Source organism: Citrobacter sp. On2M (assembly GCF_018035235.1).
Lineage (GTDB): Bacteria > Pseudomonadota > Gammaproteobacteria > Enterobacterales > Enterobacteriaceae > Citrobacter > Citrobacter meridianamericanus.
The window spans coordinates 1-57,671 of the sequence record NZ_WPCV01000010.1 but is presented as its reverse complement, the minus strand read 5'-3'; the positions used below and the strand labels follow the sequence as shown (position 1 = coordinate 57,671).

Sequence of the window (57,671 nt, the reverse complement as noted above, 5' to 3'; positions counted from 1 at the left end):
CTGCGCGATGCCAGCGATGAAGTTGAACGCATCGGTATCGAACGTGCGTGGCAGGAAATCGAACAAGCCGACCGTGTGCTGTTTATGGTTGATGGAACCACCACCGACGCCGTGGACCCGGCTGACATCTGGCCAGACTTTATTGCCCGTCTGCCAGCCAAACTGCCAATTACCGTGGTGCGTAACAAAGCGGATATTACCGGTGAGACGCTTGGCCTTAGCGAAGTAAATGGCCACTCACTGGTTCGCCTCTCTGCACGTACTGGTGAAGGCGTTGACGTGTTGCGTAACCATCTCAAACAGAGCATGGGCTTTGAAACTAATATGGAAGGCGGCTTCCTGGCGCGTCGTCGTCACCTGCAAGCGCTGGCTGAAGCGGCGGAGCATCTCGAGCAGGGTAAAGCTCAACTGCTCGGCGCATGGGCCGGAGAACTGCTGGCGGAGGAGCTACGTCTGGCGCAGCAAAACCTCAGTGAAATCACCGGGGAATTTACCTCCGACGATCTGCTGGGACGAATTTTCTCCAGCTTCTGTATTGGTAAGTAATTCTTCAGAAATTGGCCGTTAATGAAAAATCCCGCCAGCACGTTCTCTGGCGGGAGCTACATAAATTATCATTTCATCGACAGCAATTTTTCATAGCTGGGATAAATATGCGGGATCTTTTCACTACTGCCATCGGGATAAGTTGCCGTAAGTTTGCCTGGAGCATCTGGAGGTGTCAAAGTAACAACTTTATCGAAATGAATGACTGGCTCAATAAGGATGGTTTGAGTATCCCTAAGCCGAAAACGTCTTCGCCATTTTTCGGGGCCGGTATTTCCACCAAATAATTTCAAACTCGTTGTGTTATCAATATGGTTTGCCACCATAGGGAAAAAATCCGTTTTTAAATCAAGATCTCCACTGACCTCTTTTGCCCTCCCTGTCCCATACCCATCACTGAGGCCATAATCTCCAAAATCGAAGATATAACTGGTCTCAATGACTTCTTTTCCTTTCACCAACGGAATATTATCCGCAATCCTGAAACTTACTCTCAGTGAATTTAGCTGCCACTGGCACGGCCCACCACCATCAATGGCAATACTAGTCTGCCACAGCCCCCCCATTCCCTGCCGGACGAAAGGCTGCGTAAAACCGTTGTATCCCCGCACAGGGTAAGATTCAAAGCTGGAGTTATAGCTTTTATCCATACACTTTTCAGAGCGGTAAAGTACCTGCATCGGCATTAGAGTGATGCCCTCAGGCATCCGGAATGACACGCTGACACGTCGGGCATTATCAGGAGGGGAAAGCGTCTGATCCGTGTTATCTCCGCACCCACAAAGTAGTGCGATAGTTAACACAATGACGTTAATTCTATTAAAATAATTCAACGCTTTCCTCCGTCACCGCCGCGAAACGGGTCAGGGCATTGCGGCCAACTTCATCAGACTCCATGAGTTGCAGGGCTATCGGCAGTAAATCCTGAAGCATCAGAAATTCACGGTTACGCTGGATCTCATCCGGCTGCCCGTTACTGGATGCACTTTTCTCAACCTCATCGCGAAATCGCATCCGCATCTCTTTTCTTCTCATCTTTAGCTCCGGATTTGCCAGTTCAAGCAGTTGATTATGGATGTAGGGCAAATAGCGGTGCGCCATCGAATGACTTTGCGGATCCGTACCTAAACCGTTCAGAGTCGGATTGGTATTTTTTGGAAAGGTCTTTGTCAGACTGAGCGGAGTGAGGCACTGGATGAACGTTTCCTGATGCTCACCGCTAGATTTCAGACATTCATCATTCAGAGAAGGAACCAGATATAGTTTTACGCCCACAAAATGGCGTGTGTAGATCTGTCCGTCGAGAAGGCTTTTGTGGTTCTGGCTGGCAACCCGCATTGAACACTGCTCTGCCCGGAAAAAAATCACCGTTTTACCGTGATGCCAGTATGGATCTTTTTTCTCTACAAGCCCCACAGATTGATACGCTAGATCCCGCACAGCGCCCCCAAGATCGGCATCCGGAGGGATTTGCGTGATTGAGTCATTGTCGTTGACGTGCCGGTAATGGGTAATGCTACCCAAAAAAGATATTGCCGCACGGGTAAATGTACGCGGCATTCCGTAGGTATACAGTATAGGCTGATTGGTTTTCATCTCTGCGGCATATAGCAATGCTAACGCACCGCCTAAGCTATGCCCGCAGATAAAAAGTTTTTTCTCTTTATCTAAAATTGCCTTAACAGAATCTAGCTGTTCCTTAAATTTCCGTTTAGCCAGCTCATAAGCCTCCAGAAATCCCCCATGAACATTTCCCGCCCCAGCCAGTTCCGGCAAACAACGCTTTGGTGCAAATGATAAATCAGTTAGCACATTCAACAGACTATCAGTCCCACACCATGCAACCAGCACATGCGTGCCACATTCCACCGTAAAGAGCCGGGTGTCCCCCTCCGGTTGCTCACTATCTTTCGTGCTCAGATACACTGGTGGGAGATAGCGGTCATGAAAAGGGACATCGACCGCCAGCGTGTGGTACCAGGAAGGAAATTCAGCGAATAGAGGAATGCATGATAGATCCTGACACTTATTCCGGAAGAAATAGTTGATAGTTTTATTATCTTTTTCTGCCGCATAAACCAAGTCAGCCATAATGCCGAGATTCAGTGCGTTGGCGAGGTCATAGTTTTTTGTGTCGTGCAGTGCCAATACCCATGCCCGAAATGGACAGATTTCAATAACGTGTCTTTTTTCCAGCAGTTCACAGGGGATCTCCGTCCCCCTCAGGGAGCGATTCGGTGGGAAATGAAATTCCGGAGGCTCCGGTTCATCCCAACCTTCAATCAACGGTAGGCGGTCGCATAACTCCCCGATAGTGACATAGTGATACACATGATTAGCCGCTTCTGTTTTTTCCTGTACATTTGAGCGCCAGATATTGTCACGGATGCCCGACCAGAACATATTTTTACTCTCTGGCTGGCTGTTAGGATTACGTCTGACACCCAGTGGCCGCAGTGTCATCACATCAGCCAGTTGCTGCCCATCCGTCTTAACATCTACAGTTATCCAGTAAAGATCATCAAACCGGACCAATCCTTGATTGTCGGTAACGCCCGCTGGAGGGTTGGGAGGAGGTGTTGAGTTGTAGCTATTTTCACGCTGATGCCATACTGATGATGTCAGCGGACGATATTCCAGCCTGACATTGAGCCCGCATACAGGAATGTTATTCTCATCGACAAACTGCAGTTCAAGCCAGTATTTATGCGGCTCACCACGGCAATAAACGATTTTTCCTTTCGGTTTTATACTCGTAACGCAGGTATTATCACCAATAATTTCCATGTCAATCCCTTGCATTTTGTATTGCTATTTTTAACCCATCTTATCTCGTACATTTATTAACCAATATAAATACATTCCGAATCAACAATGGATTTCCTCTTAGGAAATCACGGTTGTCCAAATGGCAACTCGCACAGACAACTCTCTCCCCGTATTCTTAGCGCCACTTTCCTCATGAGGTCGCTATGACACGCTTTCTAATCTGCAGTTTTGCCCTGGTTCTGCTTTATCCCGCTGGAATTGATATGTATCTGGTGGGGCTGCCCCGTATTGCGGCCGATCTACAAGCCAGCGAGGCGCAACTGCATATCGCGTTTTCGGTATATCTGGCGGGAATGGCAACGGCGATGCTATTCGCCGGTAAAATTGCCGACCAGTCAGGACGCAAACCCGTCGCCATTGCGGGTGCTCTCATTTTTATTGTCGCCTCCTCGCTATGTTCGTTCGCCGAGAGCGGTACGCCGTTTCTTGTTGGCCGCTTTATTCAGGGTGTAGGCGCAGGCTGCTGCTATGTGGTGGCTTTCGCCATTCTGCGCGATACGCTCGACGATCGCCGCCGGGCGAAGGTGCTGTCGCTGTTAAACGGTATCACCTGCATCGTGCCGGTGCTGGCGCCGGTGATGGGGCATTTGATTATGCTGAAATACCCGTGGCAGAGCCTGTTCTACACGATGATCGGCATGGGAGTAGTCGTTTGTCTGCTGTCGGTGTTTGTCCTGCGAGAATCGCGCCCAGCGACGCTCCCGGCATCTGCAGAAAAGAACCACTGCGCTGAATCGCTGGTGAACCGTTTTTTCCTGAGCCGTCTGGCCATTACCACCCTCAGCGTGTCGGTGATCCTGACCTTTGTGAATACGTCTCCTGTTCTGCTGATGGAAGTGATGGGCTTCGACCGCGGTGAGTACGCCACTACGATGGCCATGACTGCAGGCGTCAGTATGGCGGTCTCTTTCTCTACACCATTCGCCCTGAGCGTGTTTAAGCCTCGCGTTCTGATGCTGACCTCGCAGGTGCTGTTTCTGTGTGCAGGCGTGGTGTTAATCCTTGCTACTTCACACGCGGTAACGTTGTTCGGGTTAACCTTAATCTGCGCCGGGTTCTCGGTCGGCTTCGGCGTCGCCATGAGCCAGGCGCTGGGGCCGTTCTCGCTGCGTGCGGGGGTGGCAAGCTCGGCGTTAGGCATAGCTCAGGTTTGCGGTTCCTCGCTGTGGATTTGGCTGGCAGCGGTGCTCGGCCTTGATGCGCTGAATATGCTGATCGGGATTCTGATTGGCTGTAGCATAGTGAGTATCATGCTGATTATCACTGTTGCCCCAAACCGGTCCGCGCTCACTCATGAAGAAATCCCTCAGCAGTCTCGATCTTAATTTATTGCTCTGCCTGCAGCTCCTGATGCAGGAGCGCAGCGTCACCAAAACCGCCAAACGAATGAACGTCACGCCGTCGGCGGTCAGCAAGTCGTTGTCGAAGCTGCGAACCTGGTTTGACGATCCGCTGTTTGTGAACACCCCCCTTGGGCTGACGCCAACGCCGCTGATGGTCAGCATGGAGCAGAACCTGGCGGAATGGATGCAAATGGGCAACCAACTGTTGGATAAGCCACACCATGAAGCGCCGCGCGGGCTGAAGTTTGATTTGGTAGCCGAAACGCCACTGGTGATGATCATGTTCAATGCGCTCTCCCGGCAGATTTATCAGCGTTATCCTCAGGCGACGATTAAAATACGCAACTGGGACTATGATTCGCTGGATGCAATCATTCGCGGCGAGGTGGATATTGGCTTTACCGGGCGCGAAAGCCATCCGCGTTCGCGTGAGCTGTTAAGTTTGCTGCCGTTGTCGATCGACCATGAAGTCCTGTTTTCCGATCTCCCCTGCGTCTGGCTGCGTGAAGATCATCCGGCATTGCAAGAAGAGTGGAATCTGGACACATTTCTGCGCTATCCGCACATCAGCATTAGCTGGGAGCAAAGCGATACCTGGGCGCTGGATGAAGTCCTGCAAGAAATGGGGCGTGAGCGTAATATCGCGTTATGTCTGCCCGGTTTTGAGCAGTCGCTGTTTATGGCCGCGCAGCCAGATCACGCGCTGATAGCAACAGCCCCGGTCTATTGCCGACGTTATAACCAACTCTACCAGCTCCCGCTCGTGGCGCGACCGATGCCATTTGATGCCGCACAACTGGAAAAAATGCGCGTACCGTTCACTCTTCTTTGGCATAAACGTAACAGTCATAATCCTAAGATCGTCTGGTTGAAAGACACAATCAAGGCGCTTTATCGCGATATGTCCTGACGATCCGCCGCTACGATGTTGCTGTATCGACCACTTTTGCAACAGAAATGTAAATGTCGCGTAATGAATCCCATTTTCGACTACTTTTTAGGCAGTAAAGCCTGCCCGAAAGCCGCGTAAATGTTACTCTGGTGATAATCACGGACCATTAATCACGGAGCGAAAATGGCGACACATTTTGCCAGAGGGATTCTTACGGAGGGACACCTGGTATCAGCTCGCCTCCCTTCTCCATGTCATATCGAAGCAAGAGATCTACCTGCTCATCGCCGGACACGTTTCCTGGCTTCCCGAAGTCTTCTCGCTGAACTGATGTTTATGCTTTACGGCACCAGTACGCTGCCCGAGATTGCTACTCACTCCAAAGGAAAGCCCGTTTTTCGCGATAAGAACCTGCCGGGATTTTCGATTTCTTATGCCGGGAATATCGTCGGCGTTGCACTAACCACAGAAGGAATATGCGGCCTGGATATGGAGCTTCAGCGGGCGACTCGCGGCTTTCACAATCCGAATTCAGCGGAAACCTGGCGCTTTTCCAACAACGAGAATCTGTGGATAAACAATCAAAACGATCCTAACGAAGCGCGCGCGCAGCTCATTACATTGCGCCAGAGCGTACTCAAACTCACTGGCGATGTATGCAATGACGATCCGCGCGAACTCCAGCTTTTACCCGGCGCTGGACGCCTGAAATGTGCCCATGTTGCACAGATTGAAGCCATTTGCGACGCGGAAGATGTGCTGGTGTGGTCGGTTGCGGTTTCGCCAGCCATTGAAAAACTCAAGGTTTGGGAGTTTGATGGTAAGCAGGACTGGAAAAGTTTGCCTGATATCCAGACTCGCGCCAATGAGCCAACGGGTCGTCTGATCCGGTTCTCGCAATTATGCGCAGCGAAGAGCCATACGCTTTGATTTAACCTTTATGATGAAACAGGAGTCACCATGTCTGAAACAATGAATGTTGTTACGTTACTGGGAAGTCTGCGCAAAGGTTCGTTTAATGGAATGGTTGCCCGTACGCTGCCCAAGATTGCTCCAGCGGGAATGGAAGTGAACGCACTGCCGTCGATTGGTGATATCCCACTGTATGATGCCGATCTCCAGCAAGATGAAGGTTTTCCGGCCAGTGTAGAAGCGCTGGCAGAGCAAATCAGGAAAGCTGACGGTGTCGTCATCGTCACACCAGAATATAACTATTCTGTCCCTGGAGGGCTGAAGAATGCCATCGACTGGCTGTCCCGCCTGCCCGATCAGCCATTAGCCGGCAAGCCGGTGCTGATCCAGACCAGCTCCATGGGCGCTATTGGCGGCGCGCGCTGCCAGTATCATCTGCGTCAAATCCTGGTGTTCCTCGACGCGATGGTAATGAACAAGCCGGAATTTATGGGGGGCGTGATTCAGAATAAAGTGGACCCGCAAACAGGTGAAGTGATCGATCAAAGCACGCTGGACCACCTGACCGGCCAGTTGACCGCATTTGGCGACTACATTCAGCGTGTAAAAGCCTGATAACAAAACTTGCCAACTACTCTTAAATAATCCAGTAAGCGCTTATGCTTCTGGATTATTTTCTTATTTTATTTGCGTAAATCTGTCTATAAATCACTGTTGTCTGTTTTTTCCCCTTCATTATTGTGCCATAGTGTTACCATCATGGCTGTTGCAATAAAATCAATAAATATATCTAATATTTTTCCGACATTTTGTCTACCGTGAACAATGGATTTACCATGGACAGGACATTTTCACATCTAAGGACCGCATTATGTAGCAGTACACAACTGGAGAAATCCATGTATGCCTGCCTACAGTCGATACCTGACTCAATTGTTTGTGATGGTATTTTCTTTAACTATTATCGAAGTGATATTCGCTGTATCCAGTTTTTAGCATTAGCGACGCACAAAACAGCGCGACTGAAACGGGATATCATCCCGATTCCTGAAAATATAGCCAAGCGATTCAATCACTCAGATAACTTCTCTACCCAAGTGATCGATACTCTGAGCCAATGTCCGCTGACTGAATATGTCGTTAATACCTGCTTTCGTAATATCAAATCTCTAATCCTGATGCGTATGCACCTGGATGGTCTACGGCTTGGCGCGATGGGTATATTTAGTCACCGAGCTAATGCTTTTACACCTCAACATGCTGAATTATTCGAATCAGTACGGGGAGAGCTCTCTTTACTGGCCTTTATTGCCCTTTCCCGACATAATCTTTTATTAAATAATACGCCTCCTGCTATTCCCGAGCTATATGCCACAGAAGAGAGTGAAAAATTTGTCGTCAGTCAAACTAATCTTCCTCTGTTTCAGTTGTATCATTCATTGAATAAGCTGGCAAACAGTGAACTGCCTGTTTTATTACTGGGAGAGAAAGGAGTTGGAAAAAACTCACTCGCTTCCGAGCTTCAGCAACAACGTTCAAAGCGCAGTGGTTATTATGGATTGATTAATCCTCAGGGGCAGTTGATCGTCATGAAAAATGGTGTACTGAACCGCACAATAACTATTGATTTCAACAAACCACCTAACATAGCTTCATTTTTGATCTTGCATCAGGGATCTTTACTGATAAAAGAAATAAATTCTTTTCCGGATCGTTGGCAAACGTTTTTACTGGCGCTGCACTCAAATTACAGTGAGTATTGCCAGCTACAGATTATTGCCATACAAACACTTCCATTTTCAATGGTAAAAAACACACTTCATCACGATATATCCACTCACTGTCTGACAAACCAACATTATGCAAACACCCTTTGTCAGGTCGTTACATTGCCACCTTTGCGGCATCGTTATGATGATATTCCTCTGCTGCTGACCTATTACCTGAGGAAGCTATCAAGCCAGTATAAACGCACTTCTTTACCTGTTCTGGGTGATGATTCACTACGCTTATTATTGAAGTATCACTGGCCGGGCAACATTACGGAATTGATAGGATTATTAGAAAATGCGTTTTTCCGTTGCACGGGCAATGAGTTACACATTGTCCTACCAAAGGAGAGAAATGCGATAGCCATCCCTCCGCTTGATGACGCAATGCGCCAACATATCCAAATGGCGTTACAACAAAGTCAGGGGAAAATATCAGGTAAAGGCGGTGCAGCAGAGTTACTTGGGGTTAACAGCAACACGCTATACAGCAAAATAAAAAAACTGGGCATTGTGGTGAAAGAAAAATAATCTGACGTCCCCTTTCCCTCTTCAGGAAAAGGGGAGCAGCCTTTATTATTGTTTTCTGGCGCGATGGAAACCGTCGAGCATACCTTTAATCAGTGCCCCCGGCGTATCCCCCGTACTACATAAATAGAGATGCACGATGATAAATGCCACCATCACGACAGCCAAAGCGTAATGGAGCCAGGCCACAACCTGCTTACCCGGTAACGCAAACAGGGTTTCTGGCGTATAACCGGGGTACATCATCAGTAATCCGGTCACAATGAGCAGCGGCAATAACAGGAACATCACGCCAATATAGCCCAGTTGCTGGAGAATATTGAATTTAGCCGCTGGCGACGCATGTTCCGGGTGAGGTTCACCCCGGAAAATGCCATACAGGTAGTAACGAGTCTGACGGATAAGTCGCCCCGTAATACCCTGCCAGCGCACCTGATAATGATGCCCGTTGCCGCACATCGCCACCAGGATAAAACCCAGCCATATAACACACAGCGATACCCCTGCAATATTGTGTACATCAACCCACAGCGAGAATCGCGCACTCACCCAGTGCAAGGCACAGCCGCTGATAATTAGCGCGGCAAAACAGAGTGCGTTCAGCCAGTGCCAGCAGCGAACAGGCAGCGTGTAGAGGTAACTTTTCTCCAGCGGCATATCTGCCTTGCGACGCGACATGATTAGCCGCCCCAAACCATGACAGAGTAGCAACACTACGAAGCCGCCCAGCGCCCAGGCAATGAAGCGATCGGCCTGACCGCTGCCGTTATTACCAATCATGTAGGTATCGGTAAATAACACACCATCTATCTGACGAACAGCGGGAACAGGAGGCGCCACCGCCGTCAGTTTTTCTCTAAGAGAGACATCATCAAATAATCCTTTCCCTAACAAGCTACCTGCCATGGCATTTTCATCAGGCGCGAACGTTTTTCGCCGAGCGGTTAGCAGCGTTCCATCGCCATGACACTGTACACAGCTGATGGCTTTTGAAGCAGGCAGAATACGATGCAAAGTGGTATCCGCAGCATCGGCATGGCAGTCGATGCAACGTAAACTGTTGAGATGTTCAGAAGCATAAGGCAACGCAGAGTGCGCCATATCCTGAGATGTAGATCTTTTCCCACCAGACAGCTGTGTGAAGACTCCCGCCCGCGAATGACAATTCGTGCACATCAAATTGTCGTCGGCAACCCGTTGTTTACCCGGATGGTTTAGTTCTCCCGCCGTCATGGTGTGCGCGTTATGGCATGAGGTACAAGAGAAGAGTCCTTTGGCTATCTTTTCACTGTGGACACTCTGCTGTACGGCATGCACCGTATCGCGCATGGCCACACCATGACAACTTTCGCAGTTTTGGTCGTCGCCCGGCTTCAGAACATGCGGGGTGACAGAAAATCCCTCGCTTCCGGGTTGACTCTGATGGCAGGCGATACACGGCACTTCACCATGCACGCTGTCGTGATATTTATCGGCAGAGACAACTAAATTCGCCTGCACTTTGTCCGTCGAGATCCCCTGAATATCGCCATCAGCGTGGCATGCCAGACAAGGTTGATTGAGCTGCGCTGCCGGCACTGGCGCACAATATCCCGACAGGGGTATCCATCCCACCAGCAGAAAGAATAGCCCTCTTGTTAATAATCCGCGCATGATGTCCCTCATGGCTTCATATCCGGGTATTTAAAGAGATGGCAATTATTACAATAAATTACCGAGGGTTTATGTTCGTTATGACAAGCGGTACAAGGAACATCTTTGCCGTAGTGCATTGAATCATGCGGGTTGGGCTCAGCATTCTTGTCATGCGGATTGGGTTGCGTTAACTCAGCAATCTGGTCGCGCGAACCGTGGCAACTCAGGCAGGACTTATCATTCGGCGCCGCGACGGGCGTGCTGGAACCGTGACATAACTGACATGATGTATTGCGTCCGGTGGACTCCAGTGAATGGTGATAAGGCTTGACGTTCATTGTATTCAGTTGCTGATGAAAAGCAGCTTCGTCGTCAGTCGCAGCGATGACCTGGGAAAAACCACCAATACACAGCAACAGCAGGGCTATCCATAATTTTGCCATATTAAATTCCCTCAACGTCAAAGGCTTCATCCGCAGCAGTTGCTGAGGCAACGCTAAGCCCCGCAATTCGGCCAAAAACCAGGCAATCCGCAACGGCACAGCTCCCCAGACGACTTCCACCATGCGAACCTGCTGTCGCTTCTCCGGCAGCGTACAGACCGGGGATGGGTTTGCTATCAGCCGCGTTGAGTACCTCTGTGCGCATACTGATCTGCACACCACCCATGACGTAGTGCACTTTAGGCCATACGCGTACGGCAACAAATGGCCCTTTGTCTAACGGAACCGCACGACTCACATCTTTTTTCATGCGATCGCCACCTTTGCGCGCAACGGCCGCATTGTAGGCCTCCACCTCTTCTTGCAGTACGTCGAAAGGTATGCCGAAATGCGCCGCCAACTGATCCAGTGAGTCAAACTGCCAGGCGACACCATAATGCAAGGCATGCTTCAGACTTTGAGCCAGTTTCGCACCTTCAAGCGTGGTGAAGCAGATGGGATAAAGTGGATCCCCTTTCTCATCCACCTGCGCCAGAATCCCCTCTTCACGCTCTTTACGATCAGCAAGCTCATTTGTGAAGCGATGACCAGAACGAGGGTTAACCATAATTCCGTTAGGAAAACCTGAGATGGTATTGAACTGCGAAACGTAGCCAAATCCGCGTTCGTCTGGCGAAGACCAGGGGCCTAGCTGGATAAGATCAAGCTGCACCGGCGTTGCGCCAATACGTAGCATTTGCACCAGACATTCCGACGTAGCACCAGGGTGGTTGGTGGAATCGACACGCTCATCCAGCATGGGGTTTTGCATTTTACGAAAACGCAGATCATTGGAAAAACCGCCAGAACACATCACCACGCCGTAACGCGCGCCGTAATGCCTTATCTTGCCGCTCTGTTCATCCGGAAAACGATAGCCGTCACGTACCGTCAGACCGATAACACGTCCTTGCGAATTTTGCAGAAAAGATTCCAGCTTGCATTGGGCGCGAAAAATAACGCCCATTTTCATGGCGGACTCTTTTAGCGGCCGAGTGATCCCCGCCCCGGAACTCTCTACCGTTTGCAACGTACGAGGGACAGAGTGACCGCCAAAATGCTGTACGAACGGTTTATATTTTACACCGTGTTGTAGGGTAAACTCATATGCAGCGGTCGTGTTGTTAACGAGAATCTTCAACTGGTCTTTATCATTTAGCCCACGCCCAGCTTTCAGCATGTCCTTAAACATCAACTCTGGTGAATCGACGATCCCTTCTTTTTTCTGCGCAGGCGATCCGGCTACGGCAACCGCACCGCCGTTAATCGCTGAGTTGCCACCAAAAACGGGCATCTTTTCAATCACCAGCACGCTGCGGCCAGCCTGAGCGGCTTCAAGTGCAGCAGCCAGTCCGGCAAAGCCGCTTCCGACAACGATCACATCATAGACTTTATGGTAACGAACCAACGAAGCCGGGGCACAGTTATCCTGCGCCAGCGCCTTTCCAGTCAGCGCCGTAAGCGCGCCGCCGGTCGCCAGGAGGGTACTTTTCGTCAAAAAGGCTCGCCGCGACGCATTAACGGTTTTTTTCATTGTCGTCATTTGCTCCCAGCTTGCGTACTGACCAGGGAACCGGAAGGAAACGATGCAACTAACGCGGATGAATCAGCAATGTTGTCAGTAAAAATCCTATCCTGCACAACAAACGGTACTTTTTCACGATAGGCGGCAAAGAGTTTGCCGGTCATCTCACCCAACTTCAGGTCAGGATTTTTCTGTTTCCGTAGATCGACAGCCTGACTGGCGTGCAACAGTTCCAGACCATAAATACTGCGCATATCATCCGCGATTTGACTCAATCGCTTGGACGCCCGGAGATTGTTGGTGTAGGTATCTTCAATCGTTCCCGCCATCGGTTGTCCATCCAGTGATACCGGGTTAACCAGGTCGCGAATATCCGCCAGTAACGCAACCTGTGGCTTCTGAATAGCGCCGAAGGCATGTCCCTGCTGATTGGTGTCGGAAGCGAGGAAACGACTCAGTCCGGTAAAATGATCGTCAGATAAATGCAAAGTGCGCTGCACGCTGTTATGCGCCAGATGTCCCATCGCCAAAGACAGATTCTGAATCGCCAGCGCCAGAGGCAGCGGTTCAAAATTAGAGGTCGGGAAAATCGCGCCGCTGAGGGTTTCGCCATTGGCCTCTTTTGCGCTCACGAAATACTGCTCAACCTGGCTATTTTCCGCCAAAGAACGATCGGCATTCACGATTACTGCGGGATTGTCATCCGAGCTGTTCATCTGGATTTCCAGCATTTGCCAGGCTTCATTCCATTCGCGACGCGCTTCATTAAGCACAAATACCGTCGTACGGAAAGAGAGCGGGTCCTGCAAAGGACGTCCATCCTGATGTTGCCAGAGATAAGAACCCGTAAGCGCAGTTCGAATCGCTTCGGCAGTATCCTGAATGCCAGGGAAAGGTCTAACGCTTAAACTCTGGTACAGGAATGGCGCAACGTTGCCATTCAGCGCTTCCAGTGATAAACCGAACACCGCCGGGGTGACGTTAATAATCTGTCTGGACTCCAGCAGAGCCTGCGCAGAATAAGCCGTTGATACTGCATTGGAAGAAAGAATCGACAGCGCATCTTTGCCGAGTGGTTCCAGCTTATCAATACCCGCCTGTTTCAGCGCTTTTGCCGAATCCATCTCAACACCTTTCACGCGAACGCGCCATTCACCAATCATCACATCGCCGATATGAGAGGCAAGCGTGATATCAGCTTCACCCACAGAGCCCCGTGAGGGCACGACGGGGGTAATGTGCTTATTGAGAAACTGCTGATACATTTTGGCAACCTGCGGTTGGGCGCCGGTATTTCCCGTTAACATCGTATTCAGGCGAATCACCATAGCCAGACGCACCAGTTCATCCGGCATGTCTGGACCAACGCCCGCCGCATGCGCATGCAGCGCGTTGATATTAAACTCACGAGAGGCCTGAATAACCTCCGGAGTCAGTTTTCCATGCGCATCAAACAAAGATTTGTCTTTATTGAGTCCCACTCCTACTGTCAGTCCGTAAACGGGAACGCCTTTTCCGGCAGCAATCATTAAAAGTTTATTGGCTTTATCGACGCGATCCATCGCAGTGGCAGCGATCTCAACCTGTTTTTCCCCCTGAGCAATGGCCCAGGCATCATCCAGTGTTAATGAATGACCATCCAGCGTCACGCTGGTGGTAGCGTTTGCGAATAGCGGAAAAAACAGAGAGATACAGAACGTCGCAATGACAGTCTTCTTCATTTCTAAACTCCTTTTAATAGAGATAAGAAACAGTAACGAAAAATGCCTGTGCGAAAGTTGAAATAGCCCCTGCATTTACTAAGGCTATTTTTGATATTTCAAAAAAACCAAAGTAAAAACATTTCAATCTGTTAACAGATAATTCACCAGAAGAAACCACAACTCGCTAAAACACGGGCATAAATAACAGAGATGATTTGTCCGCAGAGAGGTAATTTTCAGGCTTGATATTTTGGGGCAGGAATAAAAGACAATCAGACAGGAAATGCTTCAGCCTTGATAACAAAGCCGAAGCATGTTCTACATTAATGCGCGTCGATAAACACAATCTTCAGTACAAACAGCAGCGCAACAACAATGACGCACGGGCTGAGATCGCGGAAACGTCCGGTACCGATTTTCATCACACAGTAGGAAATAAAGCCCAGTGCGATACCTTCGGTGATCGAGAAGCTAAACGGCATCATCACGGCGGTAATAAACGCCGGAACCGCTTCGGTCAGGTCTTCCCACTTCACGCGCGACAGGCTTGATGTCATCAGGACACCAACGTAAATCAGCGCACCGGCGGCGGCATATCCCGGCACCATTCCCGCCAGCGGCGACAGGAAGATAACCAGCAGGAATAGCAGGCCAACGACGACTGCAGTCAGGCCGGTACGGCCACCAACCGACACCCCGGAAGAGGATTCAATATAGGCAGTAACGGAAGAGGTACCAATAAACGCGCCGGTAACAGAGGACACGCTATCCACATACAGCGCCTGCTTCATGCGTGGGAACTTGCCCTTCGCGTCTGCCAGGCCGGCTTTATCCGTCACGCCAATCAGCGTACCGGAGGAGTCAAACAAGTTAACCAGCATGAACGAGAAAATCACGCCTGCAAGGCCAATGTTAAACGAACCGGCCAGGTCAACATGCCCGATAACCGACATCACGCTCGGCGGCGCGGAGACGATCCCGTTGTAATGGACATCACCCAGCATCCAGCCCAGCAGCGTGGTCACAATGATAGAAATCAGTACTGCTGCGTGAATGTTACGTGACGCCAGAATCGCAATGATAAAAAAGCCCAAAATACCGAGCAGCACGCTGTGGGACGTCAGGTTGCCAATCGACACCAGCGTGTCTTTGTTGGCGACGATAACGCCGGCGTTTTTTAGCCCCATCATACCGATGAACAGACCGATACCGCTGGTGATCCCCACGCGCAGGCTCACTGGGATGTTGGCAATCATCCAGTAACGTACGCGGAAAATTGTCAGTAGCAGCAAACCTACCGCACCCCAGAAGATTGCGCCCATACCGATCTGCCATGACAGGCCCATCGCGCCAACGACCACGAAGGCAAAGAATGCGTTCAGGCCCATAGCAGGCGCAAGTGCGACCGGCAGGTTGGCAAAAAGCCCCATCAGGATGCTACCAAATGCAGCAATAAGGCAGGTGGTAACAAAGACGGCGCTGGTATCCATGCCAGCCACGCCAAGAATTTGCGGGTTAACAAAAACGATATACACCATCGTCAGGAAAGTGGTTAAACCGGCGATCACTTCGGTCCGTGCCGTTGTGCCATGTTCGCGCAGTTTGAACACGCGTTCCAGCATCCCCTGGCCAGAAGCCTGGGTTGTGTGTTGTTGACTCATTATCAATTTCCGAACAAGGAGGGAAAATTCGTCGCTATCCTATACCAAAATGCGACAATAGGGTTGGGTTATGAGCAACTTTTTTCATTGATTTTGCTTATACGGCAACGATTGCGTGGCGTAAATAAGCATGACGTAAACGTTAAACTAGCGATAAGAGGAAGGCATGTCCCAGATAGAAGCGGTATTTTTTGACTGCGACGGTACGCTGGTCGACAGTGAAGTGATCTGTTCCCGCGCGTATGTCGCCATGTTCCAGGAGTTCGGTATCAAACTCGATCTCGAAGAGGTGTTCAAACGCTTTAAAGGCGTAAAACTCTACGAAATCATCGATATCATCAACGAAGAGCACGGCGTTACGCTGGAGAAAGCCAATTTAGAGCCCGTTTACCGCGCTGAGGTCGCACGCCTGTTCGACTCGGAACTGGAGGTTATCGCTGGGGCAAATGCTCTGCTGGACTGCATGACAGTACCGATGTGCGTAGTATCAAACGGTCCGGTCAGCAAAATGCAGCATTCGCTGGGTAAGCTGGGCATGTTGCACCATTTTCCTGATTTACTGTTCAGCGGCTACGATATCCAACGCTGGAAGCCCGATCCGGCCCTGATGTTCCATGCGGCAAAAGCAATGGACGTTAACGTTGAGAACTGCATTCTGGTTGATGATTCCAGCGCAGGCGCGCAGGCGGGAATTGCCGCGGGGATGGAAGTGTTCTACTTCTGTGCCGATCCGCATAACAAACCGATCGAAAACCCAAAAGTCACGACCTTTACCGATCTGGCGCAGTTGCCGGAATTGTGGAAGGCGCGGGGTTGGAATATTACGCGTTAAGTTGAGATAGGGCGGGTAAGCGTTAACGCCACCCGCCACAAACATCACTCTTTCGGGTCTTTGCCCGCCAGCAGTTTATCAAGCTCATCTCCGCCCACGTGACGGAAATCCTGCCCCTTCACGAAGTAGAAGATGTATTCGCAGATATTCTGGCAGCGGTCACCGATACGCTCGATTGAACGTGCGCAGAACAGTGCGGTCAGTACGCTTGGAATGGTACGCGGGTCTTCCATCATGTAGGTCATCAGCTGACGCACGATGCCTTCATACTCCTGGTCGACTTTCTTATCTTCGCGATAAATACGTACCGCTTCATCGAGATCCATACGCGCAAACGCATCCAGCACGTCATGCAGCATTTGTACGGTGTGACGGCCCAGCGACTCCAGGCTAACCAGCAACGGCTGATGCTGTTGCGAAAACTTCTCCAGCGCGGTGCGGCAAATTTTGTCGGCAACGTCGCCAATACGTTCCAGCTCGGCAATGGTTTTGATAATCGCCATCACCAGACGCAGGTCGCTGGCGGTAGGTTGACGCTTGGCGATGATGCGCACGCAGGCTTCGTCGATCGCCACTTCCATCATATTGACGTTCTTATCGCCTTCAATGACGCGCTTCGCCAGCTCGCTATCCTGATTGTGCATGGCGGTAATCGCATCAGAAAGCTGCTGCTCTACCATGCCCCCCATGGTCATCACCTGGGTACGGATGCTTTCCAGCTCTGCATTGAACTGGCCGGAAATATGTTTATTAAGGTTTAAATTGTCCATCATTTCTCCAGATGCCCGGGCATATCAACCGTAGCGGCCAGTAATGTAATCTTCAGTTTGTTTCTTCGCGGGCTTGGTGAACAGATCGTCCGTATTACTGAACTCAATCAACTCGCCCAGGTACATAAATGCCGTGTGATCGGAACAACGCGCAGCCTGCTGCATGTTGTGGGTAACGATAACAACGGTGTAATCTTCTTTCAGTTCAGTGATCAGCTCTTCAATACGCCCGGTAGAAATCGGGTCGAGCGCTGAACACGGCTCATCAAGCAGTAGCACTTCCGGGCGAATGGCAATACCGCGCGCAATACACAGACGCTGCTGCTGACCACCGGAGAGAGAGTACCCGCTCTGGTGTAATTTATCTTTGGTTTCATTCCACAATGCGGCCTTGGTCAATGCCCACTGCACACGCTCGTCCATATCCGCACGAGAGAGTTTCTCAAACAAACGTACGCCAAACGCGATGTTGTCGTAAATAGACATTGGGAACGGCGTCGGCTTCTGGAACACCATGCCGACTTTGGCACGCAGCAGCGCGATATCCTGGGTGTTGGTGAGAATATTGTCACCATCCAGCAGGATTTCACCTTCCGCACGCTGCTCTGGGTACAGCTCAAACATTTTGTTGAAAGTACGCAGCAGCGTCGACTTACCACAACCTGACGGCCCGATAAACGCTGTGACCTGGTTTTTCGCGATATCCAGGTTGATGTTCTTCAGGGCATGGAATTTGCCATAGTAGAAGTTCAAATCACGAACCTGAATCTTACCTGGGGCAGTATCAACCATACTCATTTCAATCTCTTCCTCATCCGGCGCCGCATCCGCCACGCCGTAAAAAATTAACCGTGTTTCTTCTTCGCGAAAATGACGCGCGCCAGAATGTTCAGCAGTAGTACGCACAGGGTAATAATCAGTACCCCAGCCCAGGCCAGTTGTTGCCACTCAGCAAACGGGCTCATTGCAAACTTAAAGATAGTGACCGGCAGGTTGGCAATTGGCTGCATCATGTCGGTGCTCCAGAACTGATTGGAGAGCGACGTAAACAGCAGCGGAGCCGTTTCACCGGCGATACGTGCAATAGCCAGCAGAACCCCTGTAATGATGCCCGAGACAGACGCCTTCAGGGTGATTGCAGAAATCATCTTCCACTTCGGCGTACCCAGCGCATAGGCGGCTTCACGCAGGCTATCCGGCACCAGCTTGAGCATGTTCTCTGTGGTACGAATAACAATAGGCACCTGCAGCAGCGCCAGCGCGATTACGCCCGCCCAGCCGGAGAAATGCTCCATTTTTGCTACTACGATGGTGTAAACGAACAGACCGACCACGATGGATGGCGCAGAAAGCAGAATGTCGTTGATAAAGCGGATGACCTCAGCCAGCCAGGACTTACGCCCATACTCCGCCAGGTAGATACCCGCCATAATACCAAGCGGGGTACCAAACACGGTCGCCCACAGAATCAACAGACCGCTACCGGCCAGGGCGTTCGCCAGACCACCACCCGCCGTATTCGGCGGCGGCGTCATTTCGGTGAACAGCGCCAGCGACATACCGTCAATACCACGGGTGATCGTGGACATCAGGATCCAGATCAACCAGAACAAACCGAACGCCATGGTCGCCATTGAGAGCGTCAGCGCGATGCGGTTCTTCAGGCGACGACGCGCCTGCATTTTACGACGGGATTCCGCAAGCTGAGCGGTGTTTTGCATTTCAAGCGTAGCCATTAGCGTGCCCCCTCGTTCTTCGCAAGGCGCATGATCATGAACTTAGATGCCGCCAGCACGATGAAGGTGATCACAAACAGAATCAGACCCAGCTCCATCAACGCGGCAACGTGCAGCCCAGATTCCGCTTCGGCAAATTCATTCGCCAGCGCAGAGGTAATACTGTTGCCCGGCATGTACAGCGAGGCGCTATCGAGCTGGTAGGTGTTGCCGATGATAAAGGTGACCGCCATGGTTTCACCGAGCGCACGGCCCAGACCGAGCATCACGCCGCCGATCACGCCATTTTTGGTGAACGGCAGGACGATGCGCCAGATAACTTCCCAGGTGGTGCAACCGATGCCATAGGCTGACTCTTTCATCAGCACCGGCGTTTGTTCGAATACATCGCGCATTACCGCCGCAATGTACGGGATGATCATGATGGCGAGTATCACGCCAGCCGCCAGAATACCGATCCCAAATGCCGGGCCGGAGAACAGCGCGCCAACAAACGGAATGTTGGAAAGGATGTTTCCGACCGGTTCCTGGAAATAAGTCGCAAACAGCGGGGCAAAAATAAACAACCCCCACATGCCGTACACGATACTTGGAATTGCCGCCAGCAGTTCAATAGCGATGCCCAGCGGGCGACGCAGCCAGCCAGGAGCAAGTTCAGTCAGGAACAGCGCAATGCCGAAACTCACCGGAACGGCAATCAGCAACGCAATAAGTGAGGTAACCAGCGTACCGTAAATCGGTACTAAAGCACCGTAGATATCGTTCGGCGCATCCCATTCTTTAGTCCACAAGAATGCGAAGCCAAATTTTTGGATACTTGGCCAGGAGGAGATGACCAGGGAGACAATAATGCCACCCAACATCAATAGTACAATCAGCGCAGCCAGTCTTACCAGCGCGCTGAAGATCATGTCACCTTTTTTACCCGGTGGGTTAAAAGCAGGCTTGGTTGCAGCCATAAATCACTCTTTAAGTTTGGGCCAGGAAGCACGCATTTTATCGTGCTTCCCGGCTAACGTAATGCCATACCCTAAATAATTCGAGTTGCAGCAAGGCGGCAAGCTTGTGACAAATTCGTCAGGAACGAATTTGAACAGCCGGAGGCTGCCTTCGGTGAGGGACAAGGATGTCCCTCATTAATCCCCAGGAGCATAGATTCACTATGTGACTGGGGTGAGCCAACACCGCTGCGGCTCGAAGTATGACGGGTATTTAGTACAGCGCTTTACCGCTGCTGTCTTTCACGTTGGTCTTCCATGCAGCACGAACCTGCTCAACCACGCTGTCCGGCAGGCTGGCGTAATCCAGGTCGTTAGCCTGTTTGCCGCCGTTTTTGTACGCCCAGTCGAAGAACTTCAGCACTTCTGCGCTCTGCTCTGGTTTCTTCGACTCTTTATGTACCAGAATGAAGGTGGTGGAAGTGATTGGCCACGCGTCGTCACCTTTCTGGTTAGTCAGATCCTGAGCGAAGGTTTTGCTCCAGTCAGCGCCTTTTGCGGCGTTAGCGAAGCTCTCTTCGGTCGGGCTTACCGGTTTACCGTCAGCAGAAACAAGCTTGGTGTACGCCAGGTTATTCTGCTTAGCGTAAGCGTACTCAACGTAGCCGATAGAGCCCGGCAGACGCTGTACGAACGCGGCGATACCGTCGTTACCTTTACCACCCAGACCGGTCGGCCAGTTAACAGTAGAGCCGGAACCAATTTTAGATTTCCACTCTTCGTTTACTTTTGCCAGGTAGCTGGTGAAGACGAAGGAAGTACCGGAGCCGTCAGCACGACGCACAACGGCGATATTCTGTGAAGGCAGTTTCAGACCCGGATTCAGTTTGGTGATGGCTTCATCATCCCACTTTTTAATTTTACCGAGGTAGATGTCGCCCAGCGTTTTACCGTCCAGCACCAGCTCGCCGGATTTCAGCCCAGGGATGTTCACCGCCAGCACCACGCCACCGATCACGGTCGGGAACTGGAACAGGCCTTCTTGCGCCAGTTTTTCGTCAGATAACGGGGCATCAGAGGCGCCGAAATCAACGGTATTGGCCGTAATTTGTTTTACACCACCGGAGGAGCCGATACCCTGGTAGTTTACTTTGCTACCGGTCTCTTTCTGATAGGTATCTGCCCATTTGGCATACACTGGCGCAGGAAAGGTTGCACCTGCACCTGTCAGGCTCGCTGCAGCAAACGCAGAGAACGCGCTCATGGATAAGGTCGCGGCGACAACAGTTGCGACAGTGGTACGCATAACTTTCATAATGTCTCCTGCACGGTTTTCGTAAATTGTTGTTTGAGTTGCTACTGTGAGCAAAATAGGACAAACAGGTGACAGTTAAATGTACGAAATATGACAGTTTTATGACAACGAAAAACGTTCTTTTAACTACATGAAAAAATTGAAATTAATTCATATGATATTCGTGGAAATGCCATTTTTTTTGCGACGAATGAGGTCCGGGCGGGGAAATATGACAGCGACTGTCATAAACAGCCGCCCCATGAAAGATCAGTTTTTTATTTCCACAATGATGGTAGCCTCAGCGGTAAAGATACCCGGCTGTGGTCGTGTGCTGGTGGTGCTGGCTGGCGCGGCTGAAAAATTAAACTCCCCCGTCTCACGTCCTGAGACGATTCGCCCCATGTCAATGTCCATGAGTCCGCCGTTAACATCGGTGGCATTGCCATACTCATCATACATAATGATCCCAACATTGGGATTGTCTGTGCTAATCACCTTAGGTAACGATCCGGACTGCATGGCATGCAGCGACATATCAATATTTTGTCCGGTAGACATGCCCGTACATTTAACCGCCACCTTCACCGGGATTTTTCGGCTCGTTATCGCCGTGCCCGGCACACTGCTGAACTCTGAAGCGGGGATTTTGTTAAAATCGACGACAATAGTCTGTCCGCCGTTGATTTCACACTCCTGAGGTGCGGTGATATCGCCGGAAATATACACATCAGCCAGCGGGCGAGCATAATCAATGGGTGTATCATTACTGATCGTCGCATATAACCGACTCATTAGCGTTGGCGGAATAGTAACAGTTCCAATAAAGGGTTCCCGGATATAAAAATAAATGGTTGCGGAGTCACCGCTCGTAAAATCAAGGGGCTGAACACGGCCACAGTCATAATAGGTTCCTTGATGAATATTCTGTTCCATTTCGAAAGGCGCATTAATTTTCCCTCGCCCCAACACTTCTATCGCAATGCCCACGTCAAGGTAGTCATTCAGTTGATAATAATGAACACCGCTGCGTACAGCCGTAGGTGTCAGAGCCTCATTCATGATGGCAGTATAATAAATGTAATAAAACCGAGCGGATTTACCCAGAGAGCATTCACAATGCCCGGGATAACTATCTGATGTCGATGTCGGAAAGTTAAACGTCTGGCCTTTTTTGTTCTGCACTGTGCTTATTTTTTTACCATAAAAGGGTAATACACTATGAAACGGCGTACCTGACGAGGTAACACACATACCTTTATTTGCTTCAGCCATTACGGGATCTGACATCAATATCAGAGGAAACAGCAACGCTAAATAGTTTTTTTTCATTGTAAAATCCCTTTAATGACACGCGGTATTAAGCTGAACTAAACTCGTATCCTGCGGTTTAGCTGTAAATGAGTAATGTGCCATACATTTGTCCGTGGCATTATTTCCCCAGCTTAATGCGAAATCACCCTCTTCCGGCATCCCGGCAAGATACACTTCGCCGTTATCGCCCACAATGCCCGTCACCGTACCGGCTTCCAGTTCAGCCGAAACCATCGAACCAAATGGCGCGGGCTTGCCATTGGCTAACGTTACCGTAAACAGCACGCGATATCCCACATGGGTAACAAATGTTGCTTTCACCACCGCACCGCGCGTCGGCACCAGATTCACCACCGTGTTATCCAGCTCAACATTGGCGCGCGAGAAGTAGCGGCTGTCGATGGCGACCCGGTTTTCACCGTAGGCATTCATCTGGGTTTTCACCGTATAACCCCGCCAGTCGGTCGACACGCCGCCTTCATTTTCCACTGATAGCCCTGCCGCGCCAGGCGCTTCCACCAGTGCAACCGTTTCTCCCAGTTCCTGTGAGAACGTCACACCGCTGCCATGTACCAGAATGCCGCCACGAGCGCCATAGTTAAAGGTTTGAGTGTCGCGGCTCCAGGCATAGCTGCCGTTAATGGAACCATAAGTGCCATCATAGTCGAGGCTAGCATTGCTGCTGTAGGCGGCGTTATCCGCGTTATTCCAGGCGCCCTGAACGTTATAAGAGAGGTTGCGATCTTCCAGCAGCGTACCGCCGATCCCCGCCTGTATGGAACTGTCATGGTGATTATTCTGCATCATGGAGTAGTCGACGTAGCTGTTCGTCATACTTCCTGACAGCGGGAAGGAGAGTGTAAGCATAACCGTCTGTTCGTGGTCGTTATTATTCTCGTTTGCGTAACCATTATTGTTAGCGTAGTAGGTGCCAACCGAGTCGATATAATTCCATGAAAGGTTCCATGACACTGTTCGCCAGCGATTGCTATAGCCAAACTGCACCATGCGATCGACGGCGTTGGTCTTCCAGTACTCCTGGCGGCTTAACGTTAAATAAAGACTGCCATACCCGTTGGGAAATGCTTGCGTCCAGGTACCTTCAAGCCGGCTGCGCCGGTTCCCGGTGTTCCAGAAATTTTCGCTGTCGTTCTGACGAGAGGCCCACTCATTGAGTGAGTAGTATCCCTGCGTTGAATAGCGGTAGCCCACCAGGCGGAAAGTGGTATCGGTATTATCGAAGCGTTTAGAGTAGAGAAAACGATAAGATTGCCCTTTTTCATCATCGCTATCGTCAAAATGAGAATGCGCCTGAGTCACGTCAAATGAGAGCGCGCCGAGTGAGCCCATATCTTTACCAATGCCTAACGCAACGGCAGAGTAATCCTGCGCGATTTGCGTGCCGCCATAGGCAGTGATACCCCACGGTAGGCCGCGCAGAATCTGTGCCTGGGCAACCTTGGGTCTGAAATGGTTTTCATCGCGCATTTCCCCCACGCTTATATCAACGTCGGTTTGCCCTTCTCGCTTCATAATCGCTAGCGTGGAGTAGGGTTGGGTAAAATGCTGTTCGCTACCGTTTTCTTCTTTGATGGTCACGTCCAGATCGCCACCGGTGCTGGTGGTGTTAAGATCGGTGATCTCAAATGCTCCCTGAGGCACAGCCGATTGATAAATCACATAGTTATTCTGACGAATAGTGACCGTGGCGTTACTTTTAGCAATACCGCGCACCACCGGGGCAAAGCTGTTCAGATTCGACGGCAGCATGTCGTCGTCAGTGTAAAGTCTGACACCGCGGATCTGGGTGCCGTCAAATACATCGCTCGCCGTCCAGGTGTCGCCAGCCATTATCTGGCTACGCAGGGTGGCGATATCGCGTTGCACGTAGTTGTTGGCAGAACGAACATCAATGCTGCTGTTGGTGGCATTCACCGTGCTGTAGTTACGAAAACGCCACGCGCCGATATTCAGCCCGTTTCGCAGATTCAGGTAGTAGGTATCGTCATCTTCCGAACCGTAATTTGATTTAAGGGTATGCGAGCCGGAAAAATCATAGTTGACCATCAGGGCGTTAATACCTTCATCCCAGCGGGAGGGAGGAATATAACCCTGAGCGGTTGAATCAAGGTAAATTTGCGGCACGGAGATATTTAATGCCAGCGCATTGGCATCAAATACCCATTTAGATCCCTCAACCAGCGGCATCGGGTTGACGCAGGCGCTGTTATCGACATCGTTGAGCGTTTTTAACGCCTCGACTTTCACGCCAAGAGCAGACAACGCCTCTTTCACGGCCACAAAACACGGATGAAGTTCCGACTCGGGAGGGTCCTGTACAAAGCGAATAGTTTGTGGCTCAAAGGCTTTGCCGTTCACCACCACATCAACTTTATATTCCCCAGGCGGCTGCATATTCGCGCGATTAAACTGGCGAATATCAATATCCACCGGGTGGTCAATTTCCAGCAGTCGTGGGTTAAATGAATACCCCTGTGCGTCAACCTGAGTTGCCGCACATAAACACGCACCGGAAATAAGTACGGGAAAAAGACGTGAGCCTGGCATAAAACTCCTTCTCAAGACCATCACAACGCTTGTTTCTGAGCCTTGCTCACTGCGCCAGTATCATAGATAAAGCGCCAGTCCAGTGAATGGCCGCCGCTGCCAGAAGGCAAAGGCAGGGTTAAGGTTTCAAAGGGGCGAATCATATTGAGCGGTACATCTTTTCCATCAATCAGCACATCCATGATATTGATATGAATAGGGTTGTTATTCTTAACAATCAGGTTATTTCCCTGCTTATGCCATTTCACGTTGGCAACGGCTTTTTCCGGCGTGAGCGTAATGCCCGCCGGGCGCCAGAAAAGTTTGATTTTGGTTTTCACCGCAATTTCCAGCTTACTGCTGTCTTTGTCGGTGCTGGTAGGGGGAATATTTTTCACACTCAGCCAGAAAACAGATTCGCAATCTTTCGGTAAATCACCGGCAGTTTTAATTATTCGCAGGATCTTTTCCTGGCTGGCTTCCAGGCGAGACACCGGAGGAACAACAGTAAAAGGAGGTTTACTTTTATCTTTACTGTCAAACGGCTCAACCCATGCCTGAATAAGATAGGGAAGCTCAGTCTCTTTGTTATAAATAGAGATCGTTGTATCCATCTCACTGCCGGGGAAAATAACTCGCGTACCACCAATCACGATCCCAGCAAAACAGGATGAAATATTAACCAATAACAGTGCAGCAATGATTCCTTTCAGTAACCGCATAATCACAACAATTTCTCCTTAAAAAGACGCCCACTGTTCATAATTTTTATCAACATGAGCGTCATTCATTTCATGATTGTCTATTACTTGGTGTAAATAACGGTGAACTGCGTATCGGCGTTCGCGGTACCCGGCGTTACAGTCGCAGAAGTTGCAATATAACGCGCGATAAATGGCATAGAGGCCTTCCCTGAAGAAATAGTCACAGGGGTAGAATCGTCGCCAATTTTGAGATGGGAGTTATCGCTGCTGTTATAAAGACGAATCGCCACGCCGGTTGCCGCCGCTGCGGTACCTGTTCCCGTAAAATCGCCCGGCGCTGTCGATTCTACGGGGAACCCTACCGTTACGTCGCCATCGGCATTGCCTTTAAATGTACCGTTTGTATCAACGGCATCAAAGCGAACGGCAGCCTTGGTATAAGTTGCCGGACATTTATCCAGATCAATATGGAAATTAGCTGGCGCAGCCGTGCTGCCGACGCCGGTAAATGCGGTTTTATTAACTTTCCCGAGTTTGACAGTTTGATTTGCTGTCTCCGTCGTCACTTCGCAGGTGCTGTCGATAACTTCGCCAGTGAAGTGAACATTCCCATCATTTGCAATAGCATAACCAGCAGACAGGCTAAAGGATAAAATTAATACGCGAGAAATTGAATTAAGTTTCATTATGACACTACCAATAATATTATATATTTGCGTTCCATTTAAAATAATGAAACACGCTATCCCTACGGCAGCAATAATACTCAACCTGTCACAATAAGCAATTAAATCAATATTAATTAAACAAGTTTAAATATAAGCAAAATAAAATAAATACAAAAAAACAATACTTACTTTTATAATATTAGCACGAGATATATAATCAATTCAAAACAGACACTTGTTTTCATGTGATTTTCAGATTTAATTTACATAAAACACAATGATAATTCATAAAGTAAATTAATAAAAAATTAACAACAATTTTTTATATCAATTAAAAACACAAATAAACAAACAGGTATAAAAAAACAAATAAAATACAAAAAAGTAGTTATTTATAATAACAACCAAAACATAGTGTTTTGTATGCAGACATAAAAAAAGCCACCGGAATCCCGGTGGCTTATGTTGGCTCAAAGCATTACTCTACAGTAACTGATTTCGCCAGGTTACGCGGCTGATCCACGTCGGTGCCTTTAATCAGCGCCACGTGATACGCCAGCAGTTGCAGCGGAACTGTGTAGAAGATGGGTGCAATCACCTCTTCCACATGCGGCATCTCAATAATGTGCATGTTTTCGCTGCTGGTAAAGCCTGCATCCTGATCGGCAAAGACGTACAGCTGACCGCCACGCGCGCGAACTTCTTCAATGTTAGATTTCAGTTTTTCCAACAGTTCGTTGTTCGGTGCGACCACGATAACCGGCATATCAGCATCAATCAGCGCCAGCGGACCGTGCTTCAGTTCGCCTGCGGCATATGCTTCAGCGTGAATATACGAGATCTCTTTCAGCTTCAGCGCGCCTTCCAGCGCGATGGGGTACTGATCGCCACGGCCAAGGAACAGCGCATGGTGTTTGTCAGAGAAACCTTCCGCCAGAGCAGCAATGCGCTTGTCCTGAGACAGCATCTGCTCAATACGACTCGGCAGCGCCTGCAGACCGTGAACGATCTCCTGCTCAATAGACGCATCCAGGCCTTTCAGACGAGACAGTTTCGCCACCAGCATCAGCAGAACAGTCAGCTGGGTGGTAAATGCCTTCGTGGAGGCCACACCGATTTCGGTACCGGCATTGGTCATCATCGCCAGGTCAGATTCACGCACCAGAGAGGAGCCCGGAACGTTACAGATAGCCAGCGATCCCAGATAGCCCAGCTCTTTAGATAAGCGCAGGCCCGCCAGGGTATCCGCCGTTTCACCGGACTGAGAAAGGGTAATCATCAGGCTGTTACGACGCACAGCAGATTTACGATAGCGGAACTCGGAAGCGATTTCGACATCACAAGGAATACCCGCCAGCGATTCAAACCAGTAGCGGGACACCATACCGGAGTTGTACGACGTACCGCAGGCGATAATCTGGATATGTTCAACCTGAGACAGCAGCTCGTTGGCACGCGAACCCAGCTCGCTTAAATCCACTTCACCGTGGCTAATGCGCCCGGTCAGCGTATTTTTAATCGCGTTCGGCTGTTCGTAGATCTCTTTCTGCATGTAGTGGCGATAAATACCTTTTTCGCCCGCGTCATACTGCAGATTCGATTCGATATCCTGACGTTTCACTTCTGCGCCAGACTTGTCGAAAATAGAGACAGAACGACGGGTCACTTCCGCGATGTCGCCCTCTTCCAGGAAGATAAAGCGACGGGTTACCGGCAGCAGCGCCAGCTGGTCGGAAGCGATAAAGTTCTCACCCATGCCCAGACCAATGACCAGCGGGCTACCAGAACGGGCCGCCAGCAGAGTTTCTGGGTTACGGGTATCCATGATCACTGTGCCGTAGGCACCGCGCAGCTGCGGAATAGTACGCAGCACGGCTTCACGCAGCGTTCCACCCTGTTCCAACTCCCAGTGCACCAGGTGAGCAATCACTTCGGTGTCGGTTTCAGAAACAAAGGTATAGCCACGGGTTTTCAGCAGTTCACGCAGCGGTTCATGGTTTTCAATGATGCCGTTATGCACCACAACAATGTGTTCAGAAACATGGGGATGCGCGTTCGCTTCTGAAGGTTCACCGTGTGTTGCCCAACGGGTATGAGCGATACCTGTACCACCATGCAGCGGATGTTCTTCCGCAGCAGCAGTCAGCATCTGCACTTTACCCAGACGACGCAGACGAGTCATGTTACCTTCAGCATCGACGACGGCCAGACCAGCAGAGTCATAACCACGATATTCCAGACGACGTAAACCTTCGAGAAGGATTTCAGCTACATCACGCTGCGCGATAGCGCCAACAATTCCACACATATTTTTTGATTCCGAATTTAGGCATTATGCCTGTCGTTGTCGCTGACCTGTATTTGCCCTTTCCGGGCGCCCCGAGCCTTGTAGAGAGTGGGGTTATTTTTATAGGTATTACTAGTGGGCGGGAGATATATGTTTATCTCCTCGTCCCTTATCTGCCGAATAAACACGTATGCCATTCGGCAAAAAACTAAATTACTTCTTCTTCACCGGACGCTGCCAGCCCTGTTTATGGACCTGCGGTACACGGCTTAATACCAGTTCGTTATCCGCGACATTACGCGTAACAGTGGTCCCGGCGGCAATGGTCGCACCTTTACCCACAGTGACAGGCGCCACCAACTGAGTATCCGAACCCACAAACACATCATCACCAATAATGGTTTTAAATTTATTAGCACCATCATAGTTGCAGGTGATCGTCCCTGCACCGATGTTCACGTTATCGCCAATTTCCGCATCGCCCAGGTAGGTCAGATGACCGGCTTTGGAGCCTTTACCCAGACGCGCTTTTTTCATTTCAACGAAGTTACCCACGTGTGCGCCTTCCTGCAGCTCAGCACCTGGGCGCAGACGCGCGAATGGACCGATGGTGCAAGCAGCTTCCAGATGGGCATCTTCCACCACACTGTATGGGCTAAGCTCGCAACCCTCACCAATCACGCTGTTTTTGATGATGCAGCCAGCGCCAATCTTGACGCGATCCCCAACGGTTACGTTACCTTCAATGATAACGTTAGTATCAATTTCAACATCTCGCCCGTGAATAAGCGTACCGCGAAGATCAAAACGTGCCGGATCGCGCAGCATCACGCCCGCCAGCAGCAGTTTTTCTGCCTGCTCGGACTGATAAACACGTTCCAGACGGGATAGCTGAAGACGGTTATTCACCCCTTCTGTTTCGCTAATGCGTGCTGGATGTACTGCAGCAATTTCACGTCCTTCCTGATACGCCATCGCAATGATATCGGTGATGTAATATTCACCCTGAGCATTATTATTGGTCAGTCTGGACAGCCAGCGCTTCATGTCAGCACCGTTGGCAATCAGGATACCAGTGTTTATTTCCTGGATTTGACGTTGCTCGTCGGTGGCATCTTTATGCTCAACGATTCCCGTGACGTTGCCGTTATCGCGGGTAATTCGCCCATAGCCGGTTGGGTCATCGAGTTTTACCGTTAGCAAGCCAATGCCGCCCTGCGGTTTCGCTTCACGCAGGTGACGTAACGTTTCGGTGGAAATCAGCGGCACATCGCCATAGAGCATTAAAATGTCTTCGTCATCACCAAAGAATGGCGCCGCCTGCTGCATCGCATGGCCGGTACCCAACTGCTCCGCCTGCAGAACCCAGTTCAGGTTGCCATCCTTCAGCGTTTGCTTGAGCAAATCACCACCGTGCCCGTAGACCAGATGTACGTGAGTCGCACCTAATTCATTAGCTGCATCAATGACATGCTGAACCATCGGTTTTCCTGCGAGGGTATGCAGCACTTTAGGGAGATCGGAATACATACGCGTGCCTTTGCCTGCGGCAAGGATCACGACGCTCATAGCATTGTTCAACATACACGTCCTGACTGTAATTTGAGAACGAATTTATACCGTTTCACATTGAAAATACTACATTTTTTTCAGCGTAAAATGGACCGAAGATAAAACGTTCAATCGGGGAAATTCCCCATCTGATAACTCACCATTTTCGTCTATATCAGTGTCTTTTGTCTTCAAAAAACCTGGGACCTGCTCTTATTAAAGCCTTAGGTTAATGTTTTTGCTATTTTTTTACCGCATGAATAAAGAGTTACGAATGCAAGGTCCGATTTTATTTTGTGATTCAGTGAGAAACCGAAAATGCGTAAGCTCAAATAAACATTTGAGGCAGAGGAGTAGGGGGAGGGGATTTATTACAACAAGGGGCGCTGGCTGATAAACCGTATCAAGCATCGCGCCACAGGACATGCAGGTAAAGGCTAAAAGCTCATATTGCTGAACATAGCGATGATTTTATTGAGTAATTTCATGTTGGCATCTCTTTTTATCCGAGTTCATTATGTGACATAAATCACATAAAAAAGAGTCTACGCCGCATTTTTTATGCCAATCAATGTTTTTATGATCTAAATCACAAAACAGCTTTTAATTTAAATGTTCTTGCAGCAAAACCAAAAAAAAGCCAGCCTGGAAACCAGACTGGCCTTTGTGCTTTTCAAGCCGGTGTTACATCGCTTTTTTGGTCAACTCGATAACGCGCAGTTTCGCGATCGCTTTGGCCAGTTCCGCAGATGCCTGAGCGTAATCCACGTCACCATGAGAGCTCTTGATGTGCTCTTCAGCCTTACGCTTCGCTTCCAGGGCTCTCGCTTCATCGAGATCCTGTCCGCGAATCGCGGTATCAGCCAGAACGGTCACGCTGCCTGGCTGCACTTCGAGAATGCCGCCGGACAGGTAGATAAACTCTTCATGACCGAACTGTTTAACGATGCGGATCATACCAGGCTTAATGGCGGTGAGCAGCGGTGCGTGACCCGGGAAAATACCCAGTTCACCTTCACTACCCGTTACCTGGATTTTTTCGACCAGACCAGAGAACATTTGTTGCTCTGCACTGACGACGTCCAGGTGGTAAGTCATTGCCATATCACCCTCCGATTAAGGCGTTAAAGTTTTTTGGCTTTTTCCACGGCTTCGTCGATAGAACCAACCATGTAGAACGCCTGCTCTGGCAGGTGGTCGTATTCGCCTTCCATGATGCCTTTAAAGCCACGGATGGTGTCTTTCAGGGAAACGTATTTGCCCGGAGAACCGGTGAATACTTCCGCAACGAAGAACGGCTGGGACAGGAAGCGCTGAATTTTACGCGCACGTGCTACCACCAGTTTATCTTCTTCAGACAGTTCATCCATACCCAGGATGGCGATAATGTCTTTCAGTTCCTGATAACGCTGCAGCAGGGACTGTACGCCACGCGCGGTGTCGTAGTGTTCCTGACCAACAACCAGCGGATCCAGCTGACGGCTGGTGGAATCCAGTGGGTCAACTGCCGGGTAGATACCCAGAGATGCGATCTGACGGCTCAGTACCACGGTTGCATCCAAGTGAGCAAAGGTGGTTGCTGGGGATGGGTCAGTCAAGTCATCCGCTGGTACGTATACCGCCTGAACGGAGGTGATAGAACCGGTTTTGGTGGAGGTGATACGTTCCTGCAGAACACCCATCTCTTCCGCCAGGGTCGGCTGGTAGCCTACCGCTGATGGCATACGACCCAGCAGTGCAGATACTTCTGTACCGGCCAGGGTATAACGATAGATGTTATCAACGAACAGCAGAACGTCACGACCTTCGTCACGGAACTTCTCAGCCATGGTCAGACCGGTCAGCGCAACACGCAGACGGTTTCCCGGCGGCTCGTTCATCTGGCCATATACCAGAGATACTTTGTCCAGAACGTTGGAGTCGGTCATTTCGTGGTAGAAGTCGTTACCCTCACGAGTACGTTCACCTACGCCCGCAAACACAGAGTAACCGGAGTGTTCGATCGCGATGTTACGGATCAGCTCCATCATGTTTACGGTTTTACCTACACCCGCACCACCGAACAGACCAACTTTACCGCCCTTAGCGAACGGACACATCAGGTCGATAACTTTGATACCAGTTTCCAGCAGTTCCTGAGAGCTTGACAGCTCTTCGTAGGAAGGTGCCGCGCGGTGGATAGCCCAACGCTCTTCTTCACCGATATCGCCTTTCATGTCGATCGGATGCCCCAGGACGTTCATGATACGACCCAGAGTTGCTTTACCTACCGGGACTTCGATCGGGTGCTCGAGGTCTTTAACTTCCAGACCACGACGCAGACCGTCGGAAGAACCCATAGCGATGGTACGCACGATACCGCCGCCGAGCTGCTGCTGAACTTCCAGCACCAGGCTCTCTTTACCATTCATAACCTCAAGAGCATCGTACACGCGCGGTACGGCATCCTGAGGGAATTCGACGTCAACCACGGCGCCGATTACCTGGACAATTTTTCCAGTAGCCATCTTGAATCCTCTACGAATTAACCTGGTTATACCGCGGATGCACCACCGACGATTTCGGTGAGTTCCTGAGTAATGCTGGCCTGACGAGCTTTGTTGTATACCAACTGCAGCTCTTTAATCAGGCTGCCGCCATTGTCGGTCGCGGCTTTCATCGCCACCATACGTGCGGCCTGCTCGCTGGCCAGGTTTTCTACCACGCCCTGATAAACCTGAGACTCGACATAACGACGCAGCAGGGTATCCAGCAGCGCTTTCGGGTCCGGCTCATACAGGTAATCCCAGGATTTACGCTTCAACTCATCATCATCTGATGCCGGCAGAGGCAGCAGCTGCGTGATGGTTGGCGTCTGAGACATGGTGTTAATAAATTTGTTGCTGACAACGTACAGTCTGTCCAGGCGACCTTCATCGTAGGCCTGCAGCATCACTTTAACCGGACCGATCAGTTCCGACAGGGAAGGGTTATCTCCCATACCGGTTACCTGAGCAATCACATTACCGCCAACGGAATTAAAGAAAGACACGCCCTTAGAGCCGATCATTGCGATATCGCACTGAACGCCTTTATCGGACCATGTTTTCATATCCGCCAGCAGCTTTTTGAACAGGTTAATGTTCAAGCCACCGCACAGACCACGGTCGGTCGACACCACCAGGTAGCCCACGCGTTTAACGTCGCGTTCTTCCAGGTAAGGGTGCTTATATTCCAGATTACCATTCGCAAGGTGACCAATCACTTTGCGCATGGTCTCTGCATAAGGACGGCTGGCCGCCATGCGATCCTGCGATTTACGCATTTTGGAAGCGGCGACCATCTCCATCGCTTTAGTGATCTTCTGCGTGTTCTGGACGCTTGCGATCTTACTACGTATCTCTTTTGCGCCGGCCATGAGCTTCTCCTCAATGCCTTGCGGTCCGCCCTAAAGCAGACCGCCAGACGTTACCAGGACTGGGTTGCCTTGAAGGAATCGAGGATAGCTTTCAGCTTGCCTTCGATTTCATCGTTATAGCCACCGGACTGGTTGATCTCTTGCATCAGCGGAGCGTGGTCACGGTCAACATAAGCCAGCAGAGCGGCTTCGAAGCTACCGATTTTCGCCAGTTCCACATCTTCGAGGTAACCGCGTTCAGCCGCGAACAGCACCACACCCTGCTGTGCAACAGACATTGGGGCATACTGTTTCTGCTTCAGCAGTTCAGTTACTTTCTGACCGTGGCTCAGCTGCTTACGCGTAGCTTCATCCAGGTCGGAAGCGAACTGAGAAAACGCTGCCAGTTCACGATACTGCGCCAGTGCGGTACGAATACCACCGGACAGTTTCTTGATGATCTTGGTCTGCGCTGCGCCACCTACACGAGATACGGAAATACCCGGGTTAACTGCCGGACGAATACCGGAGTTAAACAGGTTAGTTTCCAGGAAGATCTGACCATCGGTAATGGAAATTACGTTGGTCGGAACGAACGCAGAAACGTCACCCGCCTGGGTTTCGATAATCGGCAGAGCGGTCAGGGAGCCGGTTTTACCCTTAACTTCACCATTGGTGAACTTCTCAACGTATTCCGCGTTAACGCGGGATGCGCGTTCCAGCAGACGGGAGTGGAGGTAAAATACGTCGCCCGGGAATGCTTCACGTCCTGGCGGACGACGGAGCAGCAGGGAAACCTGACGGTAAGCCACAGCCTGTTTAGACAGGTCATCGTAAACGATCAGCGCATCTTCGCCGCGGTCACGGAAGTATTCGCCCATTGCGCAACCGGCATATGGTGCCAGGTATTGCAGTGCAGCGGATTCAGACGCGGTAGCCACAACAACGATGGTGTTGGACAGTGCGCCGTGTTCTTCCAGTTTACGCACCACGTTAGAAATGGTGGACGCTTTCTGGCCGATAGCCACGTACACACATTTAATGCCGGAGTCACGTTGGTTGATGATGGCATCGATTGCCATTGCGGTTTTACCCGTCTGACGGTCACCGATGATCAGCTCACGCTGGCCACGACCGATTGGGATCATGGCATCAACAGATTTATAACCGGTCTGTACTGGCTGGTCGACGGACTGACGTTCGATTACGCCAGGTGCGATAACTTCGATTGGCGAGAAGCCATCGTTATCAACCGGACCTTTACCGTCAATCGGGGAACCCAGAGTGTTCACCACACGACCCAGCAGACCACGGCCAACCGGAACTTCCAGAATACGCCCCGTACACTTAACCTTCATGCCTTCGGCGAGGTCAGCGTATGGACCCATAACAACTGCACCTACGGAGTCGCGCTCCAGGTTCAGTGCGATAGCGTAACGGTTACCCGGCAGGGAAATCATCTCACCCTGCATACAATCGGCCAGGCCGTGAATGCGGATAACACCGTCACTTACAGAAACAATAGTACCTTCGTTGTGAGCTTCGCTCACAACATTGAACTGAGCAATGCGCTGCTTGATCAGTTCGCTGATTTCGGTGGAATTCAGTTGCATGCTCCAGTCCCCTTAAGACTGCAAGACGTCTGCAAGGCGCTCAAGACGGCCGCGTACGCTGCCGTCAATGACCATATCACCCGCTCGGATGATTACGCCTGCCATTACAGACTTATCGATTTTGCAATTCAGCTTAACTTTGCGTGACAGACGTTTTTCCATCGCTGCACTAATCTTCGTAAGCTGTTCATCACTCAGTGCATTGGCAGAAGTGACTTCTACCTCAGAGATAGCCTCACTGGCTGCACGCAGGTGAATAAACTGCTCAAGAACATCCGGGAGCGCATTCAGACGGTTATTTTCAGCCATTACCTTAATCAGGTTTTGGCCGCTTTCGTCCAACTGCTCACCGCACACGGCGATAAACGACTCAGCGAGCGTTTCCGGCGCCAGCGCGCCAGAAAGAAGCTCTGCCATTTGTTCGTTTTTTGTCACCTCAGCGGCAAACGTCAGCATATCCTGCCAACGGTCAACGCTTTGGTGCTCAACGGCAAAGTCAAAAGCTGCTTTGGCGTAGGGGCGAGCTACCGTAATAAATTCAGACATCAGCCCCTCCCTCCTTACAGTTCAGCGACAAGTTTGTCCACGATGTCGCTATTAGCAGCTTCATCCACGGAACGTTCGATGATCTTCTCGGCGCCAGCAACAGCCAGGATAGCAACTTGCTTACGCAGCTCTTCGCGAGCACGTTTACGCTCGGCGTCAATTTCCGCCTGCGCCTGTGCCACGATTTTAGTACGTTCCTGCTCTGCTTCAGTTTTAGCTTCGTCCAGGATCTGAGCGCGGCGTTTGTTCGCCTGCTCGATGATTACCTGAGCTTCCGCCTTCGCTTTTTTCAGCTGGTCGGTCGCGCTGGCCTTTGCAAGGTCAAGATCCTTATGTGCTCGTTCTGCAGAAGCAAGACCGTCAGCAATTTCTTTTTGACGTTTTTCGATGGCAGCCATTAACGGCGGCCATACGTACTTCATGCAGAACAGAACGAACAGGACAAACGCGATGGCCTGGCCGAGGATTGTTGCGTTAAGATTCACAGCACAATGCCTCTATCTAGTTAACGTTCTGATATTGCTCTTAATTCAAGCAACGCTTACTACGCGACAGCAAACATCACGTACAGACCCAGACCTACAGCGATCATTGGGATTGCATCCACCAGACCCATAACGATAAAGAACTGAGTACGCAGCAGAGGAATCAGATCCGGTTGACGCGCTGCGCCTTCCAGGAATTTACCCCCGAGGATGCCGATACCGATCGCAGCACCGATTGCCGCCAGACCCATCATCACAGCGGCAGCAATGTACAGCAGATCCATATTCAGGTTTTCCATGACAGTCTCCAGTTTGTTTCAGTTAAAACGTAGTAGTGTTGGTAAATTAATGCTCTTCAGATGCCATCGACAGATAGACAATCGTCAGAACCATAAATATGAAGGCTTGCAGCGTGATAATCAGTATGTGGAAAATGGCCCACGGCACATTCAGGATCCACTGTGACCACCACGGCAACAGACCAGCAATCAGAATGAAAATCAGCTCACCAGCGTACATGTTACCGAACAGTCGCAGACCAAGTGAGATTGGTTTGGACAGCAGGCTTACCCCTTCAAGGATTAAGTTGATAGGGATGAACGCCCAGTGATTGAACGGCTGCAGCGTCAACTCTTTCGCGAAGCCACCGATGCCTTTCATTTTGATGCTGTAGAACAGAATGAGGATAAATACGCCCAGCGCCATCGACAGGGTGATGTTCACGTCAGCAGACGGAACCACACGCAGAGCCGGCAGGCCAAAGATATGCTCACCGATGTACGGCAGCAGGTCGATAGGCAGTAAATCCATAAAGTTCATCAGGAATACCCAGACGAAAATCGTCAGGGCCAGCGGAGCAATCAGCTTGCTTTTGCCATGGTACATGTCTTTCACGCTACCATTCACAAAGCCGATTACCAGCTCAATCGCGGTCTGAAATTTACCTGGTACGCCGCTGGTCGCCTTTTTGGCCACGCTACGGAACATAAGCAGGAACAACAGACCCAGAACCACCGAGAAGAAAATGGAGTCAATATTGAGCGTCCAGAAGGTGGCTGGGGGGTTGTGCGGATCCACCAGCGAGAATGTACGTAGGTCCAACTGAAGGTTATTCAGATGGTGTCCTATGTAATCCTGCGGCGTCATATTTTCTGAAGCCATGATGCCTTTACCCTTTGTTGTTAATTACAGCCGGCGCCAGTATCTGAACCACCAGCACCAAAACCCACGTAACGATCAGCGGCATGAATACCGCTTTCAAAACAGCCAACGCCACCACCAGCAAAACCAGCATCGCTAACACCTTGAAGGCTTCGCCAAAAGCGAACGTCCAGGCTACTCGACCTTTAGCTGGTGTATGCGCCTGGTGACGCCAGGCAAATATCATAAACAACACATTAGGCAGTAACACTGCCAATCCACCGCACAACGCGGAGATGCCCCAGAAAGGGTCTTTGAGGCTAAACAGCAGTCCACTTGCTGTTACCGCCAGAAACTGTGTGAGCAAAAGCTTACGAGCAACGTTTCGACTCAAGAGCGACATAGACATCACGTTTTTACTCCTGCTCCCTTCGAGGTATGCCGCGTGTCGTATAAAACGTTCTTTATGGCTTAGAGTCAAGCATCAAAAAGCGGTCAAATTATACGGTGCGGCTTCTCGATTTCAAACAATAAGTAGCTAAAAAGTGAATAAATGTTTAAATATTTTTCGCTACCCCACATTTATCACTTTTATGCAAACTGTGAACGATCATGCAAAACTGCAAAAGCCGCGTAAATACTGGCTGCAAAGCGTGCACCAGATCACATATTAAGCATATTCGCCCCGACACTATTTATTTACTTGGCAAATGATGCCATTTCAACTTTTTGATATTTAAGCCTAAAATTCGTTACTGTTTTAAAAATAGCGAATAACAACAAAAAAACCACCCATTGACATTTATAATAAAAAATTAACACGAACGGTGATTCTTTGAATCTATTTTTAGCAGGCTGATATTTTCATAGCTGACTTGTTTCGCTTTTAACAAAAAACGCTACGTTATAGTTATGATGCAAAACCGTAAGACACTAGTGAAATGTAACGACATTTAACCACACTATTCCCTATGACTTTTAACACCTGAAGAGCCGTTTTTTTTCTATTTTTTTTGATAAAAATTAAATTTTGTTTGGTTTAATAACCACCAGATGACGTTCACCATCCAGTTGCGGAACGCGTAATTTTTCGACCGACTCGACGCTGAATTCTGCAGGCAACGAGGCTATTTCATCTTCAGGTAACTGCCCTTTTAGCGCATAAAAACGCCCATCCTGACCTGGTAAATGATGGCACCAGCTCACCATATCATTAAGTGACGCAAAAGCACGGCTAATCACCCCATCAAACGGCGGCTCTGAAGGGAATTCTTCAACGCGACTTTGCACAGGAGTGATGTTAGTAAGCGCAAGCTCATGCTGCACCTGACGCAAGAAACGAACGCGTTTTCCCAGACTATCCAGCAGTGTGAAATGCGCTTCAGGACGCACGATGGAGAGAGGGATCCCCGGTAGGCCCGGCCCAGTACCGACATCGATAAAACGCTCGCCCTTCAGGTACGGCGCGACGACAATGCTGTCCAGAATATGGCGCACCAGCATTTCGTTGGGATCCCGCACCGACGTCAGGTTGTACGCTTTGTTCCATTTATGCAGCATATCGACATACGCAATCAGCTGATTTTTCTGGTGATCGGTAAGAGAAATACCGGCATCAGCCAGCAGACGAGAGAGTTTGTTGAGCACGGTCGTTACCTGTATATAATCTATTGCCCGACGCGCTGTCGCTTATCGGGCCGACAAATTTGTAGGGCGGGCAAACGAAGCGCTCCCGCCAAAAAGTGATATCAAGCGCTGCGACGCAGCATACCTTGTTTTTTCAGCCATACCAGCAGAATGGAGATGGCGGCAGGTGTTACGCCGGAAATACGCGATGCCTGGCCGATCGATACCGGTTTGTGATCGTTCAGTTTGGCAATGACTTCATTCGACAAGCCTGAGACCTGACGATAATCCAGCGTTGCAGGCAACAGGGTGTTCTCATTACGCTGTTGTCTTTCGATCTCTTCCTGCTGACGGGCGATATATCCTTCGTATTTCACCTGAATTTCAACTTGTTCCGCGGCCTGAGCATCGTTAAGCGCAGGTGCGAACGCAGATAAAGAGGTCAACTGGGCATAGGTCATATCCGGGCGACGCAGCAAATCTTCACCGCTGGCTTCACGTGACAAAGGCGTAGCCAGGTGAGCATTCACTTCTGCTGCAGACTCCGCTAACGGGTTAACCCAGGTTGATTTGAGACGCTGGCGTTCTTGTTCGATGCGCTCCAGTTTCTCGTTGAAGCGAGCCCAGTGCTCATCGTCCACCAGTCCCAGCTCACGGCCAATTTCGGTCAGACGCAGATCGGCGTTATCTTCGCGTAGCATCAAACGGTATTCAGCGCGTGAGGTGAACATACGGTACGGTTCTTTCGTACCCAGCGTACACAGATCGTCCACCAGTACACCCAGATAAGCCTGATCGCGACGCGGTGCCCAGCCGTCTTTGTCAGCAGACAAGCGTGCGGCGTTCAGACCTGCCAGCATCCCTTGCGCGGCAGCTTCTTCATAACCAGTCGTACCGTTGATCTGACCAGCAAAGAACAGACCCTGGATGAATTTGCTTTCCAGAGTAGGTTTAAGGTCGCGCGGATCGAAGAAATCGTACTCAATAGCGTAGCCGGGACGAACGATTCTGGCATTTTCCATTCCCTGCATAGAACGGACAATTTGCATCTGCACATCGAACGGCAGGCTGGTGGAGATGCCATTCGGGTAAATTTCATTAGACGTCAGTCCTTCCGGCTCAAGGAAGATCTGATGCTGGTTACGATCGGCAAAGCGCATCACTTTGTCTTCGATCGACGGGCAATAACGTGGGCCGATACCTTCGATCACGCCTGCGTACATCGGGCTACGATCGAGGTTATTGCGGATCACGTCATGGGTTTTTTCATTGGTATGCGTGATGTAGCACGGCATCTGGCGCGGATGCTGAGAGGCATCGCCCAAAAACGAGAAGACCGGCATCGGGTTATCGCTGTTCTGCTGACCGAGTACGCTGAAATCAATCGTGCGCGCATCGATACGCGGCGGCGTACCGGTCTTCAGGCGGCTGACGCGCAGCGGCAGTTCACGCAGACGGCGTGACAGTGGAATAGACGGCGGATCGCCGGCACGGCCACCGCTGTAGTTATCCAGACCAATATGAATTTTGCCGTCAAGGAAAGTCCCCACGGTTAACACGACCGCTTTGGCACGGAACTTCAGACCCATTTGGGTCACTGCGCCCACAACACGATCATTTTCAACAATCAGATCTTCAACCGCCTGTTGGAAGATCATCAGGTTGGGTTGATTCTCCAGTGCGGTACGTACAGCCTGGCGATAGAGCACACGATCGGCCTGAGCGCGAGTAGCTCGAACGGCAGGCCCTTTGCTGGCGTTTAGTATCCTAAACTGAATGCCTGCATGGTCGATCGCTTTTGCCATCAACCCACCAAGCGCATCCACTTCTTTTACCAGGTGTCCCTTCCCAATACCGCCGATCGCCGGGTTGCAGCTCATTTGCCCCAGAGTGTCGATATTGTGTGTCAAAAGCAGGGTCTGTTGGCCCATTCGCGCCGCGGCCATCGCGGCCTCAGTGCCTGCATGACCCCCGCCAATGATGATGACGTCAAAAGGATCCTGATAAAACATGGTAATTGCCTCGCATAACGCGGTGTGAAAATGGATTGAAGCCCGGGCCGTGGATTCTACTCAACTTTAGTCGATGGAGAAAGACCTGGGATCCTGGGTATTAAAAAGAAGATCTTTTTATTTAGAGATCTGTTTTATTGTGATCTCTTATTAGGATCGCGACTTTCTGTGGATAAGGGCGATCCTTTGAATAAGATCAACAGGTTGTTGAGGATCATTAGCTGTGAATGATCGGTGATCCTGGTCCGTATAAGCTGGGATCAGAATGAAGGGTTATACACAACTCAAAAACTGAACAACGGTTGTTCTTGGGATAACTACCGGTTGATCCAAGCTTTTAACCAGAGTTATCCACATAAAAAAGTACGATCTTTACAAATCTCTGAGCAATGGATGCCAGGATCCCAGCCAAATTTCAGCCGGATCTTCCGGAATTTCATGTTCCAGTACGTTGATCCTGAGCGTTTCGCCTACCTGTTTTGCCCCACAGGCTTTCAGTTCGGCTTCCAGCTTGTCGATTGCGCCGCAAAAAGTGTCATATTCACGACTGCCGATCCCGATTGCGCCAAAGTACACTTGTGACAAGTCCAGTTTCTGCTCGCGTAAGGCATCATATAAAGGCTGCAGGTTGTCAGGAATGTCTCCTGCTCCGTGTGTGGAGCTAATCATCAGCCAGATCCCGTCAGTCGGGACCTCTTCAGGCATTGGTCCATGCAGTATTTCGCTGGAAAAACCAGCGTCGTCCAGCTTTTCAGCCAGATGCTCTGCTACATATTCCGCACTGCCAAGCGTGCTGCCGCTGATAAGAGTGATGTCTGCCATTGATCGCCCACCTTTATAAAGAGGGCGTATTGTACGCTGTGAGCGAGCTGGGATCTACCTGTGGAAAAATGGGGGATTAAAAAAAACGATCATGGCTTGATGGTGCGCATGATCGGGTTCTGCAGGACGATCAGGGTTTCAGTGGACTGAATTTCATCAATTGTTTGGATCTTGTTGATAAGTACCTGCTGCAACGCATCGATCGATTTGCACATTACCTTAATAAAGATGCTGTAGTGCCCGGTGGTGTAATATGCTTCGGTCACTTCATCGAGGCTTTCCAGTCTGGCCAGCGCCGACGGATAGTCTTTCGCACTTTTCAGGATGATGCCGATAAAGCAGCCAACGTCATAGCCCAACTGTTTGGGACTGACATCAATTCGCGCGCCGGTAATGATCCCAGCCTGCTTCATCTTTTCTACACGAACGTGAATTGTCCCCGGGCTGACGCCGAACTGTTTGGCTAATTCAGCGTACGCGGTGCGGGCATTTTCCATCAGGGCGTCAAGAATGCCGCGGTCCAGATTGTCGATCTGATAATTTTCCATAGGTTTTTCTTATATAGATTAATGATTCATTCTATTTTAGCCGCTATTTTTAACGAATCAAAATCGAAGTCGGCTTTTTGTTTGTTGATTATTGAATATTACCTCCATTCTGTTGCTTAATCATAGGCAACAGGACACAGGAGTACACATAATGAAAACCGCTTACATTGCCAAACAACGTCAAATTAGCTTCGTAAAATCTCATTTTTCTCGTCAGCTGGAAGAGCGTTTAGGCCTGATTGAAGTTCAGGCACCGATCCTCAGCCGCGTAGGAGATGGCACGCAGGATAACTTGTCGGGCTGTGAAAAAGCGGTGCAGGTGAAGGTTAAAGCATTGCCGGACGCTCAATTCGAAGTGGTTCATTCCCTGGCGAAGTGGAAGCGTCAAACGTTAGGACAACATGACTTTAGCGCAGGCGAAGGGCTGTACACGCACATGAAAGCCCTGCGTCCCGATGAAGATCGCCTCTCCCCGCTGCACTCAGTGTATGTTGACCAGTGGGACTGGGAGCGCGTTATGGGCGACGGCGAGCGTCAATTTTCTACTCTGAAAAGCACGGTAGAGGCTATCTGGGCAGGAATTAAGGCTACCGAAGCTGCGGTTAGCAAAGAGTTTGGTCTGGCACCGTTCCTGCCAGAGCAGATCCACTTTGTTCATAGTCAGGAGCTGTTATCTCGTTATCCGGATCTTGATGCAAAAGGTCGTGAACGTGCGATCGCTAAAGAGTTGGGCGCGGTATTCCTGGTGGGGATCGGCGGCAAACTCAGTGATGGTCATCGCCATGATGTGCGTGCGCCGGATTATGATGACTGGAGTTCAGCGTCTGATCTGGGCCATGCCGGTTTGAACGGAGATATTCTGGTCTGGAACCCGGTACTGGAAGATGCGTTTGAGCTGTCTTCTATGGGGATTCGTGTGGATGCTGACGCTCTGAAACACCAGCTGTCTTTGACCGGTGATGAAGATCGCCTGAGTCTGGAATGGCACCAGGCGCTGCTGCGCGGTGAAATGCCGCAGACGATTGGTGGAGGGATTGGGCAGTCGCGTTTGACCATGCTGTTGCTGCAATTACCGCACATTGGTCAGGTTCAGTGTGGCGTATGGCCGGCTCAGGTACGTGAAAGCGTCGCTTCTCTGCTGTAAGAATTAACGCCGCCAGCGTCTGAGCAGGCGACTTCGCATCCCGGTATCAAAGCGCCAGATATGATCGAAAATGCGCATGATGCCGGGTTTTCCGTGTGCTGACATCGCCACTGCATGAAAACGATGCTGGTGAACTCGCTGCAATTCACCCACTTTATTGACGACCTCATCGGGTAATCGCTGAGCGATAAAATCTGAGATCACCACCGCATCGGCATCAAACCATTCCCGACCCTGCATGCGCTCAATAATGGCGCGAAAACAGCTGGCGATATCTGTACCGCCGCGAAAGCGCTGACTTAAAAAACGGATCGCCTGTTCGATACCCTCCGGACCGGACAGCTCATAGCGCACCACTTCTGTTGAAAACAGCATAATGAAACAGCGCCGGTTATCGGCAAGAGCGACGCGCATTAGCGCCAGGCAAAAGGCTTTCGCACATTGCTCATTAAATCCGCCCATCGATCCCGAGGTATCGACGCAGACGATAAAAGGCCCGCGCGGCTGCTCGTCAAAATCCTGATGCACCACAGGCCGTTCCGTGACTTTTTCACGCCACGCTTCGCCGTGCAGGCGATAGGTCAGCAGTTGTTTTTCCACCAGCCGACGGTAGAACTCGTATTCCAGTTCGGTAATGCCCAGCGTCGCCAGTTCAGGCGGCAGCAGGCGCAGGATATCGTCGCTTTGCTGGATGCCATCCACTTGCTCCGGTACGGTTGCCGGTTCGCGCACCAGCGTACGGAAGGTTTCCATTGGCGCATCTTTACGCGGCACGGATTTCGCTTCTCTGGAACGACCTAATTGCTCAGCCAGACGCTGGAGTTCAGGTTGTTGCGTCAGAAATTCGCCGTATTTCACCATCAGCTGATAATCACCGCGCTTGATTTGACCAGCGCTCATATCCCACAACCGACCCGCGGCGTTGTCATTTTCTGCCAGGACGGGTTCCAGTTGCCCGCTGAGAGTCATCCGCTCCTGTACTTCGCTGAGCAAATGTTCACGCTCTTCTTCCAGCAATTGTTGATTCAGCGTGGTGGTTTGCACTACCAGACTCAGGCGCCAGCGCTGGAGAAAAAGCGTATGCAGGGCGGGCGTAAACGTGTTGTTGTCATCGACTAACTGCTGCGCTTGTCCGGCCCACGGTGAATGGAGGCGGTGCAATAACGACAATATTTGCGGTAGCTGGACGATAAACTGTGCATGAGAGAGGAGCTGACTTTGTTGATAACAAATGACCTCTTCCGCCAACTCCGGCGGCACATGGGTATCTTTGAGCCGACTACGCAAAGATTCACGCCAGCGCGGTATATCTTCAGCGATCGCTTTTTTGAGGCGCGGGAATTTTTTAAAAAAAACCACCATCTTCGGAGAAGCCAGCAGGGCGACGATCATCTCTTCGATCATCGCCTCTTCGCTGACTGCCAGCATGATGTTGAGCGTATCAAGGGTTAGCATTGTTGCGCCTGGCGGATTTGCATCCCGACATCCTGTAGACTGGCTTCTATGCGGCCTAACCAGTCATTATGAATAAACATGCACTTTTGTTGTTCGCTAAATGCGCTGTGCTGCTGGTGCCACTCGTTATCAAGCGCTTCAAGCTCTTGTTTTATCTCTGCAGGCATACTTTCTTGTGATGAACCTGGCAGCGCCAGACGAGATCCTTGCAAACTGACGTCGCGTACGACCAGGTGTTGTGCGCTATCCACTTCCATGTTCAGCGTCTGAGCAAAACCGATTCCGTTTAATTTTCCGCGGATCTCACCGCCTTTGGTTAGCCACAGTTCCAGTGCGCTACGATCAAAAGCAATATGGATGACTTCCATATCATGCAGCTTCAGGGGCTTTTGCAGCAGTAATGTCAGGATTGAGGATGTGGCTTCTGGCGGTAAATCATAATGAGGACGACGGCTGAACATGCCGCCCTGACGGATCACCGTGAACGCAGTTTTATCGCTTTGCTGCTGCTGGAGTTGAATGCGACGTTGCACAATGCTGCCCAAACGCGTCAGCATAGCCTGCTGCTGCCAGGCGTGCCCGGTCATCAATATTTCCAGCTGCTGCTGCATCAGATTCAGGCTTTGTGCGTCGTACCACAGGCAATCTTTCAACAGGATGAGGTCAATAGGGACGACCGCATCACGTCCGCTAAAGAAGGCGCTGGCCTGGAGCAAGCGAATGGCTTTTTTCCAGCGACGATCGGACACGTACGGGGCATTCGGTAGCGTGTCCAACTGCTGACGTAGGGTGAAAATAAGCTCAAACACGCGATCGGGAAGCTTGATGGCGCCAATGTCTTTTTGCCACTGGTAATACTCTTCATCCGTCACCTGTAATGACGCCGGGACCGGGTTGTCGCTTTCATCTTGCTGACTTAGCAGCATTGAGCGGAAGTTGGCTTTGTCCTGAACTTTATCCAGCCACAGGCGTATCAGCATACGGTCATACAGCGCTTCCAGGCTGCTGTCTGCTTCTGGCAGTTCGTTGGAGGCTGCCACCAGCAGGCGCATCGGGATTTTCTCTTCATGCGCGCCGTTGCGGAAGTGGCGTTCGTTAATGGCGGTCAGCAGGGTGTTAAGAATCGCCGGGCCCGCCTTCCAGATTTCATCAAGAAAGACGATTTCAGCTTCAGGAAGATAGCCTGCCGTTAAGCGTTCATAGCGACCTTCGTCTTTAAGCGCCTGAATGGACAGTGGGCCGAAGACCTCTTCTGGCGTAGAGAAGCGCGTCATCAGGTATTCGAAAGCGCGCGCATTTTGAAAAGCAAACTTCAGTCGGCGGGCAATTAAGCTTTTCGCTATCCCGGGAGGGCCTAATAAGAAAACGCTCTCGCCGCTGAGTGCAGCCAGCAGACACAGACGAATGGCGTGGCTACGTTCATAAAGTCCCTTTTCCAGCGCATTGCTCAGACGGGAAATTCTTTCCGCTAATAAATGTGGGTGAGCCATAATGAAGTGGCGTCCTTTCGCCAAATGTACTGCGTGAACTGCGAGTATAGATGCTCCACACCTGTACATTAATAGACTGAAGGTGCGCTAAGTTTTCTTTGAGCCAGATTAATCTGGTCACATTTAGGGGTACGATTTTATGATTAATCGTGCATACTGTGCGCCTTTTTGTGGGCCAAGGGACGACGCACACATTTCTTATATATACACCAAATCAATCAATCTACACCAAGGTGGCAATGGAGTTTTCTCCTGGGATGGGGAAATAACGAATGCAGCCCAGACGGAGTGGCGTGAAAGATGAGGTGTATAAACGAAAGACGAGTCTATGAGCACTGATAATAAACAATCATTGTCTGCGATTACCCTTGCGGCCATTGGGGTTGTCTACGGTGATATTGGTACCAGCCCACTTTATACGCTTCGTGAATGTTTATCCGGCCAGTTTGGTTTTGGCGTTGAACGTGATGCAGTATTTGGCTTTCTCTCGCTGATTTTCTGGCTGTTGATCTTTGTTGTCTCTATTAAATACCTGACGTTTGTCATGCGCGCTGATAACGCCGGAGAAGGTGGGATCCTGACGCTGATGTCATTAGCCGGGCGCAATACCTCGGCGCGAACCACCTCCATGCTGGTGATTATGGGGTTGATTGGCGGCAGCTTCTTTTATGGAGAAGTGGTGATAACGCCTGCCATTTCGGTGATGTCGGCGATTGAAGGCCTGGAGATCATTGCCCCGCAACTGGATACCTGGATTGTTCCGCTCTCGATAATCGTACTGACCCTGCTGTTTTTGATTCAAAAACACGGTACCGGCATGGTCGGTAAGCTGTTTGCGCCGATTATGTTGCTGTGGTTCCTGACACTGGCGGTATTAGGCGTGCGAAGTATTATTGGCAATCCGGAAGTACTACAGGCGCTAAATCCGTATTGGGCGGTGCATTTCTTTCTCGAATTCAAAACATTGTCCTTTATTGCGCTGGGGGCCGTGGTGTTGTCGATTACCGGTGTTGAAGCGCTGTATGCGGATATGGGCCACTTCGGTAAGTTGCCGATTCGTCTGGCCTGGTTCTCTGTGGTGTTGCCTTCGCTGGTACTGAACTATTTTGGTCAGGGGGCGTTACTGTTAAAGCATCCTGAGGCGATCAAAAACCCGTTCTTCCTGTTGGCGCCGGAGTGGGCGTTGATCCCGCTACTGATTCTCGCCGCGCTGGCGACGGTAATCGCTTCGCAGGCGGTTATCTCCGGCGTCTTCTCGCTGACGCGTCAGGCCGTACGTCTGGGATATTTATCGCCAATGCGTATTATCCATACCTCGGAAATGGAGTCGGGCCAGATCTACATTCCTTTCGTTAACTGGATGCTCTATTTTGCGGTGGTTATCGTGATTGTGAGCTTTGAACACTCCAGTAATCTGGCCGCGGCGTACGGGATTGCGGTAACGGGGACGATGGTACTGACGTCTATTCTGTCTACCACCGTGGCGCGTAAAAACTGGCACTGGAATAAATACTTTGTCTTCCTGATCCTGGTAGCGTTCTTATGCGTCGATGTTCCGCTGTTCTCCGCGAACCTCGATAAACTGATTTCCGGCGGTTGGCTGCCTCTGACGCTGGGTCTGGTGATGTTCACCATTATGACCACCTGGAAAAGCGAGCGTTTCCGTCTGCTGCGTCGCATGCATGAGCACGGCAACTCTCTGGAGGCGATGATTGCCTCGCTGGAGAAATCCCCACCAGTACGCGTGCCGGGAACGGCGGTATATATGTCCCGTGCGTTGAACGTCATCCCGTTTGCGCTTTTGCATAACCTAAAGCATAACAAGGTGTTGCACGAACGCGTGATTCTGCTGACGCTGCGTACTGAAGATGCACCCTATGTACACAACGTGCGTAGGGTGCAGATTGAGCAGTTATCGCCAACCTTCTGGCGCGTAGTGGCCAGCTACGGTTGGCGTGAAACGCCGAACGTCGAGGAAGTGTTCCATCGCTGTGGTCTGGAAGGCTTAAGTTGTCGGATGATGGAAACCTCCTTCTTCATGTCGCACGAGTCGTTGATTGTTGGTAAGCGACCATGGTATTTGCGCCTGCGCGGCAAGTTGTATCTGCTGTTGCAGCGCAATGCGCTGCGTGCGCCAGACCAGTTTGAAATCCCACCAAACCGGGTTATCGAGCTCGGTACGCAGGTCGAGATTTAATCTCATGGACGCCCTCTTTCATCGCGAAAGGGGGCGTTTTGTTTTGTTCCTCCCAGTTTTCATTTCATCGAATGATAATCCTTGCGAAACGTTTCGATGGTGATCACATTTTCGTAACGTCGCGGTGGTTTTCTGTCCACTCTTCGAACTACACTTATTTTCAGCGAAACGTTTCGCTAGTGGGGAAAGAAAATGAAGAAAGGCACGGTACTCAACTCTGAAATTTCATCGGTGATCTCTCGTCTGGGGCATACCGATACGCTGGTGGTGTGTGATGCAGGTTTACCCATCCCTAACAACACAACGCGTATTGATATGGCATTAACTCAGGGCGTACCTTCTTTTATGCAGGTATTGGATGTGGTTACTCGTGAAATGCAGGTCGAGGCGGCCATTCTCGCGTCGGAAATTAAACAACATAATCCGCAACTCCACGAAACGTTGCTCAGTCACATTGAGCAACTGCAACAACACCAGGGAAACACCATAGAAATTCGTTACACCACGCATGAACAATTCAAAAAACAAACCGCAGACAGTCAGGCGGTAATTCGCAGCGGAGAATGTTCTCCGTATGCGAATATCATTCTCTGTGCTGGCGTCACGTTCTGAGGCCATCATGAACGCATTACTGCAACTCAAAGGGATCGATAAAGCGTTCCCGGGCGTAAAAGCGCTATCCGGCGCCGCGCTGAATGTCTATCCAGGCCGCGTAATGGCGCTGGTGGGCGAAAACGGCGCGGGCAAATCCACCATGATGAAGGTGCTGACCGGAATCTATACCCGTGATGCCGGTTCCTTATTGTGGCTGGGGAAAGAGACCACTTTTAACGGCCCAAAATCTTCCCAGGAAGCCGGAATCGGTATTATCCACCAGGAGCTGAACCTGATCCCGCAACTCACTATCGCCGAGAATATTTTTCTCGGTCGCGAGTTTGTGAATCGCTTTGGCAAAATAGACTGGAAGAAGATGTACGCCGAAGCCGATCTGCTGCTCGCCAAACTGAATCTGCGCTTTAAAAGCGACAGACTGGTCGGTGAGCTGTCGATTGGCGATCAGCAGATGGTCGAAATTGCTAAAGTGCTGAGCTTTGAATCGAAGGTCATCATTATGGATGAACCGACGGATGCCCTCACCGATACTGAAACCGAATCCCTGTTCCGCGTCATTCGCGAACTGAAATCCCAGGGACGCGGCATTGTCTATATTTCTCACCGCATGAAAGAGATCTTCGAGATTTGCGACGACGTAACCGTCTTCCGCGACGGGCAGTTTATTGCCGAGCGTGAAGTCGCATCGCTTACCGAAGACTCGTTGATTGAAATGATGGTGGGACGTAAGTTGGAAGATCAGTACCCGCGTCTGGAAAAAGCGCCGGGTGATATTCGCCTGAAGGTCGATAATCTGTGCGGTCCTGGCGTAAATGATGTGTCATTCACGCTGCGTAAAGGTGAGATCCTTGGCGTATCGGGGCTGATGGGGGCTGGGCGTACCGAGCTGATGAAGGTGTTGTTCGGCGCATTGCCGCGTACCAGCGGCTACGTCACCCTTGATGGCCATGAAGTTGTCACCCGTTCGCCGCAGGATGGACTGGCTAACGGCATCGTCTATATTTCTGAAGACCGTAAACGCGATGGTTTAGTGCTCGGCATGTCGGTGAAAGAGAACATGTCACTGACCGCACTGCGTTATTTTAGTCGCGCAGGTGGAAGCCTTAAACATAAAGACGAGCAGCAGGCTGTAGGGGATTTTATTCGCCTGTTCAATGTTAAAACGCCATCGATGGAACAGGCTATCGGCCTGCTCTCCGGCGGTAACCAGCAGAAAGTAGCGATTGCACGCGGTCTGATGACCCGTCCAAAAGTTCTGATCCTCGATGAGCCGACGCGCGGCGTCGACGTTGGGGCGAAAAAAGAAATCTATCAGCTTATCAACCAGTTTAAGGCTGATGGGTTGAGTATCATTCTGGTCTCTTCTGAGATGCCAGAAGTATTGGGCATGAGCGATCGAATTATCGTTATGCATGAAGGGCATCTCGGCGGTGAATTCACTCGCGAGCAGGCCACTCAGGAAGTATTAATGGCTGCCGCTGTGGGCAAGCTTAATCGCGTGAATCAGGAGTAAAAAAGATGACTACCCAGGCTGTTTCTGGTCGCCGTTATTTCACTAAAGCATGGCTTCTGGAGCAAAAGTCGCTCATCGCTCTGTTAGTGCTGATCGCGATTGTTTCCACCATGAGCCCTAACTTTTTTACCGTTAATAACCTGTTCAACATTCTCCAGCAAACGTCGGTGAATGCCATTATGGCCGTCGGGATGACGTTGGTTATCCTGACGTCGGGTATCGATCTGTCCGTCGGTTCCTTGCTGGCGCTGACCGGTGCGGTTGCGGCTTCGATTGTAGGGATTGAAGTCAATGCGCTGGTGGCTGTTGCTGCGGCTCTGGCGCTTGGCGCTGCCATTGGCGCGGTAACCGGGGTGATTGTCGCGAAAGGCCGCGTGCAGGCCTTTATTGCGACTCTGGTGATGATGCTGCTGCTGCGCGGTGTGACCATGGTTTACACCAACGGCAGCCCGGTAAACACCGGGTTTACTGATAATGCCGATCTGTTTGGTTGGTTCGGGATTGGGCGTCCATTAGGCGTTCCTACGCCAGTGTGGATCATGGGGATTGTCTTCCTCGCAGCGTGGTACATGTTGCACCACACGCGTCTGGGTCGTTATATCTATGCACTGGGTGGTAACGAAGCGGCAACGCGTCTGTCCGGAATCAGCGTCAGTAAAATCAAAATTATCGTTTACTCACTGTGCGGTCTGCTGGCATCGCTGGCGGGTATCATTGAAGTCGCGCGCCTCTCCTCTGCGCAACCGACGGCAGGTACAGGCTATGAGCTGGATGCTATCGCTGCGGTGGTATTAGGCGGTACCAGCCTCGCGGGTGGTAAAGGACGAATTGTTGGGACGCTGATCGGCGCATTGATTCTTGGTTTCCTCAATAATGGTTTGAATTTGTTAGGTGTATCCTCCTATTACCAGATGATCGTCAAAGCGGTGGTGATTTTGCTGGCGGTACTGGTAGACAACAAAAAGCAGTAACAACGATTACAGGACATCTTAAATATGAACATGAAAAAACTGGCTACCCTGGTTTCTGCTGTTGCGCTGAGCGCCACCGTGAGCGCGAATGCGATGGCGAAAGATACCATTGCGCTGGTGGTCTCCACCCTCAACAACCCGTTCTTTGTCTCTCTGAAGGATGGGGCGCAAAAAGAGGCAGATAAGCTGGGCTACAACCTGGTGATTCTGGACTCGCAAAACAACCCGGCGAAAGAGCTGGCTAACGTTCAGGATTTAACGGTTCGCGGGACCAAAATTCTGCTGATCAACCCGACTGACTCCGATGCAGTGGGTAACGCCGTGAAGATGGCTAACCAGGCGAAAATTCCGGTTATCACCCTTGACCGCGTAGCGTCTAAAGGCGAAGTGGTAAGCCATATTGCATCTGATAACGTGCTGGGCGGCAAAATTGCGGGTGATTACATCGCGAAGAAAGCAGGTGAAGGCGCGAAAGTTATCGAACTACAGGGTATTGCCGGTACTTCTGCGGCGCGTGAGCGTGGCGAAGGTTTCCAGCAGGCCGTTGCGGCGCACAAGTTTAACGTCCTGGCCAGCCAGCCGGCAGACTTCGACCGTACTAAAGGTCTGAACGTCATGCAGAACCTGCTGACCGCGCATCCAGACGTGCAGGCCGTATTTGCTCAGAACGATGAAATGGCGCTGGGTGCGTTGCGCGCGCTGCAAACGGCGGGTAAATCTGATGTGATGGTGGTTGGATTTGACGGCACTCCAGATGGCGAAAAAGCAGTAAATGATGGCAAACTGGCTGCGACCATTGCTCAGCTGCCGGATCAAATCGGCGCGAAAGGCGTTGAGACTGCGGATAAAGTCCTGAAAGGCGAGAAGGTTCAGGCTAAATATCCGGTTGACCTGAAGCTGGTCATCAAGCAGTAATACCGATTCAGGTCGCTCGCGACCTGATGGAGACATAAATACGCCATCCATGGATCTTGTTCTGAGGATGAAAGCGTAAAAAGAAAAGCAGGGCACGCGCCACCCTAACCCGGTGGCGCACTTTGACTTGGAACACCAAATATGAAAACCGCAGGCAACCTCGTTGTTCTTGGCAGTATCAATGCCGATCACATCCTCAACCTTAACTCTTTCCCAACACCGGGTGAAACCGTAACCGGTAGCCATTATCAGGTGGCATTTGGCGGTAAAGGCGCGAATCAGGCTGTTGCTGCGGGTCGGAGTGGCGCGAATATCGCATTTATTGCCTGTACGGGCGATGATGATATTGGCGAAAGTGTTCGTAAACAGTTAGCCAAAGATAATATCGATATTGCTCCGATTAGCGTAATTTCGGGGGAATCGACCGGTGTGGCGTTGATTTTTGTGAATGGTGAAGGCGAGAATGTCATTGGCATTCATGCTGGTGCGAACGCAGCACTTTCGCCCGCACTGGTGGAAGCGCAGCATGAGCGTATTGCGCAGGCGTCCGCTTTGCTGATGCAGTTAGAGTCGCCGATCGAAAGCGTACTGGCTGCGGCAAAGATTGCCCATCAGAATAAGACTCTGGTCGCCCTTAACCCAGCTCCGGCACGTGAACTTTCTGACGAGCTGCTGGCGCTGGTGGATATTATTACCCCGAATGAAACCGAGGCTGAAAAGCTGACGGGGATCCGGGTTGAAAATGATAAAGATGCGGCCAAAGCGGCGCAGGCATTGCACGCGAAGGGGATCCATACTGTATTGATTACCTTAGGGAGTCGCGGTGTGTGGGCCAGCGTAAACGGTGAAGGTCAGCGAGTACCGGGTTTTAAAGTTGATGCTGTGGATACCATCGCCGCCGGGGATACCTTTAACGGCGCGTTAATTACAGCGTTACTGGAAGAGACTCCGCTGCCTGAAGCGATCCGTTTTGCGCATGCGGCTGCGGCGATTGCGGTCACCCGTAAAGGCGCTCAGCCTTCCGTTCCATGGCGCGAAGAAATAGAAGCGTTTTTAAGTCAGCAGAGGTAACGCTTGGCTACAATGAAGGACGTCGCCCGCCTGGCGGGAGTTTCCACATCGACGGTTTCTCACGTCATTAATAAAGATCGCTTTGTCAGTGAGCCTGTTACTGACAAAGTTGAAGCGGCGATTAAAGAACTTAACTACGCGCCCTCTGCACTGGCGCGTAGTCTCAAGTTAAACCAGACCCGCACTATTGGCATGTTAATTACTGCCAGTACCAATCCCTTCTATTCCGAACTCGTACGCGGCGTTGAACGTAGCTGTTTTGAACGCGGTTATAGCCTGGTGCTGTGTAATACCGAAGGTGATGAACAGCGCATGAACCGTAATCTGGAAACGTTGATGCAAAAACGGGTGGACGGCTTGCTGTTGCTCTGCACGGAAACACATCAACCTTCCAGGGAGATAATGCAACGCTATCCTTCTATACCGACCGTCATGATGGACTGGTCGCCTTTTGATGGTGAAAGCGATCTGATTCAGGATAATTCCTTGTTGGGCGGAGATTTAGCCACTCAACATCTGATTGAAAAAGGGTTTACGCGCATTGCCTGCATCACCGGGCCGCTGGATAAAACCCCGGCGCGTTTACGTCTGGAAGGATATCGTGAAGCAATGAAGCGGGCGGGTTTGCTTGTTCCTGAAGGTTACGAGATTACCGGTGACTTTGAGTTCGGCGGCGGCTTTGAGGCTATGCAGACGTTGCTGTCGCATAAACTGCGACCGCAGGCCGTTTTTACCGGCAATGATGCCATGGCGGTCGGCGCGTATCAGGCTCTGTACCAGTCAGGATTACGCATTCCGCAGGATATGGCGGTGGTGGGATATGATGATATTGAGCTGGCGCGCTATATGACGCCGCCGCTGACGACTATCCATCAACCAAAAGATGAATTGGGCGAACTGGCCATCGATGTATTAATTCATCGAATGGCGCAGCCCGCATTGCAGCAACAGCGCTTGCAGCTTACTCCTGTTTTGATGGAGCGGGGGTCGGTTTAGGCTTATGTCGCTCTTTAATCAGGTTACGTCCATCTTTGGCTTTTAGCAGCATGAACATCAGCGCGGACACTACTGTGATAGCGCCCATCGTCATAAAGGTGTAGTGGAACTGCTCTACCGTATTCGTTCCTTCCATACCTTCATAGATACGCAGAACGGCGGCGCTGATGGCGACCCCTAAACTGATTGATAACTGCTGCGTAACGGCCAGCACGCTGTTGCCGCTGCTGGCGTTTTCATCGGTCAGATCCGCCAGAGTGATGGTATTCATTGAGGTAAACTGAGTGGACATCGCCATACCTAAAATGAACAACGGCAGAATTAGCATCCAGACCGGCATGGCGGGAGATTGCAATGCGAACTGCGCAATCATCAGACCAATAAATACTGTAACACCCACCAATGTTGTCCTGTAACCGAGTCGGCGCAGCACTTGAGTCACCATCGATTTCGCCAGTATTGAACCCAGCGCTGTTGGCGCCATCATGCAACCGGCTATCAGCGCCGGATATCCAAAGCCTACCTGCAACATCAGCGGCATTAAGAACGGTACGCACCCTGTACCCAGACGTGTGGCAAGGTTTCCGGCGATCCCGACGGAAAAGGTTCGGGTCTTAAAAATAGGTAGCGATATCAGCGGCGTTGGATGACGGCGTGCGTGTCGAATGTAGGCGAGTAGTAACAAAACGCTGGCAAGAATAATGCTGAGCGCTATCCAGGTTGCGACCAGCTTCTCACCGAACAGCTCAACTCCACTGGAAAACAGCACCAGGCTCAAACCAAACAGAAAAAAACCGGTCATATCAAAGCCACGGCGTGGTGTGGTGAAGTTCGGCATATATTTGCGTGCATAGAAGATACCGGCAACGCCAATTGGAATATTAATCAGGAAGATCCAGTGCCAACTGGCCCACGTGACCAAAACCCCGCCTAAAACCGGGCCTAAAATCGGCCCCACAAGTCCTGGCATGGTTACGAAGTTAAGTACAGGAAGTAGTTCACTGCGAGGGTAAGCGCGCAATAATGCCAGACGGGCAACCGGCATCATCATGGCACCGCCGATACCCTGAATAACGCGAAAAATCACCAGTTCGCTTAGGGAGCTGGACAGCGCGCAGGCCAACGATCCCAGCGTAAACAGGCTAACTGCTATCATAAAGACGCGCCGGGTGCCGAACCTGTCTGCCAACCAGCCACTCACTGGGATCAGCATTGCCACCGTCAGGGTATAACTGATGATGGCCGATTGCATGGCAAGTGGGGAACGGTTGAGGCTGTGTGCGATTGCGGGTAACGCAGTATTTAGGATAGTGGCGTCTAATGCCTGCATAAAAAAGGCCATGGCAGCTATCCACGGTAGTCCGGCCATACTGCGTGATTTCTTTTCTGACATATTATTTATCCGGTAGCACGTTCGGTGCCATCAGCAATGCCTGACAGGCAGTGAAAGCGCGATCCCCATTGCTATCATCTATCGCATCGACAATGGCCTGGTGCAAATCCAGCTTAACCACATCGTTATATGTAATAGAAGTAAAGTAGGTTTGGTAAACAGAATGGAACAGTGATGCAAAGGAGATAAGGAACGGATTAGCACTCATTTCATAGATGTGTTCATGCCAGGCGATATCAACCTCAATCCAGCGCTCACGTCTGAAGTTTCTTTTCAGCTCAACCATCTCTTCCATCAGCGTGTTGAGATGCGCTTTCTGTTCTGCCGTGCCGATAGTTGCCGCCAGTAAACATGCCTGAGGCTCCAGGCTGATACGCATTACCAGAAAATGTTTAATGACCTGTGGGAAGTTATCTTCCGTCATCCACCAGGTGAGCAGTTCCTGGTCGAGGAAGTTCCAGTTTGCCTGCGGCATAACGCGTGTACCAATACGCGGGCGCGGTAATACCATACCCTTTGCCGTTAACGTTTTTACCGCTTCTCTTACTGCGGTACGACTTACGCCAAACTGATCGCCCAGCTCTATTTCACCAGGCAGTATCGCGCCTGGTGCATATTCACCTTTTAGTATTCGCTGAGCCAGCTTTTCGGCCAAAACGTAAGACAGGTTTTTCTGTGCGGCTAGCTGTTGGGCATTTAACGGCATGAATGTTCTTCCTTACTCTTTTTCTTATTCATTAGTATGCCACCAGGAACTGTGATTGCGGCTGCAAAAACGGCAATTTGCTTATTTTATGGCATGTTAATGGTGGTTTTGGTGAAAAAATATGCGTTCAGAAAGTTATTTTAAATTTCCCCTTGTCAGCCTGAAATAACTCCCTATAATGCGCCTCCACTGACACGGAACAACGGATTACAAGCCGCCGGGTCAGCGGGGTTCCACTGAGAACTTCGTAGAGAAAAGCAAAAATAAATGCTTGACTCTGAATGAGGAAAACGTAATATACGGGACCTCGCGACAGAGCGCTAAAGCGCGTCGCAACTGCTCTTTAACAATTTATCAGACAATCTGTGTGGGTACTCGAAGATACGGATTCTTAACGTCGCAAGACGAAAAATGAATACCAAGTCTCTGAGTGAACATACGTAATTCATTACGAAGTTTAATTCACGAGCATCAAACTTAAATTGAAGAGTTTGATCATGGCTCAGATTGAACGCTGGCGGCAGGCCTAACACATGCAAGTCGAACGGTAGCACAGAGGAGCTTGCTCCTTGGG

General features: G+C 50.6%; 50 protein-coding genes and 1 rRNA gene (1 of these 51 running past the window's edge). 16 read left to right on the top strand and 35 right to left on the bottom strand.

What is annotated here, in order from left to right; all coding sequences use genetic code 11:
- Positions 1-546: the 3' portion of a tRNA uridine-5-carboxymethylaminomethyl(34) synthesis GTPase MnmE gene (gene mnmE / locus On2M_RS24105; RefSeq protein WP_032945460.1), read on the top strand. It extends 819 nt beyond the left edge of the window; the window shows 546 of its 1,365 coding nt (coding positions 820-1,365); its start codon lies beyond the left edge, outside the window; the stop codon is at positions 544-546.
- A 68-nt stretch (positions 547-614) separates the two neighbouring features.
- Here the strand turns inward: mnmE and On2M_RS24100 are convergent, their stop codons facing one another.
- Positions 615-1,196 carry a hypothetical protein gene (locus tag On2M_RS24100; RefSeq protein WP_247605087.1) on the bottom strand — a complete coding sequence of 194 codons (582 nt, stop codon included), beginning with the start codon at positions 1,194-1,196 and terminating at the stop codon, positions 615-617.
- Positions 1,197-1,365: 169 nt separating this feature from the next.
- Positions 1,366-3,333 (bottom strand): lipase family protein, encoded by a 1,968-nt coding sequence (locus tag On2M_RS24095; RefSeq protein ID WP_210905550.1) that lies wholly within the window; start codon positions 3,331-3,333, stop codon positions 1,366-1,368.
- A 185-nt stretch (positions 3,334-3,518) separates the two neighbouring features.
- Here On2M_RS24095 and On2M_RS24090 point away from each other — a divergent pair, with 185 nt between their 5' ends.
- From On2M_RS24090 to On2M_RS24070, 5 genes are all read left to right on the top strand, one after another.
- Positions 3,519-4,700, top strand: coding sequence for an MFS transporter (locus tag On2M_RS24090; protein ID WP_210905549.1), 1,182 nt, complete (start codon positions 3,519-3,521; stop codon positions 4,698-4,700).
- Positions 4,669-5,628 carry an HTH-type transcriptional regulator YidZ gene (gene yidZ / locus On2M_RS24085; RefSeq protein ID WP_151217154.1) on the top strand — a complete coding sequence of 320 codons (960 nt, stop codon included), beginning with the start codon at positions 4,669-4,671 and terminating at the stop codon, positions 5,626-5,628. The genes On2M_RS24090 and yidZ overlap by 32 nt, the downstream gene beginning before the upstream one ends.
- A gap of 165 nt (positions 5,629-5,793) precedes the next feature.
- The gene (locus tag On2M_RS24080; RefSeq protein ID WP_151217156.1) at positions 5,794-6,540 is read left to right on the top strand and encodes a 4'-phosphopantetheinyl transferase superfamily protein; all 747 of its coding nucleotides are present in this window, start codon (positions 5,794-5,796) and stop codon (positions 6,538-6,540) included.
- 30 nt (positions 6,541-6,570) lie between these two features.
- Positions 6,571-7,137, top strand: coding sequence for an NADPH-dependent FMN reductase (locus tag On2M_RS24075; RefSeq protein ID WP_151217158.1), 567 nt, complete (start codon positions 6,571-6,573; stop codon positions 7,135-7,137).
- A 284-nt stretch (positions 7,138-7,421) separates the two neighbouring features.
- Entirely contained in the window at positions 7,422-8,822 is a 1,401-nt protein-coding gene (locus On2M_RS24070) for a sigma 54-interacting transcriptional regulator (RefSeq protein ID WP_210905548.1), read from the top strand.
- A gap of 45 nt (positions 8,823-8,867) precedes the next feature.
- Here On2M_RS24070 and phsC read toward each other — a convergent pair whose 3' ends face one another.
- The 5 genes from phsC to adeP form a co-directional block, all read right to left on the bottom strand.
- Complete coding sequence (gene phsC, locus On2M_RS24065) at positions 8,868-10,472, bottom strand: thiosulfate reductase cytochrome B subunit (protein ID WP_210905547.1); 1,605 nt, start codon at positions 10,470-10,472, stop codon at positions 8,868-8,870.
- Positions 10,473-10,480: 8 nt separating this feature from the next.
- Entirely contained in the window at positions 10,481-10,897 is a 417-nt protein-coding gene (locus On2M_RS24060; protein ID WP_151217164.1) for a cytochrome c3 family protein, read from the bottom strand.
- A gap of 1 nt (position 10,898) precedes the next feature.
- Positions 10,899-12,479, bottom strand: coding sequence for a flavocytochrome c (locus On2M_RS24055; RefSeq protein ID WP_247605086.1), 1,581 nt, complete (start codon positions 12,477-12,479; stop codon positions 10,899-10,901).
- A complete protein-coding gene (locus On2M_RS24050; protein WP_151217166.1) occupies positions 12,476-14,182 on the bottom strand; it encodes an aromatic amino acid ammonia-lyase in 1,707 nt (568 codons plus the stop codon). Before On2M_RS24050 ends, On2M_RS24055 begins: the two co-directional genes overlap by 4 nt.
- Before the next feature lie 305 nt (positions 14,183-14,487).
- Positions 14,488-15,825 (bottom strand): adenine permease AdeP, encoded by a 1,338-nt coding sequence (gene adeP, locus On2M_RS24045; protein WP_003840586.1) that lies wholly within the window; start codon positions 15,823-15,825, stop codon positions 14,488-14,490.
- 166 nt (positions 15,826-15,991) lie between these two features.
- Here adeP and yieH point away from each other — a divergent pair, with 166 nt between their 5' ends.
- Complete coding sequence (gene yieH, locus On2M_RS24040) at positions 15,992-16,657, top strand: 6-phosphogluconate phosphatase (RefSeq protein WP_151224044.1); 666 nt, start codon at positions 15,992-15,994, stop codon at positions 16,655-16,657.
- 44 nt (positions 16,658-16,701) lie between these two features.
- Here yieH and phoU read toward each other — a convergent pair whose 3' ends face one another.
- The 24 genes from phoU to asnC all read right to left on the bottom strand — a co-directional run bounded on the left by phoU (position 16,702) and on the right by asnC (position 42,634).
- Positions 16,702-17,427: a phosphate signaling complex protein PhoU gene (gene phoU / locus On2M_RS24035; RefSeq protein WP_003023824.1), complete on the bottom strand. Its 726-nt coding sequence runs from the start codon at positions 17,425-17,427 to the stop codon at positions 16,702-16,704.
- A 24-nt stretch (positions 17,428-17,451) separates the two neighbouring features.
- The gene (gene pstB, locus On2M_RS24030; protein ID WP_003023821.1) at positions 17,452-18,225 is read right to left on the bottom strand and encodes a phosphate ABC transporter ATP-binding protein PstB; all 774 of its coding nucleotides are present in this window, start codon (positions 18,223-18,225) and stop codon (positions 17,452-17,454) included.
- A gap of 47 nt (positions 18,226-18,272) precedes the next feature.
- Positions 18,273-19,163: a phosphate ABC transporter permease PstA gene (pstA, locus tag On2M_RS24025; protein WP_003023819.1), complete on the bottom strand. Its 891-nt coding sequence runs from the start codon at positions 19,161-19,163 to the stop codon at positions 18,273-18,275.
- A complete protein-coding gene (gene pstC / locus On2M_RS24020) occupies positions 19,163-20,122 on the bottom strand; it encodes a phosphate ABC transporter permease PstC (protein WP_151217169.1) in 960 nt (319 codons plus the stop codon). The genes pstA and pstC overlap by 1 nt, the downstream gene beginning before the upstream one ends.
- A 253-nt stretch (positions 20,123-20,375) precedes the next feature.
- Complete coding sequence (gene pstS, locus On2M_RS24015) at positions 20,376-21,416, bottom strand: phosphate ABC transporter substrate-binding protein PstS (RefSeq protein WP_003023814.1); 1,041 nt, start codon at positions 21,414-21,416, stop codon at positions 20,376-20,378.
- A gap of 249 nt (positions 21,417-21,665) precedes the next feature.
- Positions 21,666-22,727: a fimbrial protein gene (locus On2M_RS24010; protein ID WP_151217171.1), complete on the bottom strand. Its 1,062-nt coding sequence runs from the start codon at positions 22,725-22,727 to the stop codon at positions 21,666-21,668.
- Positions 22,728-22,739: 12 nt separating this feature from the next.
- Positions 22,740-25,277 carry a fimbria/pilus outer membrane usher protein gene (locus On2M_RS24005; RefSeq protein WP_210905546.1) on the bottom strand — a complete coding sequence of 846 codons (2,538 nt, stop codon included), beginning with the start codon at positions 25,275-25,277 and terminating at the stop codon, positions 22,740-22,742.
- A gap of 20 nt (positions 25,278-25,297) precedes the next feature.
- Positions 25,298-25,978, bottom strand: coding sequence for a fimbrial chaperone (locus tag On2M_RS24000; RefSeq protein WP_151217175.1), 681 nt, complete (start codon positions 25,976-25,978; stop codon positions 25,298-25,300).
- A gap of 83 nt (positions 25,979-26,061) precedes the next feature.
- Entirely contained in the window at positions 26,062-26,646 is a 585-nt protein-coding gene (locus tag On2M_RS23995) for a chaperone-usher fimbrial major subunit (protein WP_151224055.1), read from the bottom strand.
- Positions 26,647-27,106: 460 nt separating this feature from the next.
- On the bottom strand, positions 27,107-28,936 hold the full coding sequence (gene glmS, locus On2M_RS23990; RefSeq protein WP_003023813.1) for a glutamine--fructose-6-phosphate transaminase (isomerizing): 1,830 nt from the start codon (positions 28,934-28,936) through the stop codon (positions 27,107-27,109).
- 192 nt (positions 28,937-29,128) lie between these two features.
- The gene (glmU, locus tag On2M_RS23985; RefSeq protein WP_151224047.1) at positions 29,129-30,499 is read right to left on the bottom strand and encodes a bifunctional UDP-N-acetylglucosamine diphosphorylase/glucosamine-1-phosphate N-acetyltransferase GlmU; all 1,371 of its coding nucleotides are present in this window, start codon (positions 30,497-30,499) and stop codon (positions 29,129-29,131) included.
- Between the two features lie 651 nt (positions 30,500-31,150).
- Positions 31,151-31,570, bottom strand: a complete 420-nt coding sequence (locus On2M_RS23980; protein WP_003023809.1) for a F0F1 ATP synthase subunit epsilon — start codon at positions 31,568-31,570, stop codon at positions 31,151-31,153.
- A gap of 20 nt (positions 31,571-31,590) precedes the next feature.
- The gene (gene atpD, locus On2M_RS23975; protein WP_003023806.1) at positions 31,591-32,973 is read right to left on the bottom strand and encodes a F0F1 ATP synthase subunit beta; all 1,383 of its coding nucleotides are present in this window, start codon (positions 32,971-32,973) and stop codon (positions 31,591-31,593) included.
- 26 nt (positions 32,974-32,999) lie between these two features.
- On the bottom strand, positions 33,000-33,863 hold the full coding sequence (gene atpG, locus On2M_RS23970) for a F0F1 ATP synthase subunit gamma (RefSeq protein WP_003023804.1): 864 nt from the start codon (positions 33,861-33,863) through the stop codon (positions 33,000-33,002).
- A 50-nt stretch (positions 33,864-33,913) separates the two neighbouring features.
- Entirely contained in the window at positions 33,914-35,455 is a 1,542-nt protein-coding gene (atpA, locus tag On2M_RS23965; protein WP_003023802.1) for a F0F1 ATP synthase subunit alpha, read from the bottom strand.
- 12 nt (positions 35,456-35,467) lie between these two features.
- The gene (atpH, locus tag On2M_RS23960) at positions 35,468-36,001 is read right to left on the bottom strand and encodes a F0F1 ATP synthase subunit delta (protein ID WP_151217177.1); all 534 of its coding nucleotides are present in this window, start codon (positions 35,999-36,001) and stop codon (positions 35,468-35,470) included.
- A gap of 14 nt (positions 36,002-36,015) precedes the next feature.
- Positions 36,016-36,486, bottom strand: coding sequence for a F0F1 ATP synthase subunit B (atpF, locus tag On2M_RS23955; RefSeq protein WP_003827022.1), 471 nt, complete (start codon positions 36,484-36,486; stop codon positions 36,016-36,018).
- A gap of 59 nt (positions 36,487-36,545) precedes the next feature.
- A complete protein-coding gene (gene atpE, locus On2M_RS23950; RefSeq protein WP_003023794.1) occupies positions 36,546-36,785 on the bottom strand; it encodes a F0F1 ATP synthase subunit C in 240 nt (79 codons plus the stop codon).
- A 46-nt stretch (positions 36,786-36,831) separates the two neighbouring features.
- Positions 36,832-37,647, bottom strand: a complete 816-nt coding sequence (atpB, locus tag On2M_RS23945) for a F0F1 ATP synthase subunit A (protein ID WP_151217179.1) — start codon at positions 37,645-37,647, stop codon at positions 36,832-36,834.
- A 7-nt stretch (positions 37,648-37,654) separates the two neighbouring features.
- Positions 37,655-38,035 (bottom strand): F0F1 ATP synthase subunit I, encoded by a 381-nt coding sequence (atpI, locus tag On2M_RS23940; RefSeq protein ID WP_151217181.1) that lies wholly within the window; start codon positions 38,033-38,035, stop codon positions 37,655-37,657.
- A gap of 614 nt (positions 38,036-38,649) precedes the next feature.
- Positions 38,650-39,273, bottom strand: a complete 624-nt coding sequence (rsmG, locus tag On2M_RS23935; protein WP_151217183.1) for a 16S rRNA (guanine(527)-N(7))-methyltransferase RsmG — start codon at positions 39,271-39,273, stop codon at positions 38,650-38,652.
- A 101-nt stretch (positions 39,274-39,374) separates the two neighbouring features.
- Complete coding sequence (gene mnmG / locus On2M_RS23930; RefSeq protein WP_210905545.1) at positions 39,375-41,264, bottom strand: tRNA uridine-5-carboxymethylaminomethyl(34) synthesis enzyme MnmG; 1,890 nt, start codon at positions 41,262-41,264, stop codon at positions 39,375-39,377.
- A gap of 372 nt (positions 41,265-41,636) precedes the next feature.
- The gene (mioC, locus tag On2M_RS23925; protein WP_151224050.1) at positions 41,637-42,086 is read right to left on the bottom strand and encodes an FMN-binding protein MioC; all 450 of its coding nucleotides are present in this window, start codon (positions 42,084-42,086) and stop codon (positions 41,637-41,639) included.
- Positions 42,087-42,175: 89 nt separating this feature from the next.
- On the bottom strand, positions 42,176-42,634 hold the full coding sequence (gene asnC, locus On2M_RS23920) for a transcriptional regulator AsnC (RefSeq protein ID WP_003023780.1): 459 nt from the start codon (positions 42,632-42,634) through the stop codon (positions 42,176-42,178).
- A gap of 151 nt (positions 42,635-42,785) precedes the next feature.
- Here asnC and asnA point away from each other — a divergent pair, with 151 nt between their 5' ends.
- Complete coding sequence (asnA, locus tag On2M_RS23915) at positions 42,786-43,778, top strand: aspartate--ammonia ligase (RefSeq protein WP_151217189.1); 993 nt, start codon at positions 42,786-42,788, stop codon at positions 43,776-43,778.
- A gap of 3 nt (positions 43,779-43,781) precedes the next feature.
- Here the strand turns inward: asnA and viaA are convergent, their stop codons facing one another.
- Positions 43,782-45,233, bottom strand: coding sequence for an ATPase RavA stimulator ViaA (gene viaA / locus On2M_RS23910; protein WP_187259930.1), 1,452 nt, complete (start codon positions 45,231-45,233; stop codon positions 43,782-43,784).
- Positions 45,227-46,723 (bottom strand): ATPase RavA, encoded by a 1,497-nt coding sequence (ravA, locus tag On2M_RS23905; protein WP_210905544.1) that lies wholly within the window; start codon positions 46,721-46,723, stop codon positions 45,227-45,229. The genes viaA and ravA overlap by 7 nt, the downstream gene beginning before the upstream one ends.
- A 328-nt stretch (positions 46,724-47,051) precedes the next feature.
- Here ravA and kup point away from each other — a divergent pair, with 328 nt between their 5' ends.
- The 7 genes from kup to rbsR all read left to right on the top strand — a co-directional run bounded on the left by kup (position 47,052) and on the right by rbsR (position 54,998).
- Positions 47,052-48,920, top strand: a complete 1,869-nt coding sequence (gene kup / locus On2M_RS23900) for a low affinity potassium transporter Kup (protein WP_151217194.1) — start codon at positions 47,052-47,054, stop codon at positions 48,918-48,920.
- Positions 48,921-49,112: 192 nt separating this feature from the next.
- Entirely contained in the window at positions 49,113-49,532 is a 420-nt protein-coding gene (gene rbsD, locus On2M_RS23895; RefSeq protein ID WP_151217196.1) for a D-ribose pyranase, read from the top strand.
- 7 nt (positions 49,533-49,539) lie between these two features.
- Positions 49,540-51,045, top strand: coding sequence for a ribose ABC transporter ATP-binding protein RbsA (rbsA, locus tag On2M_RS23890; RefSeq protein ID WP_210905543.1), 1,506 nt, complete (start codon positions 49,540-49,542; stop codon positions 51,043-51,045).
- Between the two features lie 5 nt (positions 51,046-51,050).
- Positions 51,051-52,016, top strand: a complete 966-nt coding sequence (gene rbsC, locus On2M_RS23885; protein WP_003023762.1) for a ribose ABC transporter permease — start codon at positions 51,051-51,053, stop codon at positions 52,014-52,016.
- Positions 52,017-52,040: 24 nt separating this feature from the next.
- Positions 52,041-52,931, top strand: coding sequence for a ribose ABC transporter substrate-binding protein RbsB (gene rbsB / locus On2M_RS23880; protein WP_003023760.1), 891 nt, complete (start codon positions 52,041-52,043; stop codon positions 52,929-52,931).
- A gap of 141 nt (positions 52,932-53,072) precedes the next feature.
- The gene (gene rbsK / locus On2M_RS23875) at positions 53,073-54,002 is read left to right on the top strand and encodes a ribokinase (RefSeq protein WP_151217198.1); all 930 of its coding nucleotides are present in this window, start codon (positions 53,073-53,075) and stop codon (positions 54,000-54,002) included.
- A gap of 3 nt (positions 54,003-54,005) precedes the next feature.
- Positions 54,006-54,998, top strand: coding sequence for a ribose operon transcriptional repressor RbsR (rbsR, locus tag On2M_RS23870; protein ID WP_151217200.1), 993 nt, complete (start codon positions 54,006-54,008; stop codon positions 54,996-54,998).
- On the opposite strand, the gene mdtD is transcribed toward rbsR, so the two are convergent.
- The gene (mdtD, locus tag On2M_RS23865) at positions 54,964-56,391 is read right to left on the bottom strand and encodes a multidrug transporter subunit MdtD (protein WP_151217201.1); all 1,428 of its coding nucleotides are present in this window, start codon (positions 56,389-56,391) and stop codon (positions 54,964-54,966) included. The two genes, rbsR and mdtD, sit on opposite strands and share 35 nt — an antisense overlap.
- A 1-nt stretch (position 56,392) precedes the next feature.
- The gene (locus On2M_RS23860; protein WP_151217203.1) at positions 56,393-57,097 is read right to left on the bottom strand and encodes a FadR/GntR family transcriptional regulator; all 705 of its coding nucleotides are present in this window, start codon (positions 57,095-57,097) and stop codon (positions 56,393-56,395) included.
- 479 nt (positions 57,098-57,576) lie between these two features.
- On the opposite strand from On2M_RS23860, the gene On2M_RS23855 reads away from it, so the two are divergent.
- Positions 57,577-57,671, top strand: a 16S ribosomal RNA gene (locus On2M_RS23855); the annotation flags it as partial.

What these genes read in the sequence shown, in the direction of transcription:
- On2M_RS24080 (WP_151217156.1), top strand. Translation starts at nt 5,794, where the DNA reads ATGGCGACACATTTTGCCAGAGGGATTCTTACGGAGGGACACCTGGTA.
- atpA (WP_003023802.1), bottom strand. Translation starts at nt 35,455, where the DNA reads ATGCAACTGAATTCCACCGAAATCAGCGAACTGATCAAGCAGCGCATT.
- pstS (WP_003023814.1), bottom strand. Translation starts at nt 21,416, where the DNA reads ATGAAAGTTATGCGTACCACTGTCGCAACTGTTGTCGCCGCGACCTTA.
- On2M_RS24100 (WP_247605087.1), bottom strand. Translation starts at nt 1,196, where the DNA reads ATGGATAAAAGCTATAACTCCAGCTTTGAATCTTACCCTGTGCGGGGA.
- atpG (WP_003023804.1), bottom strand. Translation starts at nt 33,863, where the DNA reads ATGGCCGGCGCAAAAGAGATACGTAGTAAGATCGCAAGCGTCCAGAAC.
- On2M_RS24090 (WP_210905549.1), top strand. Translation starts at nt 3,519, where the DNA reads ATGACACGCTTTCTAATCTGCAGTTTTGCCCTGGTTCTGCTTTATCCC.
- pstA (WP_003023819.1), bottom strand. Translation starts at nt 19,163, where the DNA reads ATGGCTACGCTTGAAATGCAAAACACCGCTCAGCTTGCGGAATCCCGT.
- glmU (WP_151224047.1), bottom strand. Translation starts at nt 30,499, where the DNA reads ATGTTGAACAATGCTATGAGCGTCGTGATCCTTGCCGCAGGCAAAGGC.
- mioC (WP_151224050.1), bottom strand. Translation starts at nt 42,086, where the DNA reads ATGGCAGACATCACTCTTATCAGCGGCAGCACGCTTGGCAGTGCGGAA.
- On2M_RS24075 (WP_151217158.1), top strand. Translation starts at nt 6,571, where the DNA reads ATGTCTGAAACAATGAATGTTGTTACGTTACTGGGAAGTCTGCGCAAA.
- rbsB (WP_003023760.1), top strand. Translation starts at nt 52,041, where the DNA reads ATGAACATGAAAAAACTGGCTACCCTGGTTTCTGCTGTTGCGCTGAGC.
- rbsK (WP_151217198.1), top strand. Translation starts at nt 53,073, where the DNA reads ATGAAAACCGCAGGCAACCTCGTTGTTCTTGGCAGTATCAATGCCGAT.
- asnC (WP_003023780.1), bottom strand. Translation starts at nt 42,634, where the DNA reads ATGGAAAATTATCAGATCGACAATCTGGACCGCGGCATTCTTGACGCC.
- ravA (WP_210905544.1), bottom strand. Translation starts at nt 46,723, where the DNA reads ATGGCTCACCCACATTTATTAGCGGAAAGAATTTCCCGTCTGAGCAAT.
- phsC (WP_210905547.1), bottom strand. Translation starts at nt 10,472, where the DNA reads ATGCGCGGATTATTAACAAGAGGGCTATTCTTTCTGCTGGTGGGATGG.
- On2M_RS23860 (WP_151217203.1), bottom strand. Translation starts at nt 57,097, where the DNA reads ATGCCGTTAAATGCCCAACAGCTAGCCGCACAGAAAAACCTGTCTTAC.
- atpH (WP_151217177.1), bottom strand. Translation starts at nt 36,001, where the DNA reads ATGTCTGAATTTATTACGGTAGCTCGCCCCTACGCCAAAGCAGCTTTT.
- rbsA (WP_210905543.1), top strand. Translation starts at nt 49,540, where the DNA reads ATGAACGCATTACTGCAACTCAAAGGGATCGATAAAGCGTTCCCGGGC.
- atpD (WP_003023806.1), bottom strand. Translation starts at nt 32,973, where the DNA reads ATGGCTACTGGAAAAATTGTCCAGGTAATCGGCGCCGTGGTTGACGTC.
- phoU (WP_003023824.1), bottom strand. Translation starts at nt 17,427, where the DNA reads ATGGACAATTTAAACCTTAATAAACATATTTCCGGCCAGTTCAATGCA.
- On2M_RS24010 (WP_151217171.1), bottom strand. Translation starts at nt 22,727, where the DNA reads ATGAAAAAAAACTATTTAGCGTTGCTGTTTCCTCTGATATTGATGTCA.
- On2M_RS24055 (WP_247605086.1), bottom strand. Translation starts at nt 12,479, where the DNA reads ATGACGACAATGAAAAAAACCGTTAATGCGTCGCGGCGAGCCTTTTTG.
- rbsD (WP_151217196.1), top strand. Translation starts at nt 49,113, where the DNA reads ATGAAGAAAGGCACGGTACTCAACTCTGAAATTTCATCGGTGATCTCT.
- yidZ (WP_151217154.1), top strand. Translation starts at nt 4,669, where the DNA reads ATGAAGAAATCCCTCAGCAGTCTCGATCTTAATTTATTGCTCTGCCTG.
- kup (WP_151217194.1), top strand. Translation starts at nt 47,052, where the DNA reads ATGAGCACTGATAATAAACAATCATTGTCTGCGATTACCCTTGCGGCC.
- On2M_RS23995 (WP_151224055.1), bottom strand. Translation starts at nt 26,646, where the DNA reads ATGAAACTTAATTCAATTTCTCGCGTATTAATTTTATCCTTTAGCCTG.
- On2M_RS24050 (WP_151217166.1), bottom strand. Translation starts at nt 14,182, where the DNA reads ATGAAGAAGACTGTCATTGCGACGTTCTGTATCTCTCTGTTTTTTCCG.
- On2M_RS24060 (WP_151217164.1), bottom strand. Translation starts at nt 10,897, where the DNA reads ATGGCAAAATTATGGATAGCCCTGCTGTTGCTGTGTATTGGTGGTTTT.
- atpI (WP_151217181.1), bottom strand. Translation starts at nt 38,035, where the DNA reads ATGTCTATGTCGCTCTTGAGTCGAAACGTTGCTCGTAAGCTTTTGCTC.
- On2M_RS24070 (WP_210905548.1), top strand. Translation starts at nt 7,422, where the DNA reads ATGTATGCCTGCCTACAGTCGATACCTGACTCAATTGTTTGTGATGGT.
- adeP (WP_003840586.1), bottom strand. Translation starts at nt 15,825, where the DNA reads ATGAGTCAACAACACACAACCCAGGCTTCTGGCCAGGGGATGCTGGAA.
- mdtD (WP_151217201.1), bottom strand. Translation starts at nt 56,391, where the DNA reads ATGTCAGAAAAGAAATCACGCAGTATGGCCGGACTACCGTGGATAGCT.
- viaA (WP_187259930.1), bottom strand. Translation starts at nt 45,233, where the DNA reads ATGCTAACCCTTGATACGCTCAACATCATGCTGGCAGTCAGCGAAGAG.
- On2M_RS24095 (WP_210905550.1), bottom strand. Translation starts at nt 3,333, where the DNA reads ATGGAAATTATTGGTGATAATACCTGCGTTACGAGTATAAAACCGAAA.
- asnA (WP_151217189.1), top strand. Translation starts at nt 42,786, where the DNA reads ATGAAAACCGCTTACATTGCCAAACAACGTCAAATTAGCTTCGTAAAA.
- glmS (WP_003023813.1), bottom strand. Translation starts at nt 28,936, where the DNA reads ATGTGTGGAATTGTTGGCGCTATCGCGCAGCGTGATGTAGCTGAAATC.
- On2M_RS23980 (WP_003023809.1), bottom strand. Translation starts at nt 31,570, where the DNA reads ATGGCAATGACTTACCACCTGGACGTCGTCAGTGCAGAGCAACAAATG.
- rbsC (WP_003023762.1), top strand. Translation starts at nt 51,051, where the DNA reads ATGACTACCCAGGCTGTTTCTGGTCGCCGTTATTTCACTAAAGCATGG.
- mnmG (WP_210905545.1), bottom strand. Translation starts at nt 41,264, where the DNA reads ATGTTTTATCAGGATCCTTTTGACGTCATCATCATTGGCGGGGGTCAT.
- On2M_RS24000 (WP_151217175.1), bottom strand. Translation starts at nt 25,978, where the DNA reads ATGCGGTTACTGAAAGGAATCATTGCTGCACTGTTATTGGTTAATATT.
- pstB (WP_003023821.1), bottom strand. Translation starts at nt 18,225, where the DNA reads ATGAGTATGGTTGATACTGCCCCAGGTAAGATTCAGGTTCGTGATTTG.
- atpE (WP_003023794.1), bottom strand. Translation starts at nt 36,785, where the DNA reads ATGGAAAACCTGAATATGGATCTGCTGTACATTGCTGCCGCTGTGATG.
- pstC (WP_151217169.1), bottom strand. Translation starts at nt 20,122, where the DNA reads ATGGCTGCAACCAAGCCTGCTTTTAACCCACCGGGTAAAAAAGGTGAC.
- atpB (WP_151217179.1), bottom strand. Translation starts at nt 37,647, where the DNA reads ATGGCTTCAGAAAATATGACGCCGCAGGATTACATAGGACACCATCTG.
- On2M_RS24005 (WP_210905546.1), bottom strand. Translation starts at nt 25,277, where the DNA reads ATGCCAGGCTCACGTCTTTTTCCCGTACTTATTTCCGGTGCGTGTTTA.
- yieH (WP_151224044.1), top strand. Translation starts at nt 15,992, where the DNA reads ATGTCCCAGATAGAAGCGGTATTTTTTGACTGCGACGGTACGCTGGTC.